58 protein-coding genes, 1 tRNA gene and 1 rRNA gene (1 of these 60 running past the window's edge) are annotated in these 55328 nt (G+C 60.8%); 43 read left to right on the forward strand and 17 right to left on the reverse strand.

What is annotated here, in order from left to right:
• Positions 1-142 precede the first annotated feature (142 nt).
• Together rrf and HNR55_RS13340 are read left to right on the forward strand one after the other, a co-directional pair.
• Positions 143-258, forward strand: a 5S ribosomal RNA gene (gene rrf, locus HNR55_RS13335).
• A gap of 54 nt (positions 259-312) precedes the next feature.
• A tRNA-Met gene (locus HNR55_RS13340) sits at positions 313-389 on the forward strand.
• On the opposite strand, the gene HNR55_RS13345 is transcribed toward HNR55_RS13340, so the two are convergent.
• Positions 346-2028: a recombinase family protein gene (locus HNR55_RS13345; protein ID WP_166116270.1), complete on the reverse strand. Its 1683-nt coding sequence runs from the start codon at positions 2026-2028 to the stop codon at positions 346-348. The genes HNR55_RS13340 and HNR55_RS13345 overlap by 44 nt on opposite strands.
• A gap of 13 nt (positions 2029-2041) precedes the next feature.
• Positions 2042-2230, reverse strand: a complete 189-nt coding sequence (locus tag HNR55_RS16775; RefSeq protein WP_166116173.1) for a hypothetical protein — start codon at positions 2228-2230, stop codon at positions 2042-2044.
• Positions 2231-2471: 241 nt separating this feature from the next.
• Here HNR55_RS16775 and recD2 point away from each other — a divergent pair, with 241 nt between their 5' ends.
• The 7 genes from recD2 (at position 2472) to HNR55_RS13380 (ending at position 9331) form a co-directional block, all read left to right on the forward strand.
• Positions 2472-4658, forward strand: a complete 2187-nt coding sequence (recD2, locus tag HNR55_RS13350; protein WP_166116174.1) for an SF1B family DNA helicase RecD2 — start codon at positions 2472-2474, stop codon at positions 4656-4658.
• A 170-nt stretch (positions 4659-4828) separates the two neighbouring features.
• On the forward strand, positions 4829-5467 hold the full coding sequence (locus HNR55_RS13355; RefSeq protein ID WP_166116176.1) for a tyrosine-type recombinase/integrase: 639 nt from the start codon (positions 4829-4831) through the stop codon (positions 5465-5467).
• Between the two features lie 45 nt (positions 5468-5512).
• Complete coding sequence (locus HNR55_RS13360; RefSeq protein ID WP_166116178.1) at positions 5513-5809, forward strand: type II toxin-antitoxin system Phd/YefM family antitoxin; 297 nt, start codon at positions 5513-5515, stop codon at positions 5807-5809.
• Positions 5806-6189 (forward strand): type II toxin-antitoxin system VapC family toxin, encoded by a 384-nt coding sequence (locus HNR55_RS13365; protein WP_166116179.1) that lies wholly within the window; start codon positions 5806-5808, stop codon positions 6187-6189. Before HNR55_RS13360 ends, HNR55_RS13365 begins: the two co-directional genes overlap by 4 nt.
• 147 nt (positions 6190-6336) lie before the next feature.
• On the forward strand, positions 6337-6918 hold the full coding sequence (locus tag HNR55_RS13370) for a recombinase family protein (RefSeq protein WP_166116181.1): 582 nt from the start codon (positions 6337-6339) through the stop codon (positions 6916-6918).
• Positions 6915-8204: a DNA cytosine methyltransferase gene (locus HNR55_RS13375; protein ID WP_166116183.1), complete on the forward strand. Its 1290-nt coding sequence runs from the start codon at positions 6915-6917 to the stop codon at positions 8202-8204. The genes HNR55_RS13370 and HNR55_RS13375 overlap by 4 nt, the downstream gene beginning before the upstream one ends.
• Entirely contained in the window at positions 8204-9331 is a 1128-nt protein-coding gene (locus HNR55_RS13380) for a restriction endonuclease (protein WP_166116186.1), read from the forward strand. Before HNR55_RS13375 ends, HNR55_RS13380 begins: the two co-directional genes overlap by 1 nt.
• A 365-nt stretch (positions 9332-9696) precedes the next feature.
• Here the strand turns inward: HNR55_RS13380 and HNR55_RS13385 are convergent, their stop codons facing one another.
• The gene (locus HNR55_RS13385) at positions 9697-11136 is read right to left on the reverse strand and encodes a DUF6880 family protein (protein ID WP_166116188.1); all 1440 of its coding nucleotides are present in this window, start codon (positions 11134-11136) and stop codon (positions 9697-9699) included.
• A gap of 277 nt (positions 11137-11413) precedes the next feature.
• Between HNR55_RS13385 and HNR55_RS13390 the strand changes: the two genes are divergently transcribed.
• The 3 genes from HNR55_RS13390 (at position 11414) to HNR55_RS13400 (ending at position 13811) form a co-directional block, all read left to right on the forward strand.
• A complete protein-coding gene (locus tag HNR55_RS13390) occupies positions 11414-12094 on the forward strand; it encodes a DNA methyltransferase (protein WP_166116189.1) in 681 nt (226 codons plus the stop codon).
• A 343-nt stretch (positions 12095-12437) separates the two neighbouring features.
• Positions 12438-12872 (forward strand): hypothetical protein, encoded by a 435-nt coding sequence (locus tag HNR55_RS13395; RefSeq protein WP_264814073.1) that lies wholly within the window; start codon positions 12438-12440, stop codon positions 12870-12872.
• 621 nt (positions 12873-13493) lie between these two features.
• The gene (locus tag HNR55_RS13400) at positions 13494-13811 is read left to right on the forward strand and encodes a DUF736 domain-containing protein (RefSeq protein WP_166116273.1); all 318 of its coding nucleotides are present in this window, start codon (positions 13494-13496) and stop codon (positions 13809-13811) included.
• 50 nt (positions 13812-13861) lie between these two features.
• On the opposite strand, the gene HNR55_RS13405 is transcribed toward HNR55_RS13400, so the two are convergent.
• Positions 13862-14113 (reverse strand): helix-turn-helix domain-containing protein, encoded by a 252-nt coding sequence (locus HNR55_RS13405; protein WP_025439265.1) that lies wholly within the window; start codon positions 14111-14113, stop codon positions 13862-13864.
• A gap of 270 nt (positions 14114-14383) precedes the next feature.
• On the opposite strand from HNR55_RS13405, the gene HNR55_RS16780 reads away from it, so the two are divergent.
• The 10 genes from HNR55_RS16780 (at position 14384) to HNR55_RS13450 (ending at position 22113) form a co-directional block, all read left to right on the forward strand.
• Complete coding sequence (locus HNR55_RS16780) at positions 14384-14590, forward strand: transcriptional regulator domain-containing protein (protein ID WP_166116191.1); 207 nt, start codon at positions 14384-14386, stop codon at positions 14588-14590.
• A 58-nt stretch (positions 14591-14648) separates the two neighbouring features.
• The gene (locus HNR55_RS13410; protein ID WP_244150833.1) at positions 14649-15170 is read left to right on the forward strand and encodes a DNA -binding domain-containing protein; all 522 of its coding nucleotides are present in this window, start codon (positions 14649-14651) and stop codon (positions 15168-15170) included.
• Between the two features lie 97 nt (positions 15171-15267).
• Positions 15268-15567 carry a helix-turn-helix transcriptional regulator gene (locus HNR55_RS13415; protein WP_025439263.1) on the forward strand — a complete coding sequence of 100 codons (300 nt, stop codon included), beginning with the start codon at positions 15268-15270 and terminating at the stop codon, positions 15565-15567.
• Positions 15564-16640, forward strand: a complete 1077-nt coding sequence (locus HNR55_RS13420; protein WP_025439262.1) for a replication initiator protein A — start codon at positions 15564-15566, stop codon at positions 16638-16640. The genes HNR55_RS13415 and HNR55_RS13420 overlap by 4 nt, the downstream gene beginning before the upstream one ends.
• Positions 16637-17125 (forward strand): DUF2840 domain-containing protein, encoded by a 489-nt coding sequence (locus HNR55_RS13425; RefSeq protein WP_025439261.1) that lies wholly within the window; start codon positions 16637-16639, stop codon positions 17123-17125. The genes HNR55_RS13420 and HNR55_RS13425 overlap by 4 nt, the downstream gene beginning before the upstream one ends.
• A complete protein-coding gene (locus HNR55_RS13430; protein WP_117127366.1) occupies positions 17122-18474 on the forward strand; it encodes a DNA cytosine methyltransferase in 1353 nt (450 codons plus the stop codon). The genes HNR55_RS13425 and HNR55_RS13430 overlap by 4 nt, the downstream gene beginning before the upstream one ends.
• A complete protein-coding gene (locus HNR55_RS13435; RefSeq protein WP_166116193.1) occupies positions 18471-19100 on the forward strand; it encodes a S26 family signal peptidase in 630 nt (209 codons plus the stop codon). Before HNR55_RS13430 ends, HNR55_RS13435 begins: the two co-directional genes overlap by 4 nt.
• A gap of 58 nt (positions 19101-19158) precedes the next feature.
• Positions 19159-19500 carry a DUF736 domain-containing protein gene (locus tag HNR55_RS13440; protein ID WP_025439257.1) on the forward strand — a complete coding sequence of 114 codons (342 nt, stop codon included), beginning with the start codon at positions 19159-19161 and terminating at the stop codon, positions 19498-19500.
• Positions 19497-20180 (forward strand): lytic transglycosylase domain-containing protein, encoded by a 684-nt coding sequence (locus HNR55_RS13445; RefSeq protein ID WP_025439256.1) that lies wholly within the window; start codon positions 19497-19499, stop codon positions 20178-20180. Before HNR55_RS13440 ends, HNR55_RS13445 begins: the two co-directional genes overlap by 4 nt.
• A 193-nt stretch (positions 20181-20373) precedes the next feature.
• Positions 20374-22113 carry a relaxase/mobilization nuclease domain-containing protein gene (locus HNR55_RS13450; RefSeq protein ID WP_166116195.1) on the forward strand — a complete coding sequence of 580 codons (1740 nt, stop codon included), beginning with the start codon at positions 20374-20376 and terminating at the stop codon, positions 22111-22113.
• 128 nt (positions 22114-22241) lie between these two features.
• Here HNR55_RS13450 and HNR55_RS13455 read toward each other — a convergent pair whose 3' ends face one another.
• The 3 genes from HNR55_RS13455 to HNR55_RS13465 all read right to left on the reverse strand — a co-directional run bounded on the left by HNR55_RS13455 (position 22242) and on the right by HNR55_RS13465 (position 23929).
• A complete protein-coding gene (locus tag HNR55_RS13455) occupies positions 22242-23057 on the reverse strand; it encodes a type II toxin-antitoxin system death-on-curing family toxin (protein WP_242005605.1) in 816 nt (271 codons plus the stop codon).
• Between the two features lie 286 nt (positions 23058-23343).
• Complete coding sequence (locus tag HNR55_RS13460) at positions 23344-23655, reverse strand: CcdB family protein (protein WP_166116199.1); 312 nt, start codon at positions 23653-23655, stop codon at positions 23344-23346.
• Between the two features lie 4 nt (positions 23656-23659).
• On the reverse strand, positions 23660-23929 hold the full coding sequence (locus HNR55_RS13465; RefSeq protein WP_166116201.1) for a type II toxin-antitoxin system CcdA family antitoxin: 270 nt from the start codon (positions 23927-23929) through the stop codon (positions 23660-23662).
• A gap of 173 nt (positions 23930-24102) precedes the next feature.
• On the opposite strand from HNR55_RS13465, the gene HNR55_RS13470 reads away from it, so the two are divergent.
• Together HNR55_RS13470 and HNR55_RS13475 are read left to right on the forward strand one after the other, a co-directional pair.
• Positions 24103-26100 (forward strand): conjugal transfer protein TraG, encoded by a 1998-nt coding sequence (locus HNR55_RS13470; protein WP_166116202.1) that lies wholly within the window; start codon positions 24103-24105, stop codon positions 26098-26100.
• Positions 26101-26107: 7 nt separating this feature from the next.
• A complete protein-coding gene (locus HNR55_RS13475; protein ID WP_166116275.1) occupies positions 26108-26536 on the forward strand; it encodes a ribbon-helix-helix protein, CopG family in 429 nt (142 codons plus the stop codon).
• A gap of 33 nt (positions 26537-26569) precedes the next feature.
• Here HNR55_RS13475 and HNR55_RS13480 read toward each other — a convergent pair whose 3' ends face one another.
• Positions 26570-27625: an aldo/keto reductase gene (locus HNR55_RS13480; protein WP_166116204.1), complete on the reverse strand. Its 1056-nt coding sequence runs from the start codon at positions 27623-27625 to the stop codon at positions 26570-26572.
• A 179-nt stretch (positions 27626-27804) separates the two neighbouring features.
• On the opposite strand from HNR55_RS13480, the gene HNR55_RS17040 reads away from it, so the two are divergent.
• The 12 genes from HNR55_RS17040 (at position 27805) to HNR55_RS13535 (ending at position 38238) form a co-directional block, all read left to right on the forward strand.
• Positions 27805-28365, forward strand: a complete 561-nt coding sequence (locus HNR55_RS17040) for an AraC family transcriptional regulator (protein ID WP_242005600.1) — start codon at positions 27805-27807, stop codon at positions 28363-28365.
• A gap of 83 nt (positions 28366-28448) precedes the next feature.
• A complete protein-coding gene (locus HNR55_RS17045; protein WP_242005601.1) occupies positions 28449-28727 on the forward strand; it encodes a helix-turn-helix domain-containing protein in 279 nt (92 codons plus the stop codon).
• A 182-nt stretch (positions 28728-28909) separates the two neighbouring features.
• Positions 28910-29887 (forward strand): P-type conjugative transfer ATPase TrbB, encoded by a 978-nt coding sequence (gene trbB / locus HNR55_RS13490; RefSeq protein WP_166116206.1) that lies wholly within the window; start codon positions 28910-28912, stop codon positions 29885-29887.
• The gene (locus HNR55_RS13495) at positions 29884-30216 is read left to right on the forward strand and encodes a TrbC/VirB2 family protein (RefSeq protein ID WP_166116208.1); all 333 of its coding nucleotides are present in this window, start codon (positions 29884-29886) and stop codon (positions 30214-30216) included. The genes trbB and HNR55_RS13495 overlap by 4 nt, the downstream gene beginning before the upstream one ends.
• Positions 30216-30491, forward strand: coding sequence for a VirB3 family type IV secretion system protein (locus tag HNR55_RS13500; RefSeq protein WP_166116210.1), 276 nt, complete (start codon positions 30216-30218; stop codon positions 30489-30491). The genes HNR55_RS13495 and HNR55_RS13500 overlap by 1 nt, the downstream gene beginning before the upstream one ends.
• A gap of 13 nt (positions 30492-30504) precedes the next feature.
• Positions 30505-32946: a conjugal transfer protein TrbE gene (gene trbE, locus HNR55_RS13505; protein ID WP_166116212.1), complete on the forward strand. Its 2442-nt coding sequence runs from the start codon at positions 30505-30507 to the stop codon at positions 32944-32946.
• Positions 32943-33680, forward strand: a complete 738-nt coding sequence (gene trbJ / locus HNR55_RS13510) for a P-type conjugative transfer protein TrbJ (RefSeq protein WP_166116214.1) — start codon at positions 32943-32945, stop codon at positions 33678-33680. The genes trbE and trbJ overlap by 4 nt, the downstream gene beginning before the upstream one ends.
• Positions 33681-33685: 5 nt before the next feature.
• Positions 33686-35155, forward strand: coding sequence for a P-type conjugative transfer protein TrbL (gene trbL / locus HNR55_RS13515; RefSeq protein ID WP_166116216.1), 1470 nt, complete (start codon positions 33686-33688; stop codon positions 35153-35155).
• Positions 35156-35160: 5 nt separating this feature from the next.
• Positions 35161-35844 carry a conjugal transfer protein TrbF gene (gene trbF / locus HNR55_RS13520; RefSeq protein WP_166116217.1) on the forward strand — a complete coding sequence of 228 codons (684 nt, stop codon included), beginning with the start codon at positions 35161-35163 and terminating at the stop codon, positions 35842-35844.
• Complete coding sequence (gene trbG, locus HNR55_RS13525; protein WP_166116219.1) at positions 35841-36842, forward strand: P-type conjugative transfer protein TrbG; 1002 nt, start codon at positions 35841-35843, stop codon at positions 36840-36842. The genes trbF and trbG overlap by 4 nt, the downstream gene beginning before the upstream one ends.
• Positions 36839-38020 carry a TrbI/VirB10 family protein gene (locus tag HNR55_RS13530; protein WP_166116221.1) on the forward strand — a complete coding sequence of 394 codons (1182 nt, stop codon included), beginning with the start codon at positions 36839-36841 and terminating at the stop codon, positions 38018-38020. The genes trbG and HNR55_RS13530 overlap by 4 nt, the downstream gene beginning before the upstream one ends.
• Positions 38017-38238 carry a DUF2274 domain-containing protein gene (locus HNR55_RS13535; RefSeq protein WP_166116223.1) on the forward strand — a complete coding sequence of 74 codons (222 nt, stop codon included), beginning with the start codon at positions 38017-38019 and terminating at the stop codon, positions 38236-38238. The genes HNR55_RS13530 and HNR55_RS13535 overlap by 4 nt, the downstream gene beginning before the upstream one ends.
• Positions 38239-38240: 2 nt before the next feature.
• Here the strand turns inward: HNR55_RS13535 and HNR55_RS13540 are convergent, their stop codons facing one another.
• From HNR55_RS13540 to HNR55_RS13555, 4 genes are all read right to left on the reverse strand, one after another.
• Positions 38241-39155 carry a LysR family transcriptional regulator gene (locus tag HNR55_RS13540; RefSeq protein ID WP_166116225.1) on the reverse strand — a complete coding sequence of 305 codons (915 nt, stop codon included), beginning with the start codon at positions 39153-39155 and terminating at the stop codon, positions 38241-38243.
• Between the two features lie 6 nt (positions 39156-39161).
• Complete coding sequence (locus tag HNR55_RS13545; RefSeq protein ID WP_166116227.1) at positions 39162-42227, reverse strand: efflux RND transporter permease subunit; 3066 nt, start codon at positions 42225-42227, stop codon at positions 39162-39164.
• Positions 42224-43294 (reverse strand): efflux RND transporter periplasmic adaptor subunit, encoded by a 1071-nt coding sequence (locus HNR55_RS13550; protein ID WP_264814053.1) that lies wholly within the window; start codon positions 43292-43294, stop codon positions 42224-42226. Before HNR55_RS13550 ends, HNR55_RS13545 begins: the two co-directional genes overlap by 4 nt.
• A 91-nt stretch (positions 43295-43385) precedes the next feature.
• Positions 43386-44906, reverse strand: a complete 1521-nt coding sequence (locus tag HNR55_RS13555; protein WP_166116229.1) for an efflux transporter outer membrane subunit — start codon at positions 44904-44906, stop codon at positions 43386-43388.
• Between the two features lie 118 nt (positions 44907-45024).
• Here HNR55_RS13555 and HNR55_RS13560 point away from each other — a divergent pair, with 118 nt between their 5' ends.
• Positions 45025-45423, forward strand: coding sequence for an ArsR/SmtB family transcription factor (locus HNR55_RS13560; protein ID WP_242005602.1), 399 nt, complete (start codon positions 45025-45027; stop codon positions 45421-45423).
• A 26-nt stretch (positions 45424-45449) separates the two neighbouring features.
• On the opposite strand, the gene HNR55_RS13565 is transcribed toward HNR55_RS13560, so the two are convergent.
• Positions 45450-46172, reverse strand: a complete 723-nt coding sequence (locus tag HNR55_RS13565; RefSeq protein ID WP_166116230.1) for a DsbA family oxidoreductase — start codon at positions 46170-46172, stop codon at positions 45450-45452.
• A 90-nt stretch (positions 46173-46262) separates the two neighbouring features.
• On the opposite strand from HNR55_RS13565, the gene HNR55_RS13570 reads away from it, so the two are divergent.
• The 3 genes from HNR55_RS13570 to HNR55_RS13580 all read left to right on the forward strand — a co-directional run bounded on the left by HNR55_RS13570 (position 46263) and on the right by HNR55_RS13580 (position 50221).
• Positions 46263-46931: an alpha/beta hydrolase gene (locus HNR55_RS13570; protein WP_166116232.1), complete on the forward strand. Its 669-nt coding sequence runs from the start codon at positions 46263-46265 to the stop codon at positions 46929-46931.
• Positions 46932-47235: 304 nt separating this feature from the next.
• Positions 47236-49119, forward strand: a complete 1884-nt coding sequence (locus tag HNR55_RS13575; RefSeq protein WP_166116234.1) for an ATP-dependent nuclease — start codon at positions 47236-47238, stop codon at positions 49117-49119.
• Between the two features lie 406 nt (positions 49120-49525).
• Positions 49526-50221 (forward strand): hypothetical protein, encoded by a 696-nt coding sequence (locus HNR55_RS13580; RefSeq protein ID WP_166116236.1) that lies wholly within the window; start codon positions 49526-49528, stop codon positions 50219-50221.
• A 295-nt stretch (positions 50222-50516) separates the two neighbouring features.
• Here the strand turns inward: HNR55_RS13580 and HNR55_RS13585 are convergent, their stop codons facing one another.
• From HNR55_RS13585 to HNR55_RS13600, 4 genes are all read right to left on the reverse strand, one after another.
• Positions 50517-52274, reverse strand: coding sequence for a recombinase family protein (locus tag HNR55_RS13585; protein WP_166116237.1), 1758 nt, complete (start codon positions 52272-52274; stop codon positions 50517-50519).
• 27 nt (positions 52275-52301) lie between these two features.
• The gene (locus tag HNR55_RS13590; protein WP_166116239.1) at positions 52302-52682 is read right to left on the reverse strand and encodes a helix-turn-helix domain-containing protein; all 381 of its coding nucleotides are present in this window, start codon (positions 52680-52682) and stop codon (positions 52302-52304) included.
• The gene (locus HNR55_RS13595) at positions 52672-52995 is read right to left on the reverse strand and encodes a type II toxin-antitoxin system HigB family toxin (protein WP_166116241.1); all 324 of its coding nucleotides are present in this window, start codon (positions 52993-52995) and stop codon (positions 52672-52674) included. Before HNR55_RS13595 ends, HNR55_RS13590 begins: the two co-directional genes overlap by 11 nt.
• A gap of 100 nt (positions 52996-53095) precedes the next feature.
• Positions 53096-53305, reverse strand: coding sequence for a hypothetical protein (locus HNR55_RS13600; RefSeq protein WP_166116171.1), 210 nt, complete (start codon positions 53303-53305; stop codon positions 53096-53098).
• A gap of 128 nt (positions 53306-53433) precedes the next feature.
• Here HNR55_RS13600 and HNR55_RS17215 point away from each other — a divergent pair, with 128 nt between their 5' ends.
• The 3 genes from HNR55_RS17215 to HNR55_RS17305 all read left to right on the forward strand — a co-directional run.
• Entirely contained in the window at positions 53434-53976 is a 543-nt protein-coding gene (locus tag HNR55_RS17215; RefSeq protein WP_166116242.1) for a DUF2726 domain-containing protein, read from the forward strand.
• Positions 53977-54249: 273 nt separating this feature from the next.
• The gene (locus HNR55_RS13610) at positions 54250-54924 is read left to right on the forward strand and encodes a DNA methyltransferase (protein WP_166116244.1); all 675 of its coding nucleotides are present in this window, start codon (positions 54250-54252) and stop codon (positions 54922-54924) included.
• Between the two features lie 308 nt (positions 54925-55232).
• A protein-coding gene (locus HNR55_RS17305) for a transcriptional regulator domain-containing protein (protein WP_373318116.1) crosses the window boundary here: on the forward strand, positions 55233-55328 show its 5' portion. The gene runs 153 nt beyond the window's last position; 96 of the gene's 249 nt are visible here — the first part of the coding sequence; it begins with the start codon at positions 55233-55235; the stop codon falls past the right edge of the window.

The raw sequence follows: 55328 nt of genomic DNA on the forward strand, positions 1-55328 counted from the left end.
CTGGTCCTAATCACCCAATAGGCTCACTCTCACACTATCCTTACGGATAGCCCGTGCACAGAAATCATCCATAACCACGTCACACACAAAACACCCAAACGCACCAACCGCATCCACACGCCCTAAAGGGTGGTCTGGATGACCTGGTGGCCATGGCGGGGAGAGTTCCACCCGATCCCATCCCGAACTCGGCCGTGAAAACCCCCAGCGCCTATGATACTGCGGCTTAAGCCGCGGGAAAGTCGGTCGCCGCCAGGTCTTCCAGTCTACCCTCATAAAACTAAGCCAAAACAAAATCAGCACTCTCTCAACCGCGGGGTGGAGCAGCCCGGTAGCTCGTCAGGCTCATAACCTGAAGGCCGCAGGTTCAAATCCTGCCCCCGCAACCATCTGAACTTGCGATGCCAACGCATCACGAACCCCAGTCCGGAAACGGGCTGGGGTTTTCGTTTGTCCGCTGCCTGACGCCATCGTCAGGATACCGGCGAGATCACCCCGGACATCAATCTGGAGGCCCTTGTCGGACGGCGTGAGGATGATTGCCTCAATCAGCGAGCGGATCACCTCGGCCGCCTCCTGGCGCTTTTCGTCCAGCTCGGAATGCAGCATGTCGTGCAGGCGCGCGAGCTGCCGGTGGTAGAACTCCGCCATCTGCGGATGGAGCAGGGGTGGGGGCGCCTCGGCGGTCGAGAGGAAGTCCTTGAGTTCACTCTTACGGGCTTCGAGCTTCGATCCGCGCTCCTTGACCGTCTCGATCGAGATCGCTTCCGAGAGGTAGAGATCCATCAGCCGCTGGATGTCGCGTTCGACCCGCTTCAGTTCTGATTCAGCCGCGCCGATGTCGGCCGACGCCTCCATGCGCAGCCGGTTCATCTCGGTGGTGAAGGCCGTGCAGAACTCGGCGAACAGGTCCGGGTCCATGAGGTGGTGACGCAGGGCGTCGAGGACGCGCCGCTCCAGCTCCTCGCGGCGCATATTGGTCCGGTTGTCACAGGTGCCCTTGTTGCGGGCGGTCGAGCAGCCGAGCAAGGTGCCGGAGATCATGGAATAGCCGCCACCGCAGCAGCCGCATTTGCTCAGGCCGGAGAACAGGTAACGGGGACGGCGCTTCTCGCGGAAATGGTCGGGCGATGACGTGTCGCGTGTGTCGCGGCTGGCGCTGACACTGGCCTGCCGTGCCTTGACCGCGTCCCAAAGATCCTGATCGACGATCCGCAACTCCGGCACCTCCTGGATGACCCATTCGGTGTCCGGGTTGGGGCGGGCCTGACGCTTGCCGGTGTCGGGATCCTTGATGAACCGCTGGCGGTTCCAGACCAGCCTGCCCACGTACATCTCATTGTTGAGGATACCCGTGCCGCGTAGCCGGTTGCCGTTGATGGTCGAGAAACCCCAGGTGCCGCTGCCAGGGGCAGGGATGCCTTCGTCATTGAGACGGAAGGCGATGGCGCGCGGTCCCAGCCCAGCGGCGAAATCACGGAAGATGCGACGGACCACATCCGCCTCTTGCGGGTTGATGGTCCGGTCGCCCCGGATCGGTTCACCATTGGCGTCGAGCCTGCGCACCACGTCATAGCCGTAGGCGTTGCCGCCGCCCGACTTGCCCTGCTCGACCCGGCCGCGCAGGCCGCGATGCGTCTTCTCGGCCAGGTCTTTCAGGAACAGGGCGTTCATCGTGCCCTTGAGGCCGACATGGAGGTGGGAGACTTCGCCCTCGGAGAGGGTGACGATCCGCACGCCGGCGTAGTTCATGCGCTTGAAGACGCCGGCGATATCCTCCTGGTCTCGGGACAAACGGTCCATCGCCTCGGCCAGCACGATCTGGAACCGTCCGCGCTGTGCATCCGCGATCAGCGCCTGGATGCCGGGCCGCATCAGGGAGGCACCCGAGATGGCGTGGTCGGTATACTCCTCGACGATGCTCCAGCCCTGCTTCTCCGCGTGGGTGCGGCAGACCCGAAGCTGGTCGGCGATCGAGGCATCGCGCTGGTTGTCGGAGGAATAGCGGGCGTAGAGCGCGACCTTCATGACGGGCTTTCCCTTACGGTCCGGAGCGGCGGCGCTGCTCCTGTTGCTGCGACCGGAACCAGTCCCGTGCCGCACGACGGGCCATGAGGCGGACCAGCGCCACAAGGCGCGGGTCCGGGGCATTGGGTCGCAGGATGAGCCGCAACTCGGGCTCTGGCGGCCGATACGCCGGGGCAATGGACTGGCTGGGTCTGTCCGTCATCGTCGCTCTCTTCCGACCGCAAGGCAAGGAAAACAGACACACGATCCGGACAGATGACTGTTATTTCAATGGAAATCCGCATTGTGGAAGGTCGCGCCTGTGCGTGCTCAAGCGTACGGAATCGTAGTTATGGGTAGTCTCGGATAGAGGCGCGGCGTACAAATACTGGCTTACGGCGGCGTGACGGAAGGGGAGGGCGAGTCATGAACGATACGGAAGTGCCGATCCTCCGGCAGGCCGGATGAGCGGACGCGCCACCGACTCTTCGCCCACGGAAGCGCTGGCGGGACTGGTCGAGCGGGTGACGTTCCACAACGCCGAGAACGGCTTCTGCGTTTTGCGCGTGAAGGTGCGGGGGCAGCGCGACCTGGTCACCGTTGTCGGCCATGCCGCCATGATCTCGGCGGGCGAGTTCGTGCAGATGTCGGGGCGCTGGTTCAACGACCACACCCACGGCCTCCAGTTCAAGGCCGAGTTCCTCAGGGCCAGCCCGCCGACCACGGTCGAGGGTATCGAACGCTATCTGGGCTCCGGCATGATCCGGGGCATCGGCCCGGTTTATGCGAAGAAACTGGTGAAAGCGTTCGGTGAGGCGGTGTTCGACCTGATCGAGCAGGAACCTGGACGTCTGCGGGAGGTGACGGGCATCGGCCCCAAGCGTGCCGAGCGGATTGTCGGTGGCTGGGCGGACCAGAAGGTGATCCGCGAGATCATGCTGTTTCTGCACAGCAACGGCGTCGGCACCTCGCGGGCGGTAAGGATCTTCAAGACCTACGGGCAGGACGCGGTCCAACTGATCAGCGAGAACCCCTACCGGCTCGCGAAGGACATCCGGGGGATTGGGTTCAAAACTGCCGACCAGATTGCCCGGAAGATGGGGATCGCGCCCGACGCCATGATCCGGGTGCGGGCCGGGATCTCCTACGCGCTTGGCGAGGCCATGGATGAGGGGCATTGTGGCCTGCCGGTCGGGGAGTTGCTGACCAGCACCGCCGAACTGCTGGAGGTCGCGGCACCCCTGATCGAGACGGCTCTCACGTTGGAGCTGGAGGCGGGCGACGTTATTGCCGACAGCGTGGGCGAGACGGGATGCATCTTCCTGGCGGGTCTCTATCGCGCGGAGCAAAGCGTCGCCGAGCGATTGCATGCCTGCGCCGTCGGCCGTCCGCCCTGGCCCGAGATCGACGCTGAAAAGGCCATGACCTGGGTGGAAAGGAAGACCGGGCTTGCGCTCGCGCCCAGCCAGCAGGAGGCGGTGCGCCTTGCCCTGAACAGCAAGGTGCTGGTGATCACGGGTGGTCCTGGCGTGGGCAAGACCACGCTGGTCAACGCCATCCTCAAGATCGTGACCGCCAAGGGCACGGACGTGCAGCTCTGCGCCCCGACCGGCCGGGCGGCGAAGCGCCTGTCGGAAAGCACCGGACTTGAGGGGAAGACCATCCACCGCCTGCTGGAGACGGATCCGGCCACGGGGAGTTTCAAACGGGACGACACCAACCCGCTGACCTGCGATCTCCTGGTCGTGGACGAGGCCAGCATGGTGGATGTGCTGCTGATGCGCTCCCTGCTACGCGCGTTACCCGACAGCGCAGCCCTGCTGATCGTCGGCGATGTGGACCAGTTGCCGTCCGTCGGACCGGGGCAGGTGCTGGCCGACATCATTGGCTCCGGTGCTGTCCCTGTGGTGCGGCTGACCGAGGTGTTCCGCCAGGCGGCGCAGAGCCGGATCATCACCAATGCGCACCGGATCAACGAAGGGAAGATGCCCGAACTGAGCGCGGAAGAGGGATCGGACTTCTATTTTGTCGAAGCGGCCGAGCCCGAGGTCGGACTGCGCAAGTTGCTGGCCGTGGTGAAGGACCGCATCCCGGCGCGGTTCGGGCTGGACCCGGTCCGCGACGTGCAGGTGCTGTGTCCGATGAACCGGGGCGGGCTTGGGGCGCGGTCGCTGAATATCGAATTGCAGCAGGCGCTGAACCCGCCAGGCGAGGTGAAGGTCGAGCGGTTTGGCTGGACCTATGGTCCCGGCGACAAGGTGATGCAGATCGCCAATGACTATGACCGGGATGTCTTCAACGGGGATCTTGGCGTTATTGACAGGATCGATGTGGAAGAGGGCGAACTGACGGTCTTATTCGATGGACGGGAGGTCGTTTACGGCTTCGGCGAGTTGGACGAACTGGTGCTGGCCTACGCGACGACCATTCACAAGAGTCAGGGATCGGAATACCCGGCGGTGGTGATCCCACTGGTGACACAGCATTACGCCATGCTGGCGCGGAACCTGCTCTATACCGGCGTGACACGGGGGAGAAAGCTCGTTGTGCTTGTGGGGCAGCAGAAGGCATTGGCCATCGCCGTGCGCAATCAGGGCGGGAGGCGGCGGTGGTCGAAGCTCAGAGAATGGCTGGTGGGTAGTTTTGCATGACGGTGCGATGTCTCCATGTCGGCTTCCGCCTACATGTCGGACATGCAGCCTCCAATATGCCACGCCCCGAAGCGGACAGTCTGGAGTCACCATGAACTGATGCCATTTCCTCCCGCCGGAGCGCATTCTACACCAGGCTGCATCCAAGCAGCCTTCCTGGAGAACGTGTCATGGAACAAGGCATACGCTTCCCATCGCCCACACTGAAAACCCAAACCCCGTGGAACGCCGGCAAAATGGTCGGCGCCAAACGGGCTCTGAAAGAGAAACACGTTTGGGCCATCCGCTTTTGGTTGGCCCATGAAGGCCGGATCCGTGATCGAGCACTGTTCGACCTTGCCCTCGACAGCAAGCTCCGAGGTTGCGATCTCGTGACGCTGCGCATTGGCGATCTCGTTACCAGCGGTCAGATCCGGAGCCGCGCAATGATCGTGCAGCAGAAAACCAAACGTCCGATGCAATTCGAAATTACGGAAACGACACGTGAAAGCGTCCGTGCCTGGCTGGAGCATCGCGGTGGCTCACTGCAGGATTTTATTTTTCCCAGCCGCCTGAGTGCGAAGGCACATCTGGGCACCCGGCAATATGCCCGTTTGCTGGACGAGTGGGTCGAAGCGGTTGGCCTGATCCCCGGCGAATATGGGACGCATTCCATGCGCCGGACGAAAGTCGCGATGATCTATAAACGCACCGGTAATCTGCGTGCAGTGCAAATCTTGCTGGGTCACACCAAGCTGGACAGCACGGTTCGATATCTGGGTGTCGATGTTGAGGATGCCCTCGCCTTATCAGAGGCGACAGACCTGTGACGTCTCCTGCGTTTGTCACTTGCTCTCTCCCTATGTGTACATGATATGATGACACATAGGGAGGATCACATGAGTGAACAGCTTTCTGGCAGCCAGAGCGCGCCACTGAAAATCGGGGTGCGGGAGTTCCGTGGCAACCTGACCGCTTACCTTCGCCAGGCGCGGCAAGGCAGTACGATCCTGGTCACATCCCATGATGAGATCGTGGCCGAACTGCGCCCGCCATCCCCGTCCTATCGCCCCCGTCGGCAGCCGGGTGGGCTACGCGGGCGCATCAAGCTAAGTGATGATTTTGATGAGACGCCGCAGGACATGCTCGACAGCATGGACGGGGCCCTGTGAAGGTTCTGCTCGATACACATGCGCTGCTATGGTGGTTGTCCGACTCTGACAAACTGGGACCTGCAGCACGTGAGATCGTTGCGGATCCGGCCCACGACATTCTGGTTAGTATTGTCTCGCTCTGGGAGATCGCGATCAAAATCCGGATCGGGAAGCTGGATGCAGATCTCAACGAGATCACGGATACTATTCCGGCAGAGGGTTTTACGCTTCTGCCGATTTCCCCCGAGCACCTGAAGATCCTGATGGGGCTGCCTATCCATCACCGTGATCCCTTTGATCACCTGCTTATGGCGCAGGCACTGAGTGAACAGGCGTCATTTCTGTCCGGAGATAGCCAGATGGACCATTACCCAATCGAGAGGATCTCTTGCTCATAACTGTGCGGTTAATTGCTTTATAAGTTTTTCGCCTTGTCCAGAAAACGGTGGTTTTCTGGACGCTGTAAAAACGGCCTTTCCGGGCTAGTCGGATGCCTCCCGTCGAGTTAATATTGCCGTCAAGTTTTCAATGTCCCGGTTTGGTCAATGAATCAGCGTATCGGATATGCACGGGTCTCCACGCAGGACCAACACTTTGAGCTGCAGCGCGATGCGCTCCTGCAAGCTGGCTGCGGGGTCATCTACGAGGATACCGCAAGCGGTAAGAACGCCATGCGGCCGGAGCTGGAGCAATGCCTCAAGGCCTTACGCAGCGGGGATACGCTGGTCGTGTGGCGCTTGGATAGGCTTGGTCGCAGCTTGCCCGACTTGGTGCAGGTTGTAAGTGATCTTGAGCGCAGCGGCATTGGCTTTGAAAGCCTCACTGAAAAAATCGAGACGGTCAGCGCGGCTGGGAAGTTGGTCTTCCACGTCTTTGCAGCCCTCGCGGAATTCGAGCGCAGTCTGATCCGCGAGCGCACCCACGCGGGGCTTGCAGCAGTGCGTGCCAGAGGGCGCTCCGGTGGACGCAAACCTAAACTCGGTGAGAAGCAGGTGCGAGAGATCAAGGCGCTTTTGCGTGATCCTGACATCCGAGTTGCCGATGTTGCTCGTCGGTATGGCGTGTCTCGAACCACTCTTTACAAGCACGTTGGTGTTATAGCGCCGCGTCAATGGGATATGGCATGAATAAGGACGAAGTTGTTGTATCTCTGTTTGCTGGGGCTGGGGGATTCTCCTCTGGCTTTAGTCAGGCTGGTCTGAAGCCTTTATTTGGTGCGGAAATTAACGCTGATGCCTGCCAGACTTACCAAGAGAATGTCGGCAGCCCCTGCCACCAGCTTGATCTGAGCACGGTTGACCCATCTCATATTGAAATGCTCACGGGTGGCAAAAGGCCGTTCGTCGTTATTGGCGGGCCGCCGTGCCAAGGCTTTAGTACCGCTGGTCCGCGCAATTTTGCAGATCCTCGCAATCTGCTCATTTTTAACTACTTAAATATCGTTGAGCGGCTTTCGCCCCGTTGGTTCATTTTCGAAAATGTCGAAGGACTTTTGACGTCTGGTGGGGGGCGGGACCTTGCGCGTCTGGTACGAGAGTTTGTCGACATGGGATATTCGGTACGGCTGCAAAAGGTAAACCTAGCCGCATATGGCGTGCCACAAACGCGTAAGCGGGTGCTAATCATTGGCAACCGACTTGGGATCGATTTTCAATTTCCCGAGGAGTTGTATTCATTCGATAGCGGTAAAGCGAAAAAGGCTTCCGGCAAGCCGCTTGCTCCAAGCTTGGCCGAAGCGGTGGCAGGGCTCGGTCCCGCTGCAAGTGATAAGGATGCGCTAGTTCCGTACGCGAGCTCGGAACCTGTCAATGCATTCGATGCCCGAATGCGGGCGGGAAATCGCGTCGAGGTGGTAACTCACCACGTTCGAGTCGAGGCTGCGGAGCGTATGCAGGTTGAACTGCTCAAACCGGGTCAGACGATGAAAGACCTGCCGCCCGAGCTTTGGCATGAGAGCTACAGGCGGCGAGCAAACCGGCGAGTATCGGACGGTACGCCAACCGAGAAGCGGGGCGGCGCGCCTTCAGGGATCAAACGTCTGCATGGCAATCTGCAGAGCCTCACGATCACGGGGGCTGCTGCTCGGGAATTTATTCATCCTACAGAGCATCGTCCTTTGACCATTCGCGAGTGTGCCCGCATTCAGACATTTCCCGACAAGTACAGGTGGGTTGGCAACAATGCCAGCGTCATTCAGCAAATTGGAAACGCTGTGCCACCGCTCGCTGCTGAACGTTTGGCCAAACACTTAAGAGATATTGATGGGTCGTTTGGTGCAGATACGCGACCGGCAGGTGCGATGTCTGCAAAGCTATTAGGATTTGTTCTTACTGAAGCGCTTGGAATGAGTCCGGCACTCAAATCAACAGAAGCGCTGCTTGCAGAAATGCACCAAGGGGGATTCGTTTTTTAATGACTACACGGCAACGACTCAGCGCAGAGCGATCGCAGCAGCTCACTCGCCTGCTTACGATCACGAAGACAGCAAACATGCGGGCGCTCATGGAGGCCAGCGAGCTAGCCAAAGTAATTGCACTTGTGGCCGTTGACATCGGCAAGAGTGATGAAATGGCGCGAGCATTTCCTGTGCTCTGGCCGAAAATTTCTCCGCAACAGGAGTACTACGCCACGGCAGTTGACTGGTTCACCAACCCCGACGAGACGGTTACGTCCTTTGATGTTGTCGATATGCTTGATGCAGGCACGTCACTGGATCAGGACTTCATGACCTATCTGAAATGCCTCACCGAGCTTCATAAGCGCCGTCGTAAATATGGATTGATTCTTCAGAGGCAGCCTCTGCCGACTATGGTCCAAGTCTCCCCTAGGGCGCTCATGGAATACGGCCCTGACTTTCCGCCGGAAGCACTTGCTTCATGGCTCACTTGGCGCAAATTCTTTTACGATTTGGACAATCGGTCTGCACAGGAAACCGGCTATCTTTTCGAACCCATCCTTGCTGCAGCCATCGGCGGTGAGGCGAAGTCGGCGCGGGAGCGTGTGGTGAGGCGCACTGATGACCCTACTAAGGGTCGGCAAGTCGACTGCTGGAAAGTGCTGCCGGACGGAACTCCACTTGCGTACGAATTGAAGTTGCGCGTGACGATTGCGGCTAGCGGGCAAGGGCGTTTTGGCGAGGAGCTCTCATTTGCTCGCGACTGCAGTAGTTCGGGTGCAAAGCCAATTCTTGTTGTGCTGGATCCCACAGAAAATGACAAACTGACCGGGCTTCAGGCCGCGTACCGAGAGGTGGGCGGCGCCGCTTATGTGGGCGATGCGGCTTGGGCTCACCTCGAAGACGAGGCGGGGGCAACGATGGCATCGTTTATTGAACGCTATGTTCGCGTGCCGGTGGCTTCTGTGTCCAGCTTTGAGCGGGTTATCGAGGGTGACGCAACCAAGCGTAGTCTCATCTTGCAGGACCTGCAGGCACGGCTTGATGGCAATGAACTGACAATCTCGCTTGGTGGCCATCAACGCTTGGTCGAGCGTCATGAAGATCAGAGTTTGGCTGCCGATGGGGATGATGACAGCGAATAGGTTGAACTATGCGGTAAGGGGGGCGAAGGTCTGTCCCGCGAGCAGATAGAGTGCCAGAACGGTATTCAGCATTGCCAGCCATACTGACGATCCTCCGCTCCCGCTTTGATGGTCGATGGTATTTCTCATGGCATTGAATGATGAAGGTGAAATTAAGACGCTGTTTCTAAGGGATATTTTTCCATAAACGACAATTGAGTGGGAATAAAGGCCACCAGACCCCGGCGGGGGTCTCTCTGTCTCTTCTAAGGTCATATTTTTTACTGAGAACAATCGAAAACCTACGTCAGTCCGAATGAATGTCCACTATTTTAATTTCTAAGCTACAACCGGACATTCCGCTTCCCCCCCATAGCGGTCTTTAACTATTCACCGATCAGTGACCAGAATCCCAGTTTGCGCTTATGCTGCGCTTTCAGGCGGATCATAAAGGCTTCGTGGCTTTCCATTCCATCTGCTGTGGTCAGCATTGGCGCAAGTAGCCGACAGGAGGCGAGATCCTTCGCTGCATAGGAATAATAGCGGGAAAGCGCCTTATCCAGCACGGCCTCGACCAGTAGGCGGTAAAGAAGCGTGGCCTCGTTGGGATACGATTCAGACAGACGATCCGCAGCCGGACGCAGTGTTCCGTAATCACGCCCGTCCAGTTCCGCCGTATGTTCCCGCACGAGACGGGCAGCGGCGTCGAGCGCTGGCCATTCAAGAAGAGTGGAAAGGGCTACGCCCCTGACCGGGAAATTACGGATGTGATTGAGTGCCAGCTCTTCAACATCGATCGCATCGTAATCGCTGAGATGGCGTTGGTATGCCTGCCAGTGCGGCAGACTCAGGCGGTCCCGAAAGACTTTCCATCGCAGGGACTGGGCCTGGTCGCGGTCTTCCACAGCCTCACAGGCTTCAATCCGCAGATCGTCGTTTTCCCAGCGGAACCGGGAAGTCTCATCGGTCTCCCGGCCGAGCCATTCGAGCGCCTCCTGGGCGCGTCCCTTGTCCAGCAGGCGGCGTGCAACATCACCGATATAGGCGGGTTGACGGTCGCTCAGGCCGACCGCGTCAATATAGGCATCAACGTCGCCTACGGCATCGGCCAGATCCCTCATGTGACCGAGGGTCTGCATACGCGCGCTGTCGGCACGGTAATTCTCTTTCCCCTTGGAAACGGGGAGTTTGTGAAGTCGTGTGAGGAGCGTGGTCCTGAGCATGGCCGCGCCTGCCGTACCCAGCGCCTCACCGCACGAGACAAGCAGGTGGTCACACGTGCCATACCCATCCCCGTCGAGAAGCGTGAGCAGATCCCTGACAGTGACAGCCGGATCCCGGCCAGCCTGTCGTCCCCAGAGGGTGCCAAGGTCGGAGGCCGCTTCGCGAAACACATCTGACAGGTAACCGGAACTGTCATCAGAGCGCTCATAGACGGAAGGAGCAAGTTCCACGAGAAGACGCATGGCGGAAATGGCCTGCCCGACATCCGTCGTTGCAACATCGTTGAGAATGGATTGCCGTAAGGCATCGAGTTCGGCTGCAAGGGGTTTGATCCGGTCCCAGGGCAGGAATCCACGGGAACGCTGGATCGTTCGCAGCCTCTTTTCGATCTCCTTGCCGAGTTTGTCTTTCGCATGAGTGGCTGTCAGCGCCATGCGCAGCTTCCGGGTGAGCACGGCATCCTGTTCCGACAGTTCGACCAGAAGGTCTGCAAGCCGATCCGCACCAAGGGCTTTCAGATTCTCTTTCGTGACGGTCGTGCCGACTTTCGCGGATGCGGCGGATTTGCGGGTGGCAGGTTTTGCAGAAGGAGTGCGGGCCATGAATACAGATTATGACCGTGCCTCCAGGGGCGCAAGCAAATGCCGTTGCCATGAATAAAGAGGAAAAAAGCTAATGGCTCCGCCCTCGCGCCGGCAAGGGTTCGCGTCAGCGCGCTGACGCCGTCCGATGGGGTGTCCCCGATCTTCCTGCGCTACGCTTCGTGCAGATCTGGAGATACCCCTCCCCATCGGTCGCCCTTGCCGTTGCTACCCCGCTGCTCGCCGCGAGGCAGAGGAACAGCGGGGGCTGTTCCTCGCGGAACAAAGGGCAAAGACCATGACCGGCAACACCACCACGGCGACCGATTTCCGCAATACCATCCTCAACGGTGACAGCGTGCAGCTTATGCGCACACTGCCTCGCAATGCGGTGGATTTCATCCTGACAGACCCGCCTTACCTTGTGAATTATCAGGGTAGGGACGGGCGGAAGGTGCGCAACGACGATAATGCGCGCTGGCTCCGGCCCGCTTTCAACCAGATGCACCGTGTGCTGAAATGGGGCGGGTTTGCCGTTTCGTTCTATGGCTGGAACCGTATCGACCTCTTCGCCGATGCCTGGAAAGCAGCCGGGTTCCGCATGGTCGGGCATATTGTCTTTCGCAAGTCCTATTCATCCTCTTCCCGTTTTCTCCGGTATGAACACGAGAGCGCCTATCTGCTGGCCAAGGGTAACGTGACACCGCCAGTAAAGCCTATCCCGGATGTGATCGACATGCCGTATTCGGGAAACAAGCTGCACCCAACGCAAAAGCCGGTGGCTTCACTCCTTCCCCTGGTGGAAACCTTCTGTCCGGTGGGTGGGCTGGTTCTGGACCCGTTCGCCGGTTCGGGTTCGTCCCTGGTGGCGGCGCAGCATCTTGGCCGCGACTGGCTGGGGATGGATCTGGACCCGGACCACGCGGCCACGGCAACCCGCCGGCTGGCCTGGCACGGGACGGCGAGGGAGGCGGCGTAAGCCGCCCCTTTCTTTACGGGACGGCCTGAAAATCGCACCGGTCCCGATGGACCGGCGGCAGGGACGCGCCGCTGCCCGGCGCGTGCGGCGCTCGCCGGCTGGGCCGGCTCGCACTTTTTCTTGCGGGATGGGTTTGTGAGTGTTTACCCCGTCAGCCATCCGCAACGCTGCCGGAACAACGCACTGTGTCCACGGCGCGAGCGGAAGGCGCCAACAGGTGGCACCTCAGTCATAGTCGGCGCGCTCCGCGCGCTGTCCTGATCGTGAAACCAGGGTCGGAAAGTCCAATGCTATTTCCTGGATATTCCTGAATCGTCGCGGCATGTGTGTGGTGTTCCTCGTTGTGGAAAGGACGCGATCCATGCTGCTCGGTCTCGGTATTGTCCTTGGCTTCGCCAGTATCGGCTTTCTGTGCTGGCTGCTGTTTCTCTGTGCGGTCTATGCCGCACCGCTGTTCGTGGCGGCGATGGTCTGCACCATGCTCTACGACCATGCCATGATGTCTGGCGCTCACGCCATCCTTGCGGGCATCGCTGCCGGGATCATGGTGCTGGCGTTCGGTCAGGCGATCCTGGCGTCCTCGCGCGACCCCGCGCTCCGGACATTGGTGTCGCTCCTGCTCGCCCTGCCGACCGCGCTGGCGGGGTTTGGTATGACACTGGGGTTCAGCGGTATGGGCGATATGGGCACCATTCCGGCCTACCTTTTCGCGACGTTCGGGGCGCTATGCGTGGGCGGGGCGGCATGGACACGGCTCTGCGCCATTCAGCCCGTGTAAGTCCCGGTGGCAGGAACCCATTTCGGTCAATCCCCGTTGCGCGGCCGCTGGCGGACCAGGGTTCAGGATAGGGCAGCGCCTTCCTTTCAGCGAGAGATGCCCGGCACAGGCCCAACCGGAGTAAAACGGCGACCAGCTTCGGTGCGGAAAACGCATGTCGTTCTGCCGGCGTGACTGGCGGCCCGGCGTCAACGTCCGGTCTGTCGAGCAGGAAGGGCAGGGAACATGGTACTGACCAGCGGGTTCTTCCGGCGAAAGATACGGTTCGATCTGCATGTTGTCGGGAAACGGATATCCCTCCGACACCCTGAGCCCTCTCACGGAACATGACGGACTGAGCTGTCTCCCATAACGCTGCCGGTGCCGCACACCATGGCCTCTCGATATGGCCGATCTGCCCGAAGAGCGGCTTCGCCTCGCCCGGCTATGGCGCAACGGCGTCCCGCAACTTTCTTCCCCTGCCGGCTGCGCCGTCATTCCTCGCGAAGCAACAAAGTTCCGTGCCGCCGTCCTCCGCGTTGCTCCGGCCTGCACGCAGGTGCGCCGCCGGTCGTCTCCGGGCTGTCGATGGCCATCGAGGCCACGGTGGTCGCGGCCCGATACAAGCCAGGAGACAGGACAATGATCATCGGTTCATTCAAGAAGGTCGGCGAGGGTTACGAAGGCGAAATCGTCACCCTGACACAGAAAATCCGGGGTATCCGCTTCGTGCCCGAAGCCAACCGGGCCAGCGACAATGTTCCCAACTTCCGGGTCCAGATCGGAAAACTTGAAGCCGGGGCCGCCTGGATCAAGCACACCACAGACTGGCGCGAATATCTCAGTGTGAAGCTGGACGATCCGACCCTTCCCGGTCCGATCTTCGCCAGCCTCTTCGAAGACGAAGGGGGCGCCTACAACCTGGTCTGGACCCGCCAGCGCCCGCGTAATGGAGACTGACCACCCCCGGCCCCTCCGGTTCGCCGGAGGGGCTTTCTTCTTCAGGCCAGTTATGGCTTCCCGTCGGTCGGTGCCTCTTCTGTCGCGACAACGTGGCTTTCATCCAGTAACGCCGCCGGCCGCACGCCCAGCGCCTGCGACGCATGCCACAGCGAGAGCAGCGTCGCGTTCTGGCGCCCGGTCTCGATCCAGCTGATATAGGCGCGGTCCACGCCCATCCGTTCCGCCAGGGCTTCCTGGCTGAGGCCGGCGCCGCGTCGCAGGCGCCTCACGTTCGCGCCGAAAAGTCCTCGGATGTCCATCCGCAGGATAGGAACGATTTGTGTATTATCGCGCTACGTATTATAATACACGGAACGTCAAACGCCTTCTCCCGTGATGCGCTATGGGCATCACGTGATGTCGCGGAAACTGAAGTTTCCTGCCCGTCTGGCGTGAATTGCTCCTCAATATCGAAACTACCCGGTCCTTGCCGGATATGTTCGGGATCGCCTCCCTGAGTCTTCGGGACTACCCGTTTCGGTCCTGCACCGGATACTGGGTCGAATCCATGACATATCGGGGAGGGGGACGTGCCGACAATCCGGCCGTGGGATGCCGCGCCCCTTCGTCGCGCCTTCGCCGGGCTCGACCCTGCCGGCCTCGCCCAGGAATGGCTACGACACAACCCGGCCTACCGGCGCGATCATGCAGCAACCATGAGGACGGGCAAGGTTGACGCCGAGGCATGGCGCGCTTTCGCCCGTCGCTGGGGGTTGCGTTTTCCCTGTCGATCCTGACCTTCCCGCATGGCTTGCCCCCGCTTTCTGGGATCCGGACATCGCGCCGGAGGTCGCCGTGCGTGGCGACGGGGGTGACATTCTGCTTCGGCTGGCACCCTATGTCCGTGTACGACATGACGGTCCCGATGGCATCCATCTCGTGCTGGACAGCGATTCTGGCGTGCTACGCATCGTCATTGTGGTCGATCGGCAGCCCGACGCGCCAGGAACCTGGTTCGTCATCGATGACGGGCACCTCGCGACCCGTCTGACCTGCGTTGCGCGCTTCGGCCGCCTGCTTGCCGGTCAATTACCCGGCCCAATTCCACCCGTCCTGCGCCTGAGTTCTCAGCAGAAACTCCGCCAGATACGCATGCTTTGCATCGCCGAAGGTCGGCGCACGGGAGTGGCGACACGCCGGATCGCGGCGGGCATCTACGGCGAGCGCATCCTGCACCTGTCCCGCAATGAATGGCGCGCCAGTTCATGGCACCGGGCTTTCTACCGCGACCTCGACGGTGCCGGGTTCTACCTGAACGGCGGTCACATCGCCCTCCTTCAGGGGCTGAAGCAGGGGGGTGACATTTTGGCGGCCTGAACTTTGTCATCCCTCCCCAAGCCTCATTTTCCGGCAGCGTCCTCCCATGAGCCGCGACATTCCGCACGTGGCCCGATCCATCGGGAGGAAAGACCCCATGCGTGTCCAGCCGACACTGCCACCGCGCTATCTGCGCACCCCGGACGCGGCCAATTTCGTTGGCCTGTCCATCCGCACCCTCGAAAAACACCGGAGCTGTGGCACTGGTCCGCTCTACCGCCAGCTTGGTGGCCGGATCGTCTATGCCGTGGAAGACCTCTGCGCTTGGGCCGATCTGAACGTCAGGCTGTCCACCGGTGACGGTGGCGGCATCCCGATGCCGTCCGACCCCCGTGCGTATCTCGTGCGATTGCAGGCCAGGGTCCGTCGGGCGGCGCGGCGGAGTGCCGGACGATGATGCCGGCATCCGAAACCTGGCGTCAGCCCGACCGGCGCTTCGTGGTCTCCGGGCCTGCCAGCCCGCGTGACATCCGCGATCTGATGGATCGTCCGTTCTTCGCGCTCGGGAAAATGCCGCGTCATGAGCCGATCCGTCACCGGTCCGGCTACAGCGAAGTTCACGTCGTGTCCTCCGGCGATGCCGGGCTGGCGACACTCATGGATGCCGATGTGCTGCTCTGGCTTGCCGGGCAGCTCAGGGGCGCGCTGAACGAGGGGCAATGGATTTCCCGCCATGTCCGCTTCACGCCCTGGCGGCTGTTCCAGGACCTCGGCTGGGATGCCGGCGCGCATCAGTACCGCCGTCTGCGTGGTGCGCTGGCCCGCCTCGCGGTCACGACGGTGATGACGAATATCCGCAATGGTCCGGACTGGCGGGACCGGCCGTTCGCCTGGGTCAGTGATGTCCGTGTCTCCCGTGATGATGGTGTCGCCCTGACACTGCCGGAGTGGTTCCTCGCTGCTGTCACTGAGCCCACACGCGTGCTGACCGTGCATCCGGCCTATTTCCACATGGGGAGTGGAATCGGACGCTGGCTTTACCGGTTCGCCCGCCGACGTGTCGGACGGCAGAAGGGACGATGGCTGTTTGATTTCACCGAATTGCATGGCCGTTCCGGCACGCTGATGCAACGATATGATTTCGTGCTCGCGCTGGGAAAGATCGTTCGGGTGCAATCGCTTCCGGGATACCATCTTTCGACCTGTCTGCGACATGGCACCGACTATCTGCGGATCGAAGCAACGACGCCGCCCACAGGGCCTGTGGAGAAGCCTGTGGAACCACTCGTTGCCACAACGGTGGAAAAACACGTTGGAACAGATACGGTTGTATCGTTGGGTCGTTCAAAAAACCACTATGTAAACCATTGTTCCAGAAGAAAAACCGCGAGCCGTAACTTCTTAACTTATAAGTACAATACTATATGTAGTAGTACGAAGGGTATTTTTCGAGATAATTTCGACCCGTCCGGACATGGCAAAAAAGAGGCTCGGGAAGCGGTCGCGGATCGCGGGGCAGGTGTCCCATGACCGACCGTTCTTTCTGGCCATGGGGCGATATGCTCACCACGGTCGAACTGACCTGGATCGAGAAGCGCATCGAGCACTGGATCCGCTTTGGGCATCCCGTCGAGGATCGCATTCTCGACCGTCGGCGCAGGCTGATGAGCTTCACGCCAGACAGCGTGTTCGCCTTCATCCGCTGGGCCGCGAACGATTTCGGCACCGTGGTGTCCTGCATCGACATCGTGCGCGCGGTCGGGGCGCAGGAAGCCCGCCAGACCGTGCCGTTCGTGCGCCCCGGTGGTGAGAGCCTGCTGCGCCAGAGCGGCTGGCCGAAGGTGCGTCGCGTGCTGGAGGCCATCGACGGCGTGGAGGCGCTGGGCATCGATCCCACTGCCGCCTGTCCCGATCACTGGCGGCACCTGCATCACCGCTTCACAGCGGCGCAGGAGCCACGTCCCTACACGCGCGAACGTCATCAGGCGTGGTTGCGCCGGAGGGCCGCGTCATGACGCGCATCCCCCTTCCCACGGGCATCGCCATGCCCTATGCGCCGCCGCGTGTGCTGGACCTGTTCGCGGGGGCGGCCGGCGGCTGGACACTGGGCCTGCACCGGGCTGGCTTCGTCACCGTCGCCGCCTGCGAGATCGTCCCGTGGCGACGTGTGCTCTACGCGGAGAACAACTCCCATGTCCGGCTCTACGACGACATCCGCACCCTCACCGCAGGGCGACTTGTTTCCGATCTCGGTTTCCTGCCCGACCTTATCGCGGGCAGCCCGCCGTGCCAGGACATCAGCAGCGCCAACACCAGGGGCAAAGGCATCGACGGCGCGCGGTCGGGTCTCTACCTCGAAGCCGTCCGCCTGGTCGGAGAATGCCGCCCTCGCTGGTTCGCTTTTGAGAACAGCGCTAACCTCCGAACTCGCGGCGCGGACCGGCTGCTCGACGCGCTGGAGGCGCTCGGCTACGCCGTTGAAGCGTGCGTGGTGGGTGCTGGAGATGTCGGCGCCTGCCATGTCCGCAAACGGTCCTGGCTCATTGGCCACGATCCCCGACAGCTTGCCCACACCGGTCTCGCAGTCACAGCAGGGCGGGATGCGGATGGAAGGGGGATCGGGTGCGCGGGCGGCGATGAAGGCGTCGGGTCTGTACGACGTCTTCCGGGGGACGACCTTGCCCACGCCGATGGCGACGTACGGCATGAAGGACGGGGCGGGCGGGGGAGTCGGCTCGACATACCCGTTCCGGGCGATCCTCGCGACGCCGCGCGCTTCGGATGCCGGGAGGGGTGGCCGGGGCGACGTGCTGGCGCAGATGACGGGGCAGGAAAACCGTCACGCGGGCATGCCGACGCCGAGGGCCTCGGACATGGCGGCGGGCGGTCACGGAGCGCCGGGCCGGATGGGCACAGTGCGTCACTGCCTGCGGGCGGCGGCGCTGGAAACGCTGCCGACGCCGACGAAACGGGACAGCCGGATGGACGGGTGGAGCGATGCCTACGACCGGCGGAAATCACCGACGATGGACGCGGTGATGGATGGTGCGATGACGGGCCGGGCGCCACCGGATCGCTGGGCAGGAGCACGGGCACTGGCGATGCTGCTGCGGAACCATGGGCTGACTGGAACGGCGGCCCTGCCGCTCACCTACGGCTGGATGATGGGCTTTCCGCCTGGCTGGCTCGCACGCGCGTTGCGCTCGGCGATGGACGCCGGGCGTCTGCCGCCAGCCTCGTCGTCGAGGTGTTCGGTGACGCGGTCGTCCCGGACATCCCCGAAGCCATAGGTCGGGCCATTCTGCGGGTCGAATACGCGCTCGACATGGTCCTCGCGCGTGCGTCGGTGGGAGATGTGTCATGACCCGGCGTGCCTGGTTCTTCACCACGTATCTCGCTGTGCTCGGTGTGGGTGCTTCGCTGGCGATTCATCCCACGCCGCGCTGGGTCTGGAACGAGACGGTCAGCGTGCCGGTCGGACTGTATCGTATCCAGCCCACCGTGCCGATCCGCGTCGGCGACATTGTCGCGCTCCGTCTTCCCGAGCGCGAGGCGACGCTACTGGCGACACGCGGCTACCTGCCGTTCGGCGTGCCACTGCTCAAGCCCGTCGCGGCCCTTGCAGGGCAGAGTGTCTGCCGTAACGGCGTGCATGTCACCATCGACGGAAAGCCTGTCGGTGATGCGAAACCCATCGACCATCGGGGCCGGGCGCTGCCGGTCTGGCAGGGCTGTCAACGTATCGCACCGGGGCAGGTTTTTGTCATGAACGCTGCCATGCCAACCAGTCTGGACGGGCGGTATTTCGGTGTCTTGCCGATGGACACCGTCATCGGACGCGCCGTGCCGGTGCATGTCAGGACGGGAGAGGCCGAGCCACCGCCGCCGCATTTCGATCCCCTTCCGGAACTCGGCGCTCCGATCCGGGAACGGCCGCGCCTGGCACCACCCATGATGCCCATGAAACCGGGCGAACCGCCGATCGAATGACGATCGTAAGGCACACGGATTTTCCATCATCCCTACCATTTCCGAAAGGATTTTTCCCATGAGCCAGATCGGATTTTTTACCCGCACCGCTGATGGTTTCGCCGGACGGGTGCGCACTCTGTCGCTGGACGCCGAACTGACCTTCGTGCCAGCGGAAAACAACGGCGCGGAAAACGCCCCGGATTATCGCATCCATCTCGGTGATGGCGATTCAGCATTGGAGATCGGTGCCGGGTGGAAACGCACCGGGGAGCGCGTCGGTGAATATATCTTCATCGTGCTCGACGATCCCGCTTTCATGCAGCCAATCCGAGCCACGCTGTTCCAGGCCGGGCGCGGCGGGCGTGAATGGCAACTGGTCTGGAATCGCTCCACGAAACGTCAGGGAGGTCGGGAATGAATGCCCGGTTTTTCTGGTCCGGCAGTATACTTGCCATGCTCGCGCTAACGCTCTCGCCGACCATCGCCCGCGCGCAGGATTTCGACGATCTGGTGCGTCAGGCGGCGGCACGGAATGCGATCCCGTCGACGTGGGTGCGGGCGGTTCTGCAAGCCGAAAGTGCCGGAGATCCGCATGCGGTTTCGGGTGCTGGTGCGATGGGCCTGATGCAACTCATGCCGGGCACCTGGCAGGAAGTCCGGCGCACGCTCAATCTGGGGGCCGATCCCTTCGATCCGCGTGACAATATCGCGGCCGGGGCAGCCTATCTGCGATGGCTGCACGACCGCTATGGTGATGCGGGATTCCTTGCCGCTTACAACGCCGGTCCCGGTCGTTATGACGAACATCTGGCGACCGGTCGGCCATTACCCGCCGAGACGGTTTCCTACGTTGGGTCTATCGTCCGGCTGATCGATGATCAGTCGTTCAGCGTGCATTTTTCCATCACTCCAGCGCGTGACTGGACTTCCGCCACGCTCTTCATTTCCGGCAGCGAAAATGCGTTTCCATCGTCCTCTCAAGGCATTTTTTTAAGCCGATCCGGGCAGGGGATTTTCAGTCCGTCCGTGCTCTTCGCAGGTCATGTCCATAACGCGCCGGGAGTGGGTTCGACGCAGGGGGCGGAGCAGGGGAAGTGAATCATAAAAACCCTGGAAAAGGACAGAAAAAGTTAGGGCTGGATAAAAGGCCGCACATCGCGGCTCGGTCGGGGTGGCGGTTTTTCGGGGTTTTTAAGGTCTTGCCGCGAGGTGCCTGGATTTCCCGCACCTCGCGTCTGGGTGTCATCTCCTTGATCTGGCGCGATGTTTCGCACGGTGCAGGGCATTTGTCATGAACAGGGACGAGGAATTCCGGGTTCGGCCAGGGCGTATCCGCTCCACCCGAGCCCGTCAGGCGCGCCCCTTCGTGACGCAGGTGCTGGCGTCGGTGCAGCGGGCCGGTGGCAGGGTCTCCCGTGCGGGGAAGATCAGTGCCGGACGTCGCTCCAGTTTCGGACGCGGGAGGGCCGCCGCTCATGCCGCCAATCGCCTACTCACCAGCCGTTCGCGGGGCGTTGTCATCAAGGCCCGTGTCGTGCGCCATGCCCCGCGCGCGACACCACTGGCGGCGCATCTCCGCTATCTCCGTCGGGAGGGCGTGACGCGAGACGGGGAGGATGCCCACCTGTTCGGGAAGGACAGCGATAACATCCGCGCCTCTGACTTCGCGGAACGATGCGATGGCGACCGCCATCATTTCCGTTTTATCGTCTCCCCGGAGGACGCGCCGGAGATGTCGGACCTGCGCGCCTTCGCGCGGGATCTGATGGGGCAGATGGAGTCCGATCTCGGCACAAAACTGGACTGGGTCGCCGTCGACCACTGGAACACCGCACATCCCCATCTGCATGTCATCGTCCGGGGCGTCGCGGAGGATGGTTCCGACCTGGTGGTCGCGCGCGATTATATCCGCGAGGGGATGCGTGCCCGTGCCCAGGATCTGGTGACGCTGGAACTCGGACCACGCACGGATCACGACATCCACCAGGCGGTCGAGCGGCAGGTGAATGCCGATCGCTGGACCCAGCTTGACCGCCAGCTTCAGAGGGACGCGGGGCAGGATGGTGTCATCGCTCTCGGGCGCGCGCCGGGCGAAACGCCGGACGCCTTCGCCACCGTGAAGCTGGGCCGCCTGCGCCGGCTGGAAACGATGGGGCTGGCGCACCAGGTCGGGCCGGATCGCTGGAGGATGGACGAGAGTGCGGAAGCGACCCTGCGGGAGATCAGCGAGCGCAACGACATCATCAAGCGTATCCACCGGGGGCTGGCGGAGCAGAAGATCGATCGTGCCGCGTCCTCCTGGGCAATGGCCGCCGAGGACACCACCGATCCCGTCATCGGCCGGCTGGTCGATCGCGGCCTCGACGATGAACTGCGCGGCACGGCCTATGCGGTGATCGACGGAATTGATGGTCGCACGCACCATGTCCGCCTGCCGCATCTCGAAGCTGCTGGCGATGGGTCGGTCGGTTCGATTGTCGAACTGCGGCGTTTCAGCGACAAACAGGGACGTAACCGTGTCGCGCTGGCCGTGCGTTCGGACTTCACGCTGGAACGGCAGGTGATGGCGGATGGCGCGACCTGGCTCGATCGGCAGGCCATCGCACGGGAGCCTCTTGCGCTGGCGTCCACCGGGTTCGGCGCCGATGTCAAAGAGGCGATGGAAAAGCGGGCGGATCATCTGGTGGAGCAGGGGCTGGCCAGCCGCGACGGCGGGAGTATCCGCTACGCCCGGAACATGATCGCTACGCTGCGCGAGCGGGAGCTGGACGCGCTGGGCCGGAGCCTTGTCGGGAAGTCAGGGATGCCGTTCCGGCGGAGCGGCGAGGGCGACCCGGTCACGGGCACCTATCGTCAGCGTTTCAATCTGGCCTCGGGCCGGTTCGCGATGATCGACGACGGGCTGGGATTTGAGCTGGTGCCGTGGTCGCCGTCGCTGGAAATGCAGCGGGGGCGGGAGGTATCGGGAATCATGCGCGGCGATGGGGGGATCGACTGGTCGTTCGCCCGCAAGCGGGGGCTTGGGCTGTGACTGGGAAGGCGGGTAAACGCAAGGAAGGTCACCTTCCAACCGACGGAGCATGAAAACAAGTCATTAGCATTGGGGACGCTTTTCCGTCCCCAATGAACTGAAAATTCGCAGCGGATAGAACGGAATTTTTATCTATCAGCAAGCCTCTTTAAGGGCTCCTCATATTCGCCGATGAGAATATTTAATGGGTCAGCATCTTTAAAAAAGACCTGCGCATCATATCCATTATCTGCGGTGAGTCCGGTTGTCTTTCTAACTGTTGATATAGCGTTGCGGCTTACTTCATTCTTCCAGCCAGGAAAACCTATCTGGGATACTCTATTATCTCCTTTATACACATCGATATAATTCCTACGGGGGTTTCTTAAAGAGCATCCATGGTTTGAAAGAATACCTTGAAGCTCATTGAATGTTATTACATAATATATTCTTGAATCTTTTTTTCTGAACATACCTTTAAATTTTGGGGATATTTCCTCTATCGTCATGTGCCGGCCATTTTTCGAATGATATTCGGCAATTTCTACAGTGAAATCTTCCACTTCCTGTATATCCACAGAGGGGACATACCCGTTTTCCAGCATAAAAAAAACGGAACTTAGAAAAGCCGTTCTTTTATTCGCGTCATGAAACGGATGATCATTTACCAGCCCAAAAATTAATGAAGAAGCGATATCCCACAAATCATTATATACATATGCGCCTCCAGCGGAGGTCAGCTGCCTGGCTACGGCTGATGATAATAATCCGAAATCTTTTGGACCAAACCCTCCCATTCCTTCGCCTTTTTTCAAAAAATGGTTTCCTATTAAATAGTGAGCATCAAGAACGTCTTCACAGCTCAGAAATGGACGATCGCCATCGTATGGAATTTCAGATATATTATTAAAATAATGTATGTAATTATCGTAAAGTTCTGGCACTAAGTCGATTTTTTCTAACATCACTAACTCACTTTTCTTGAGGTTATACAAAGCGTTGCGTGTTGGGTGATTATATCGCGTGTCTTAATGAATTGATCAATAGTTTGAGGGGTGTTTGTGTTAATATGCTGATTGCCAAACGGAAGGGTAGTTTCTCTATCGAGGATGTCCGATGTGGATGTTTAGCCTAACCAGATTATACCATTGATAATTCGAATTGACCCCTTCGGGTTCGTTACAGCGCCATTGATTACAGCATGCGCGCGTTTCATCCAAAATGAAGGCGACGGCGGAAACCCTGTGCCACTCACGCCCTGCTGACCAGTTCGTCCAGTGCTCTTATGATCTTATCCTGATCGCGTTCGGTCATAACACCGACGGCGGCCCCAAGTCGTGCAGCGGGAACAGTCGCCAGGTCGAACGGGTTGGCGAAGACCTCATCTCCCTCGACATGGAGATGTGGCGTCAGCGGATGATCCGGCGGGGCGCTGCCGGACCGTTTGACGAGCGGCATGACGACTCGGCCCACGCTGCGCTCCAGGCGGCTGCTCTGGATTTGCACCACGAACGGGATGTCCCGGTTGCGACCGGGGTTTCGGTAGATCGCGAATTGTGGCATCGGATCAGAGCGTCGAGAATTCGTCGCTCAGGAAGCCGTGCCGCGTGTGCAGATCGTTCACCGCGTCGATCACGCTGTCGAGCTTGCGCTGTTCGTCCTCGCGCTGCTGACGCGCGGATTGCAGGTAGTCGCCCAGCAGCGTCTCGACCGTCGCCGAGAGATTGGGTGTCACTTCCCGGACCTGCGCCAGCAGATCGGTGTTGAGCGACAGGTTGACCGGGCGGCGGGGCGCATTCCGGTCATAGGAAACGCCGAGGCTGGTGCGGCTGGGCATGATCCGACTCCTTATGCGCATATCGTGCGCATGAGATGAGGATGCCGACGCCAGACCGCAACGCGCAAGTATTTTTTCGCTCCTGCCCGCTCCTGTACGACGGCCTCCAATTCGCGCTTGCACGCTGGAAAATCACGGTTCTTCGCTGTCTTCCATGGCAAGGGGAGGGATCGATGGACCAGCCAGGAACACGTATCCAGTGGGGGCAGGCGCTCGTGGTCCTGTCCATGATCGTGCTGTCCTGGTGGACGGCGACACAATGGACGGCCTGGGAGCTGGCGTTCCAACCGGAACTCGGCCGACCGTGGTTTATGGTCCTGCACCGCTGGCCGCTCTACACCCCGCCACTGTTTTTCTGGTGGTGGTACGAGTTCGACGCCTATGCCCCGGCGGTGTTCGCCCGTGGGGCGTGGATCGCGGGCTCCGGTGGGGTTCTGGCTTTTGCAGCCGCCGTGGCGCTGTCCGTCCATCGCGCCCGCGAGGCAAAGCGGGCCGCGACCTATGGCTCCGCTCGCTGGGCCGAGGACGCGGAAATCCGTGCGGCGGGGCTGCTGGGCGAGGATGGCGTGGTGCTGGGCAAATATCGCGGCAGCTATCTCCGGCATGATGGCCCCGAGCATGCTCTGATCTTCGCGCCGACGCGCACCGGCAAGGGGGTGGGTATGGTGATCCCCACACTCCTGACATGGCCGGGGTCCGCCATTATCCACGACATCAAGGGCGAAAACTGGCAGATCACCGCAGGTTTCCGGAATCGCTTCGGGCGGGTGCTGCTGTTCGATCCCACCAATCCGGCCTCCTCGGCCTACAACCCGCTGCTGGAGGTGCGGCGCGGGGCGTCGGAGGTTCGCGACGTGCAGAACATCGCCGACATTCTGGTCGATCCCGAGGGATCGCTGGAACGGCGCAATCATTGGGAGAAAACCTCCCATGCGCTGTTGGTGGGCGCGATCCTGCACGTGCTGTATGCCGAGGATGACAAAACGCTCGCCGGGGTGGCGAAATTCCTCTCCGACCCAAAGCGATCGATCGAGGCGACCCTGTCCGCCATGATGCGCACGAACCATCTGGACGGGAAGGGGCCGCATCCCGTCGTGGCCTCGGCGGCGCGGGAACTGCTGAATAAGTCCGACAACGAGCGCTCCGGCGTGTTGTCCACTGCCATGTCGTTTCTTGGCCTCTACCGTGATCCGGTGGTGGCGACGGTGACCAGTCGCTGCGAATGGCGCATCGGCGACCTGCTGGAAGGCAACCAGCCCGTCTCCCTGTATTTCGTCATCCCGCCGTCGGATATCAGCCGCACCAAGCCGCTGATCCGCCTGATCCTCAATCAGATTGGGAGGCGGCTGACGGAGGATCTGTCTGGCCGGGCGGGGCGGCGTCGCCTGCTGCTGATGCTCGACGAGTTTCCCGCCCTTGGCCGTCTGGATTTTTTCGAGAGCGCTCTGGCGTTCATGGCGGGCTACGGGATCAAGGCGTTCCTGATCGCCCAGAGCCTCAACCAGATCGACAAGGCATACGGTCAGAACAACAGCATCCTGGACAATTGTCACGTCAGGGTCAGTTTCGCGACCAACGATGAGCGCACCGCGAAGCGCGTGTCCGATGGTCTGGGTGTGGCCACCGAGATCCGGTCGCAGAAGAACTATGCCGGGCACCGGCTGTCGCCCTGGCTGGGGCATCTCATGGTCTCGCGTCAGGAGAGCGCGCGGCCCCTCATGACGGTGGGGGAGGTCATGCAGCTTCCGGCGCGGGATGAGGTGGTCATGGTGGCGGGCTGTCCACCCATCCGGGCACGGAAGGCGCGGTATTTCCGGGACCAGCGTTTTGTCGAGCGCATCCTGCCGCCACCCGATCCGGCACAATTGCCACGGCCCATCAGGCCCGATGGCTGGAGTGGTCGCCCACCTCCTGCCACCCCGCCGCCGGAGAACACGTCGGCGGCGGAACCTGACAAGGCCGACGACGCCGATAGTGATGAATCCCTCGGCACGGGACAGAAATGGTCGCGCGAGCATGATCCGGCGGATGTCGGCAAACACAGGAAGCGCACAGGCCCCGCCCTCTTTGGCGAGGAACTGCCACCTGACATGGAAGCACGGGATCGCGCCGACCTGACACGGATCGCCCGGCAGGCCGGGCTCGACCGTGGCAACGATCTCGGGCTGTGAGGGCGTGATGAGAACATCCCCGAAGAAGGCGCGGCTGTCGGTCTATCTGGAACCAAAGCTGCTGGATGCCCTGACCGCCCATGCGGCGAGGCGCGATCTGTCTCTGTCTCTTGTGGCGGAGGCCGCCATTACATCCTTCCTGTCGCCCGATGCCGATGAGCGGCGGGAAGCGGCAATGAGCCGCAGGCTGGATCGTCTCGATCGGCAGGTCGCCCGCATGGAGCGCGATCTCGGGATCAGCCTTGAGACGCTGGCCCTGTTCATCCGCTACTGGATGACGGTCAGCCCGCCCTTGCCGGAGCCGGCGGCCGCAGCTGCGCGGGCGCAAGGGTCGGAACGGTATGAGGCGTTCGTCGCCGCCCTTGGGCGGCGACTCAGTCGGGGGCCATTTTTCCGGCAGGAGATCCCGGACGACCTTCGGTCTGAGGCCGACTAGGGGCTTCCCTGCGTCGGTCGGCCCCTCCGTGTACTACGATGTCTTCGGCAACTCTCCTGCCTTGGCGCCAGCGCGATAACCGCTTTGCCGTTCGATCATCCAGCCCGGATATTCCGGGGGCAGGGCGCTGATCGCGTCCAGCGTCGTCAGATCCTCGGGCGACAGCGTGACAGTGGTGGCTGCGATATTGTCCTGCAACTGGTCTGGACGTTTTGCCCCGATGATGACGCTGGTGACCACCTTGCGGTGCAGCAGCCAGGCGATGGCGATTTGTGCCACGCTGCGTCCGTGCGCCTCGGCGATGGGGCGCATGGCGTCGATGACGGCGAAGGCGCGGTCGCGGTTGACCGGCGGGAAGTCGAAGCTGGCGCGACGGCCGTCGCCGGAGACGGAACTGCCGTCGCGAAGATATTTGCCCGACAGCAAGCCGCCCGCCAGCGGGCTCCAGACCATCAGCCCGACCTGCTCCTCGGCCAGCATCGGCGCGATCTCGCGCTCCAGGTCGCGGCCGGCGATGGTGTAATAGGCCTGCAGCGAGCGGATCATCGCCAGGTTCCGGCGCTCGGCGATACCCAGCGCCTTGCTGATCTGCCAGGCCGCCCAGTTGGAGACGCCGACGTAGCGGACGGTGCCAGAGCGGACCAACGTATCCAGCGCCTCCATTGTTTCCTCGATCGGGGTGAGAGGATCGACGCCATGGATCTGGTAGAGATCGATATGGTCGAGTTGCAGCCGTTTCAGGCTGGCATGGCATTGCGCGATGATATGGGCGCGTGACGCGCCGCGGGCATTCGGACCGTCGCCCATCGGCCCCAGCACCTTGGTTGCAACCACGACGTCGTCGCGTACCACGCCGAGATTGCGCAGGGCCTGACCGGTGATCTGTTCCGATAATCCGGTGGAATAGACGTTGGCGGTGTCGATGAAGTTGATCCCGGCATCGAGTGCGGCGCGGACCAGGCCATCGGCGCTCTCCTGCGCGAGACCGCCGATTTGTTCCCAGATGCCCCCTTGACCGCCGAAGGTCATGGTGCCGAGGCAGAGTTCCGAAACCAGGAGGCCGGTACGGCCGAGTGGATTGTATTTCATGGTATGAAATCTCCGCAAAAAAGACGGACCGCGTGATGCGGTGTGGCGGCATAGTGCCGCCGGGGAGGGGCCTCGCGGTAGGAAGATCCCATCGCGTTCTTGCATGATGCTATCAGAAGTAGACACCGCATCTTGTGCGCCGTCATCCACAAGAGCAGTTTGATAGCGGAGGATCATGAATGTCCGCGATCGATCACCTGCGCAATCTTATCGGGCGCCATGCAGCCGGGCGACGCACACTGACCGCCGTGCCCGGCCTCATGCTGTTCCGCTCCGAAGGTCGGTCGGTGCCGCTGAACTGCATCTACCGCTCCCGGCTTTACCTGATCGTCCAGGGCAGCAAGCGGGTCGAGCTTGGACAGCACGCCTTTACCTATGACGACAGCCATTACCTGATCACGACGGTCGATCTGCCGGTCAGCAGCGCGGTGATCAAGGCCAGTCCGCACCGGCCCTATCTGGCGCTCAGTATCGATTTCGATCCGGCCGTGCTGGCGGACCTGCTGCTGTCCGTGCCCGTCGGCGGGGACAGAGGGGTAGCGGATGAAGCCGGTCTGGCCGTCGCATCGCTGGACGAGGCGTTGCTGGATTCCGTCCGCCGTCTTGTAGCGCTGCTGGATACGCCAGGCGATATAGCGGTTCTTGCCCCGCTGGTGCGGCAGGAAATCTATTACCGCCTGCTGACCGGCGCCCGCTGGGCGTTCGGCTTCGGGCGATCGCGGTGGCGGACAGCCACCTGACCCGGATTGCCCGGGTCATGGCCTGGATGCGGACGCATTATGCCGAGGAGTTCGGGATCGACGATCTGGCGCGCCTCGCCGGTATGAGCGCGCCTTCGCTGTTTCGGCATTTCAAGGCGGTGGCGCTGATGAGCCCGATGCAGTACCGGACCTGCATCCGGCTGCAGGAGGCGCGGCGGCGTCTGGTGGCGGACGGGGATGACGCGGCGGAAGCCGGTTTTGCCGTCGGGTATGACAGCCCTTCCCAGTTCAGCCGCGATTACCGGCGCATGTTCGGTGTGCCCCCGGCCCGTGATGCCGCCCGGTTGCGGGGGGACTCCATGCTCCTTGCGCAGGAGGTCGAGGAAGAACGCCTCTCCTGAACGTGTCTGTCGGGCTTCGTCCGCCGATTTCGACAAACCGTCAGGAACAAGTAAAAACCGCATCCGTTACGATCCTGTACGATCGCAGGAAAATGCTGTTGAAAACGGGAGAAAACAGCACTCTCTAATAATCCCCGTCGTCGTCCGGAAAGGCTGGATGACCCAAACGGATGGGGATTCCCATGGCGGCTACGCCAATTGCACGTGGCGCCCGACAGCGTGGCATGTCCATGCTGCGCACGGCGATGGGACCGGCGATCGCAGCGCACCTTGCCGATCCGGCTGTGGTCGAGGTGATGCTCAACCCCGACGGGCGGCTGTGGATCGACCGCCTGTCCGAAGGACTGTCCGACACGGGCGACGCCATCACCCCCGCCGATGCCGAGCGGATCGTGCGCCTGGTGGCCCACCATATCGGGGCGGAAGTGCATGAAGCGGCTCCGCGCGTGTCGGCGGAACTGCCAACTGGCGAACGTTTCGAAGGGCTATTGCCTCCAGTAGTGACCGCCCCGAGTTTCGCAATCCGCAAACCGGCCGTCGCCGTGTTCACCCTCGACGATTATGTCGCTGCCGGGATCATGGCAGATGCCCAGGCGGTGTTTCTGCGCCGCGCTGTTGCCGAGAGAAAGAACATTCTGGTCGCGGGTGGAACCAGTACGGGCAAGACCACGCTGGTCAACGCGCTGCTGGCCGAGGTGGCGAAAACCGGCGACCGGGTCGTCCTGATCGAGGATACGCGCGAACTGCAATGCGCGGCACCCAACCTCGTGTCCCTGCGCACAAGGGACGGCATCGTGACCCTGTCCGAACTGGTGCGCTCCGCGCTACGCCTGCGGCCTGACCGTATTCCGATCGGCGAGGTGCGCGGCCCCGAGGCGCTGGACCTGCTCAAGGCGTGGGGCACCGGCCATCCCGGCGGCATCGGCACGCTGCATGCCGGCAGCGCCATCGGTGCCCTGCACCGCATGGAGCAACTGATCCAGGAGATCGTCGTCACGGTGCCCCGCCCGCTGATCGCCGAGACGATCGACGTGATCGCCGTCCTCTCCGGGCGCGGCAATGCCCGCCGGCTGTCCGAACTCGCCACCGTGGACGGGCTCGATCCCGCTGCTGGCGCCTATCGCATTCATTCAATCCATACCGATGGAGATTCCAAATGAACCTCACGCTGTTCCGCGTGCGTCGGCACGCGCCTGTCGTCTCTGCCATGCTGCTGCTTTCCATCGCATGGTGCTCCTCGGCCCTGGCGTCCGGGTCGGACATGCCGTGGGAAACGCCCCTGAACGAGATCCTGCAATCCGTGCAGGGGCCGGTGGCCAAGATCGTCTCGGTGATCATCATCACGGTCACGGGTCTGACCCTGGCCTTCGGGGAGTCCTCGGGCGGATTCCGCCGCCTGATACAGATTGTCTTCGGTCTGTCCATCGCTTTTGCCGCCAGCTCGTTCTTCTTGTCGTTCTTCTCCTTCTCTGGCGGAGCGCTGATCTGATGGCGGGATACGACGATGATGCGGTGCCGGGATTTCATGTCCCGGTGCATCGCTCGCTGACCGACCCGATCCTGCTGGGCGGCGCACCCCGTGCCGTGGCCATCGCCAATGGCACGCTGGCGGCGGCGATCGCGCTGGGCCTGCGCCTCTGGCTGATCGGGGCCGCGTTCTGGATCGTGGGCCATACTCTGGCGGTCTGGGGTGCGAAGCGCGATCCGTTGTTCATCGAGGTGGGACGGCGGCATCTTCGCTACCCCGCCTGGCTCCGGGCGTAGGGAGGGCAGGGCCATGATGTCCCTTGGCGAATATCGCAACTGTGCAGCCCTCCTGTCCGACTTCCTGCCCTGGGCCGCGCTCGTGGAACAGGGTGTGGTCCTGAACAAGGACGGTTCCTTCCAGCGCACGGCAAAAATTCGTGGCCCTGATCTGGACAGCGCCACACCGGCCGAACTGGTAGGTGTGACCGGGCGGCTGAACAATGCGCTCCGTCGTCTTGGTTCCGGCTGGGCCGTATTCGTCGAGGCTCAGCGCGTGCCAGCGACACTCTACCCCGAGAGCGATTTCCCCGATGCCGCTAGCCAGATGGTCGATCTGGAACGCCGGGAGCAGTTCGAGGATGAGGGAGCGCATTTCGAGAGCCGGTATTTCCTGACCCTGGTCTGGTTGCCGCCTGCGGAATCATCAGGCCGTGCCGAACGTTTTCTCTATGAGGGCAGGGAGCGCGAGGGGGCGGACCCACACGGCATCCTGAACGCATTTATCGATCGCAGCGATCGGCTTCTGGCCCTACTGGACGGGTTCATGCCCGAGGCCGTCTGGCTGGATGACGGCGAAACGCTCACCTATCTGCATTCCACCATTTCGACCCGTAACCAGCGCGTCAGGGTGCCGGAGATTCCCATGCATCTGGACGCCCTGCTGGTGGATCAGCCTCTGGCGGGCGGTCTGGAGCCGAAACTTGGTGATGCCTACCTGAAAACCCTGACCATCACGGGTTTCCCCAGCCGGACCTTTCCCGGAATCCTCGACGACCTGAACCGTCTGGCCATGCCCTACCGCTGGTCCACCCGTGCCATCCTGCTCGACAAGACGGATGCGACGAAGGTGCTGACGAAAATCCGTCGGCAGTGGTTTGCAAAGCGCAAGAGTATTGCGGCCATTGTCCGGGAAGTCATGACCAACGAGGCTTCGGTCCTCGTGGACAACGATGCCGCCAATAAGGCGGCCGACGCCGATCTGGCCTTGCAATCTCTCGGGGCGGACGATGTCGGGCAGGCGTACATTACAGCCACGGTTACGGTCTGGGATGGCAGTGCCAGCATTGCGGCGGAAAAACTACGGCTCGTGGAAAAGATCATCCAGGGCCGCGATTTCACTTGCATGGCGGAAAGCCTCAACGCCGTGGAGGCATGGCTCGGGAGCCTGCCGGGCCACATTTACGCCAATGTCCGCCAGCCCCCGGTTTCGACCCTGAACCTTGCCCATATGATCCCGCTGTCAGCGGTATGGGCCGGGCCGGAGCAGGACGGGCATTTCAAGGCTCCGCCGCTGTTCTACGGAAAAACGGCGGGGGCGACACCGTTTCGGTTCTCCCTGCATGTCGGGGATGTTGGTCACACGTTGATCGCCGGGCCGACCGGTGCGGGCAAATCTGTCTTGCTGGCGCTGATGGCGCTCCAGTTCCGCCGCTACGTGGGCTCGCAGGTTTTCGCTTTCGATTTTGGTGGTTCCATGCGCGCGGCGACGCTGGCGATGGGTGGCGACTGGCACGATCTCGGTGGCGGTCTGACCGAAGATGATGCCGCCGGAGAACAGGGTGGTAGTGTATCGCTCCAGCCGCTGGCCGAGATCGATGATCCCGACGAGCGAAAATGGGCCAGTGAATGGCTGGGGCAGATCCTTGTCGGCGAGGGGGTCACGCTGACCTCCGAGGTGAAGTCTCACCTCTGGTCGGCCCTGAATTCCCTCGCGTCGTCGCCCGACCATGAACGCACGATCTCCGGTCTTGTAGCACTCCTCCAGTCTAATGCCCTGAAGCAGGCTCTGACCCCATACTGCCTCGGTGGTCCTTATGGCCGGTTGCTCGACGCCGAAGCCGAGCGGCTGGGGGATACCGATGTGATGGTGTTCGAAACCGAGGGGCTGATCGGTTCCGGCGCGGCGTCATCGGTTCTCTCGTATCTCTTCCACCGCATTGAGGGCCGTCTGGACGGTCGTTCGACCCTGCTGGTCATCGATGAGGGGTGGCTGGTCCTGGATGACGGGGATTTCGCCGGACAACTCCGGGAATGGCTGAAAACCCTGCGCAAGAAAAATGCGTCAGTGATTTTCGCAACGCAAAGCCTGTCAGACATCGCCAACTCGCCGATCGCGCCAGCGGTGGTGGAAAGCTGCCTCACGCGGATCTTCCTCCCCAACGAGCGCGCCATTGAGCCACAGATCATGGCGCTCTATCGGCATTTCGGTCTGAATGACCGGCAGATCGCCATCATTGCCCGCGCGGCGTCGAAGCGGGAATATTACTGCCAGACCCAGCGCGGCAACCGCCTGTTCGAACTGGGCCTCGGCCCCGTCGCTCTGGCGTTGTGTGCCGCGTCCGGCAAAGACGATCATCGATTGATCGATAGCGTGCTGGCGGAACACGGGCGGGATGGTTTCCTGCCCGCATGGTTTGAGGCGCGTGGTGTCACGTGGGCGGCGGATCTTCTGCGGGAAGGGGACGTGCCGTGAGATATCGTCTGATTCCTGCCGTAGTGGTCATTGCTTTTACGGTTTCATCTTCTCCACCTGCCCACGCGCAATGGGCGGTGTATGACGGCGCGAACCACGTCGAGAATGTGCTGATCGCAGCCCGGACGCTCCAGCAGATCGACAACCAGATCACGTCGCTGGCCAATGAGGCCCAGATGCTGGTCAATCAGGGGCGCAATCTGGCGAGCCTGCCCTTGTCAACATTGGGCACGTTGCAATCAACAATTTCCCAGACCACGGCGCTGCTCGCTCAGGCGCAGAACATCGCCTACAGCGTCCAGTCCGTCGAGCAGCAATACCAGCAGGCATACACGTCCGTCTCCTCGGGCATGTCCGACAGCGCCCTGTTCAGCCAGGCTCAGACCCGCTGGCAGAATTCCGTCGGCGGGTTCGAGGATGCGCTGAAATTGCAGGCCCGCGTGGTTGGGAACATCCCCAGCGACGGTTCGGCCATGACGCAACTGGTCTCGGCCAGCCAGACCTCCACCGGGGCGTTACAGGCAGCCCAGGCCGGCAACCAGCTTCTGGCCCTGCAATCGCGGCAACTGTCCGACATCCAGGCCGAACTGGCCGCCAACGGTCGCGCTACGGCCCTGCAACAGGCGCGCGAGGCCGCGACGGAAGCGGAAAGTGACGTGCAGTATCAGCATTTCTCGCTGCACGACGCCTATGTGCCGGGAACGGTGTCTATGTTCGGCAGCGGCGGGAACTGACGGTCATGGCCAGCAATGATGTCGGCGTTATCGACACTTTCCTGAACACCTTCACGACCACGATCGACAGCGGCTTCGGTCTGCTGAAAGGAAATGTGGTTTCGCTGGCGGGATCGCTGTCTGTGCTGGATATCGCACTGGCCGGACTGTTCTGGGCGTGGGCGGCGGATGAGGACATCATCCAGCGTCTGGTGAAGAAGACACTGTATATCGGGTTCTTCGCGTTCCTGATCAACAATTTTGACCATCTTGCGAAGGTGGTGTTCGACAGTTTCGCCGCCATGGGTCTCAGGGCCGGAGGTGGCAGTCTGGCACTGTCGGATTTCCTCCGTCCCGGCCGACTGGCCGCGACCGGGTTCGATGCGGCCCAGCCGCTGCTGGAGTCCGTTCATAATCTTCTCGGTCCCGTCGCGTTTTTCAAAAACTTCATCCAGATCTTCGTGCTGTGCCTGTCCTGGCTGATCGTGCTGGCGGCGTTCTTCATTCTGGCCGTGCAGCTTTTCGTGGCCCTGATCGAGTTCAAGCTGACCAGCCTCGCCGGTTTCGTACTGATCCCCTTTGCCCTGTTCAACCGGACGGCCTTCCTGGCGGAGAAGGTGCTGGGCAATGTCGTGTCATCGGGGGTGAAGGTGATGGTGCTGGCGGTGATCTCCGTCATCGCCTCGGTGCTCTTCCGGCAATTCAACACCTCGTATGGCGATGCCGTGCCGACCATCGGTCAGGCGGTCTCTGTCGTGCTCGCCTCGGTATCGATCGTGGGCCTATCCATTTATGGCGGCAGCATCGCCAATGGTCTGATCTCCGGCGCGCCCCAGCTTGGCGCGGGCGCCGCTGTCGGCACCGGCATGGCTGTTGGAGCGATGGGCGCTGCTGCCGTGACCGCACCCGCCGCGATCGCATCTGGCGCGGGTGCCGCCCTCGGCGCGACGGCTGCTGCCGCACGGGGAGGGGCTGCGATCGCGGGGGCTGCCACAACGGCCTACAGCGCCGGAGCGGCTGGAGCAGGTGGTGCCGGAAGTGTGGCGGCCGGGATCGGCGGCATGGGCCGGGCGGCCGGTGGTGCTGCGGTGAACGCCGCGAAGGGCAAGGTCAGTGCGGCAGCCTCATCATTGAAGGAAAGCTATGCCGCCGGTGGCCGCTGGGCCGCGCGTGGAATGGGTGGGGGAAACGATGCCGGTGGTCCGGGTGGTGGAAATGGTGGCGGAAGCAGCGGCAGTTCCGGTCCGGGGGCATCAGGGCCAGGTGGGGATGGCAATCCCGGAGGTGGTGGCCCGGCGGGTGGTAGTCCGTCGGGTAACGGCCCCTCGGGAAGTGGCGATCCCCCCGGTTCCCCGCCCGACGGCGAGCCACCGCGCTGGGCAAGGAACATGAAGCGCCGTAACGCCGCGACCCATGCCGCCGAGGCCGCGCATGTCATCCGTTCTGTCGATGGCGGCGGCGGAAGTTCCAGTGTTGATATCTCGGAAAAGGAATAAACGCGATGTTCCGTCGCTCCACCAGCCGTTACGGGATCACGCCTGAACCGGTCACGCCCTATCAGAAGGCAGCGCAGGCGTGGGATGAACGGATCGGATCGGCCCGCGTGCAGGCCCGCAACTGGCGGCTGATGGCCTTTGGCTCCCTGTTCCTTTCGGCCGGGCTTGGGGCCGGGCTGGTCTGGCAGTCGGTGCGTGGCACCGTCGTGCCATGGGTGGTGCAGGTCGATCGGCTTGGCCAGGCGCAGGTCGTGGTTCCCGCAACGGCGGGCTACACACCGACCGATCCGCAGATCGCCTGGTATCTGGCGCAGTTTATCGGCGATGTTCGTGGCCTGTCATCGGATGCCGTGGTGGTCCAGCATAACTGGCTGCGCGCCTACGACTTCGCCACCATTTCGGGCGCGCAGGCGCTGAACGACTATGCCCGCCTTAACGATCCGTTTTCGCGGATCGGACGGGAGCAGGTCGAGGTGGACATCGCATCAGTGATCAGGGCTTCGCCCGGCAGCTTCCGTGTCGCCTGGACCGAGCGCCGTTACCGCGACGGCGCTTTTGTGGGCACGGAGCGATGGACGGCCATCGTCTCGGTCGTTCTGCGCACACCGCGCGACGCTGATCATCTGCGGAAAAATCCCCTTGGTATCTACGTCTCCGCCATCAACTGGTCGAAGGAACTCGGACAATGATCCGCATGGTCATGCGCGCCGTTCCACTGGCGCTGCTCACCCTGTCCGCCTGCGCGGGGCAGTATCATCCGCCCGTCATCCGTTACGATGACGCTGTTCAGGCCGTGCGCCTGCCGGACCCGCTGAAGCCCGTTCAGGTGGTCGAAGTCCCGAAGCCACTTCCCCTGCCGGGCCAGCTCAAGCCGCAGCCCTCACGACGCACGGTCCATCCGGCACCCGAAGTCGCCGATCCCGCAGCGCGCGTGACACAGGCCAATCTGGCGGCACGCATCCAGCCGACGCGGGCCGGGTTCATCAATGCCGTGCAGGTTTATCCCTATTCGCCCGGTGCCCTCTATCAGGTCTACACCTCGCCCGGTGAGATTACCGATATCATGCTCCAGAAGGGCGAGAAGCTGGTGGGCACCGGCCCGGTTGCTGCTGGGGATACGGTACGCTGGATCATCGGCGATACCGAAAGCGGGACGGCGGCCACGAAGCGTGTGCATATCCTGGTCAAGCCCACGCGCCCGGACCTGACCACCAACCTGATCGTCAATACCGACCGGCGGACCTATCTGACGGAACTGCGCTCCACACCCGCCACTTATATGGCGTCGGTGTCGTGGGAGTATCCCGAGGACGATCTGATTGCGTTGCATCATCAGGACGATGCGGCGGAGAATGAGGCGCCGGTGGATGTCGGGCTGGACCTGAACGCGCTGAATTTCCGCTACGCCATCCAGCCGCTGAAAGGCGGGACACCGCCCTGGCTGCCCAGCCGGGCTTTTGATGACGGGCGGAAGGTCTATATCGCCTTCCCGTCGGGGATCGGGCAGGGGGAACTGCCGCCGCTCTTTGTCCTGGGGGCGGATGGTGGCCCGGAACTGGTCAATTATCGTGTCCGGCAGAACTGGATGATCGTCGACCGCCTGTTCGCCGCCGCCGAATTACGCCTGGGTGACAAGTATTCTGAGCAGCGCGTGCGGATCGTGCGCACCGATGGACGGCGGACATGACCGGGCAGGCCCCGACAGCGGGAAGCCCCGCAGGTGCTGCGCCAGCGTCACCACCACCACCACCCGATCTGCGTCTGAGGGCTGATCGGCCGCGCGTGGTCCGTCTGTCGCGCACGGTGGTCTGGTCGCTGGGCGGGGTCGGCATGGTCGCGGTGGCCTTCGCGCTGGGCTATGCCCTTCAGGCCAGCCATCGGTTGCCATCGACGCCCGCTGCGCAGGACACTGATGTCCGTCCCTCGGCCGACGGGCTGGCGGGACTGCCGTCCGACTATGTCGGAAACGGCGTGCCGAAGCTGGGGTCGCCCCTGCCCGGTGATCTGGGCAGGCCGATCCTCAACGCGCAGCGGCAGGGACGTGCGGGGCCGGTTCCGGGCATGGGGGATCGTCGTGGCGACCAGGAGATCGAAGCCGCGCGCACCAGTAGGCTCTTCGCGCAGGTCGAGGTGCGGGAGGGGCGGAGCGCGCAGGCCGCGCCGGGCGCGGCAGCTTCCCAGGGGCTGACGGCCCCTTCGGCGGACGCACAGGCCGGCAATCGCGCCTTTCTGGCGGGCCAGCCGGACCGTGCGACCACCAGCCCCGACCGCATCATGCCGCCCGCGTCTCCCTATATCCTCCAGGCCGGAACCGTGATCGCGGGCGCGCTCAACACGAAGATCAGCTCCGATCTGCCGGGCCAGATCGAGGGCCATGTCACCCAGAACGTCTATGACAGCCCGACCGGGCGGTATCTCCTGATCCCGCAGGGCAGCACCCTGTTCGGGGCCTATAACAGCAGCGTCTCCTTCGGGCAGCAGCGCACGCAGGTCATCTGGACCCGGCTGATTTACCCGAACGGCGAGAGCCTGGTGCTGGAAAAACTGCCCGGTGGCGACGCCATCGGCCAGTCAGGCCTGTCCGATGAGGTGAACAATCACTGGGGCCAACTGTTCCGCGCAGCCCTTGTCACGACCCTGCTCAGTGTGGGTTCGGAAGCGGGCACGTCATGGAACGAGAACAACCTGATTCAGGCCATCCGTAGCGGCGCATCCAACGGATTTTCCATGGTCGGCAACCGGCTGATCGATCGCAGCCTCAACGTCCAGCCCACGCTGACCGACCGGCCGGGGCTGCCATTCACCGTCCTTGTCGGGCACGATCTGCTGCTCAAGCCCTATCGGGATCAGGGAGATATACGATGACGGACCTGAAAATCAGGGAACTTCCCGACGAGAAACCGGTCAGAATGACCGTGGCGTTACCTCCCGATATCCATCGCGACCTGCTTGCCTATGCAGCACTTCTTTCCGGTAGCGGCGAGGTAATGGATCCAGCCCGGCTGGTCGCACCCATGCTTCGGCAGTTCATGATGTCGGATAAAGGATTTGCCAGGGCACGGCGGCAGGCATCCGAAAAGTAGTCTCACGGTCGATGAGATTCGAGATGCCGGGCGAAGGTTTGGGCGCAGGGATTTTCATTGTCGGGCCGCCAGACGATCCCGAATTCCAGATGGGAGGAACCACCCGCGTCATGGATTTCCATGATCGCGACGTCATGGCCGTGCTGGTCGCGGATCAGCGGCAGCCACGATGCGGGAAGCAGGGCGATGCCTTCCTTGTTCTGGACGAGTGCGACGATTCTGTTGCTGCCAATATCATGCCGCCGGATCTTTGGACGGCTGTCTGTCTCTCCGAGCTTGCGCTGGATGAGCGTCTCGAAGTCCTGACCCGCGTTGTCGCGCCCGATCAGGAATGTTTCATGACGCAGTTCTTGCCACGAGATTTCCCGTCGTGTCGCCAGAGGGTGATCGGTGGGAAGGGCGGCCACGATGCGGTCGCTCCACAGAGGCGTAACCTGCAAGGCCGGCACCAGATTGCGGCGTGTGACGACCGCAAAATCGATCTGTCCGCGCTGGAGCCGGCGCAGCAGCCTCTTGCCTGTACCCTCGGAATAGCGAAAGACGATATCGGGGTGAGCGGCGCGGAAGTCCGCCGTGAAGGCCGAGAGTCTTCCCGGCAGGACACAGGTCTGGATGCCGATGGAGATCTGGCCGTTCTCACCCTTGCCCGTCCGCCGAGCGCGAGCGTTCATGCCCGCCACATTGTCCAGGATCGTCTGGCTCCAATGGATGAATTCCCGACCGAACGCAGTTGGTGCGGCACCGGCCGGTGAGCGGGTGAACAGCCTGACATTCAGTCGCTCTTCAAGGTTGTGCAGGGAGCGGCTGACGGCCGACTGCCGGGTGTTCAGGAAACGCGCCGCGCCATGGATACTGCCGTGCTGCGCGATCGCCCGCACGCACAGCAGTTGCCACAAATCGAATGGCGGGCGGCGCATGACCCGTCACACCGTCTTGCCACGGCGCGGCCTGATGACCGTGTAGACCGAGGGCAGCACGAACAGCGTCATGCTCGTGCCGACGATCATGCCGACGACGATCACCGTTCCCAGCCCGAAGCGGCTGTTCGCGCCCGCACCCGTAGCGATGACCAGGGGCGCAAGACCTACGACCATTGCCGCTGTGGTCATGATGATCGGTCGGAAACGGATGGCGGCGGCTGTCTCGATTGCAGTCCTGCGATCTACGTTGTCACGATGAAGGATCTCGTTTGCGAACTCGACCATCAGGATTCCATGCTTGCTGACCAGCCCGATCAGCGTAATGAGTCCGATTTCGGTATAGATATTTAGGGTCGTCACACCGAGGGCGAGTGGAATAAGGGCACCGAACACGGATAGCGGCACACTGACAAGGATGATGACAGGGTCTGTGAAGCTGTTGTACTGAACCGACAGGACGAGATAGATGGCAATCAGTGCGAAAAGGAATGCAAAAATCAGAGCGCTTCCTTCCTGTACATACTGTCGTGAATCAGACTGCCAGTCATAGCTGTAGCCGGGTGGGAACTCCGTCGCCTTTGCCTTCAGGAAGCTCACGGCGTCCCCCATCGTAACACCTTTGGCGAGAATGGCCTGAAACGTGGCCGAGTTCTGCTGGCCGAACTGGGGCAGGCGGTTGGGCTCGACATCGACGCGCACGCTGGCCAGGGCCGACAGCGGTACCTGATGGCCGTTCTGGTCGCGCATATAATAGGTCTTCAGCGCGTCCGGCGTCAGGCGGGACAGGGGAACGGCTTGCGGGATCACGTCATAAGACCGGCCATAATAGCCAAAGCGATTGACGTAGTTTTCCCCGATGAGCGTATTCAGCGCGTTGCCGATCCGTTCCATACGGATCCCGAGCGCATTGGCTTTGGTCCGATCGACCGTGACCCGGACAACCGGATTATCGAAGGCGAGGTCGCTATCGACCACGGCAAACAGACCGCTTTTAGTGGCTTCTTCCCGCAGGTGTGACATGACGCCGAAGACGTTGCGATAGCTGTCATCACTGCGGACGACCATCTGGACTGGCAGGCCGCCCGTTGAACCCGGCAGTGCCCCCATCTGGAACACGAAGACGCTGGTCCCCTGGATGGAAGCAACACGCTGTTGCAGGTCCATCTGGATCTGATCGGCGTTACGCTTCCGCTTGCCCCAGTCATCGAGATTGACACCGCCAACGCTGTTGGCGATCCCGTCAATGCCGTTCATCTGCCAATGGCTATGACCTTCCGGGATTTCAGACATCTTCTCGTAAAGTGTCTGGGCGTAGGTCTCGACATAATGGAGATTGGCATATTGCGGAGCCTTGACGGCCGTATAGACAATGTCCTGGTCCTCATTGGGTGCCAGTTCGCTCTGCGAGACATGCAGCATGGCCGGAATAAGGAGGAAGATTACCGCCGCCGTGCCGAGCGGAACCCAGCGATGCCGCAGCGAAAAGTCGAGCACGGTTTCATAGCGCGCAGTCATGAAGCCGAAGACACGCTCGGCCATCCGTTCCATGAAGCCTTCCTTCTCTTTCGCTTTGAGCAATTTTGCGCTCATGAGCGGCGACAGGGTGAGTGCGACGACACCGGAGACGATGACGGACCCGGCCAGCGTGAGCGCGAATTCCCGGAACAGCGTGCCCGTCAGTCCGCCCATGAAAGCGATCGGGGCGTAAACCGCTGTAAGTGTGAGGGTCATCGCGACAACAGGGCCTGCCACCTCACGCGCCCCGAGTAACGCGGCGTCGAAGGGGGATTTGCCCTCTTCGATATGGCGATGGACGTTCTCGATCACGACGATGGCGTCATCGACCACGAGCCCGATCGACAGCACCATCGCCAGCAGGGTGAGCAAATTCAGGCTGAACCCGAAGGTGTACATCAGTCCGACGGCGCCAAGCATCGAAAGGGGAATAGTGGCGATCGGCACGATCACCGCCCGCACGGTGCCGAGGGAGAGGTAGATCACCAGGATGACGATGAGCAGCGCCTCGATGAAGGTCTCGGTGACCTCGTCGATCGACGCCTGGATGAAATGCGCGGTCTCGTAAGGGACACGGACATCAATTCCCGGCGGGAGCGTCGCCTTGAGCTTCGGCATGATCTCGTTGAGACGCGAGATGATCGTCAGCGGGTTGCCTGTAGGTGACGGTTCCAGACCCACGAAGATCGAAGGACGTGGTGTTGGCTTGCCATTCGGCGGCCGAAGCGTGCTGGTCTGTGAACTGGTGTCCGTATTGTCCGGCCCCAGTTCTGCACGCCCGATGTCCCGCACCCGGATAACCCGGCCACCGGTCGAGCGCAGCACCATATCACGGAATTCCTCGACCGTTTTCAGATCCGTGTTGAGGTTGATATTGCTGATCGTATAAACGCCTCGGATCCGGCCGGGTGCTGCCTGGAAATTGTTCTCCCGGATGGCCTGCGCGACATCCTCGCCCGTCATGTCGTTGGCAGCCAGCTTCTCTGGGTCGAGCCAGAGGCGCATCGAAAGGCGCTGCTCTCCGAAATAACTGATCTCCGATACACCCTCTATGCCCGAGAGCATCGGTGCTGCGACCCGATGGATATAATCCGAGATTTCGTAGAGAGGCCGCGTCGTGCTGGCAAAACCGATATAGGCGACTGCGGTAAAGCCGCCCGATGTGCGTTTGATGACCGGGTCATACGCGCCTTCCGGCAGGCGGTATTTGACCGCGTTCACTTTGGACATCACGTCGGTCAGGGCGCGCATGGAATCATAATTCAGCATCATGCGCACCGTCACCACGCTGAGGCCCTGCGTCGTGGTGGAGGAAAGATAATCGATGCCCTCGACGGACGCGACGGCCTCGCTGATCGGCTGGGTCACGAAGCCCTGCATGAGGTCCGACGACGCGCCCGGATAGCGGGTCGAGATCAGGATCGTGGAGGTTTCGAGGGTTGGATATTGACGTGTTGCGATGGAATTGAAGCCCTTGATCCCGAAGAGAATAATCAGGATCGTCACGACGATCGCGAGCACCGGACGCCGAAGGAAGCGGTCTGTGAAGGTCATTGTGCCAGCTCCCGCAGGCCGGCCAGAGGCAGGACTTCCGGGATTTCGCGCACCTTCATACCGGTGACGAGGCGGTTCTGGCCGCTGGTGACGACGCGGTCATCCGGTTTCACCCCGTCGTCGATGACCACCCATCCGTTGCGGCGGTCGCCCGCGCGTACAGCCGTCGCGGTGACGATGGGACCATCGGTGGAGGGCTGCTCGACAAAAAGCGTCTCTCCGTAGGCGGTGTAGGTGACGGCGGTTTCCGGGACCACGAGATGTGGCGCCACCTTCGCGGCAATGGAGACATGGGCGTAGGTGCCCGGATGCAGGTCGGTCGGCGGCGCGTCGAGCAGGGCCTGGATGGAGAGCGTATGCGATCCGTCGATGCGCGGGTCGACGGTGGTGACCGTCGCGGTGAAATCCTGCCCCGGCGTCGTGTCGAACGCTAGGTGGACGGTCTGTCCGAGCTGCACGCTGGCGGCGTTCTCTTCGGCGAGAATGAAGTTGACCCGCATCCGTACGTAAGACGTCAGCGTGGCGATGGCATCACCCGGATTCAGATACTGGCCGAGATTGACTTGTCTGATCCCAACGGCGCCGTCGAAGGGCGCGCGGATATGCTTCTGGTCGATCACCGCCTGCACTCTGGCGACATTGCCCTTCGCGGCTTCGAAGCGCGCCGTGGCTGTTTCCAGATCCTCATGGCTCTCCACGCCGGTCCGGATGAGAGAACGGGCACGGGCCAGATCGGCCTCGGCCGCGCGCAATTCGCCGCTCTGGCGGATCAGCTCGCCCTGTTCCGGCGCGTCATTGAGGACCAGGAGCAACTGGCCTTTCCGGACAGTCGCCCCGGAATCGAAATCCAGTTCGGTGATCCGGCCGGCGATTTCAGGGGAGAGCGTTACCCCCTGAAACGGCTCGACCTGACCGATCGTCTCGATATGGGCCGCGAAAGGGACGGGTCTGACTTGCCAGACGGATACCGCCCTTGCCGGAGTGTCGGCAGCCCTGCCGGCGGCGGGCATGGACATCAGCACCGCGAGAGCGGTGGCATGGTGCCAGGGGACGAAGAAGCGTCGCACAGATATCTCCCGAAGTTATTATACGCGGATACACGTACCTAATGGGTTGAAAAGGCCGGACATTGGAGGCCGGACGTGCGTCAGATGCCGGTTATCGCGCCGCGAGCCGGACGGATCGCCACTGATCGGTTGAAACATGGGCGTCGGCGAGGCCACCGCCCGTCGCCACCATGATCCGCACCGTCTGACGGAACATCTCGGTCTGTGCCCGCACTGTGTTCTGGCGTGCGAGCAGGACGAGCCGCCGGGCGTTGATCGGCTGGAGGATGGTCTCCCGGCCCGTCTGATACCCGGCCTGGCTTAACGCCAGCGCGTCATCGGCCGAGGTCAGGGCCTGCCGCTGGTTGTCCAGTTCCGTCGAGGCGTTCTTCAGGCCGTTCAGACCATCGGAGACTTCGCGGAAGCCATTGATGACCACCGACTGGTAGTGATCGAAAGCGATCCGGTAATCCTCTTCCGCTTGCTTTTTCCGGGCCATCAGGGTGCCGCCATGGAACAGCGGTAGAGCAGCACCGCCGATCAGGCGCCACGCCGCGCCGGCAGGGCCGCCCATCAGCCCCTCGGCGGCGACGGCCGCGCTGAGGGTCAGGCGGGGATATAGGTCGGCGGTCCGGACGCCGATTTCGGCATTCGCCGCGCGCATCATGGCTTCGGCGCCGATGATGTCCGGGCGGGCATGCACAAGTTCGGATGGCACGACCACGGGGATGTCCGACGGAAGGCTGAAATCGGCGAGGGTCAGGGTCGGTGCGGTCCAGTTGGCGGGCGAGTGCCCGGTCAGGACGGCCAGCGCCGTTCGCGCGGCCTCATGGGCATTGACCAGCGGTGGCAGAAGAGACTGGTCGTGCGCCAGTTGTGCTTCGGCGGTCACGACATCCAGCCGGGGTCTCCTGCCCGCCTGCCAGGCGAGTGTCGCCAACCGGAGCGTTTCCCGGTCGGTGTCGATCACGCTTCGGACCACGGCGACCTGATCTGCTGTCGAGGCCGCTTCGAAGGCGGTCAGGACCGTGTCGCCGATCACCAGCAGCATCGTGACATCACGGCGCTCCCGTTCGGCATCCTTCTGCGCGCCGGCCATCTGCACCAGCCGATGGTTGCCACCGAAAATATCGGGGTCATAGGAAACGTCGAGACCCGCCGAATAGGCGGAGAAGGCCGGGAAGGTCCACGCCCAGGGACCGAACAGGGCGGCCCCGTATTCCTGACGCCCCTCGGTGCCGGTGGCGTCGATCTGGGGCATCAGGCTGCCCTGGGCGGCATGGAGTCCTTCAGCGGCCTTGCGCAGGTTGGACTGGGCTGCCTGGATCGACCAGTTGTTCCGACGTGCCTCGGTGACGAGGGCGTCCAACCGGGGCGAGCGAAAGAGACGCCACCAGTCGGAGCCTGGCTTTCCAGCAGCCTGCTTCGTGGAGTTGGCCGAAGCGACGGTCGCTGTTTCCGACCGGGTTTCGCCGAATGTTGCAGCATTCGGTGGCAGGGGAGCTTTGTAGGTCGGGCCGACTGTGCAGCCTGTGAGGCCCGGTAACAGAGTGACGAGAGCCAGCCAGGCCGGGCGTGGTGCGGCGGCGACCCGCTTTGGACTATGGGTATGGGGCAGGAAATTGGGTGGCAAGGCGGCCTCCGGTCGTCATGAACGAGTCTCTATGATACGAACATAGACGTACATACGAATTAAAGGCCAGCCTTATTGGGACACAGGCTTACGATGGGGGCTTGGAAGCAGCGTTTTCTTGACCCACTCCCATGATACGCGTACCAATCCACGCATGATCGCACGCCATCCGAAACGCGAGGATATCCGGCTCGACGCCGTGCTGACGGCGTTGGGCAATCCCATCCGTCTTGCTGCCGTGCGGACGATTGCCGTGGGGGGTGAACATCCCTGCTGTGATGTGCTGCCGCAGATTCCGAAGTCTACCATGACGCATCACTGGCGCGCTCTGCGGGACAGCGGTGTGGTCTGGCAGCGCCATATCGGTCGGGAATACCGTCTTGAATTGCGGCGCGAAGATCTGGACAGTCGGTTTCCCGGTCTGCTGGATTCCATTCTTGGTCCACTGGTCAGCGATCCGCTGACGCAGGAGACGATCGCCGAATACGACCGTTCCCGCCAGGGCGCGTCTGCCTAACGGGAATACGGCGGGACGGTTTTTGCTCAGGGAGTGCCGGAGCCGGAAGGCGGGATGACGCATCCCGTGCTGTCGCAGGTCATGCCGTTGGTAGGGCTATCGGACGCGGTTTTGTGTGCATTGCTCCATGACTGGCGCAGGGCAGCCAGCAATTGTGCTTTCGGCTGCGCGCCTGAAAGAGCGTAGGCACCGTCGAAGACAAAGAAGGGCACGCCATGAACGCCCGCCTGTGACGCACGGGTTTCATCGTGCCTGACTGCTTCGGCGAAGTCGGTGCTCGAAAGCATGGCGCGTACGGTGTCGGCATCAAGACCGACATCCTGCGCAAGCCCGACAAGCACATCATGGTCGGCGAGGGGGGAGTTGTCGGTGAAATAGGCCCGGAACAGCCGCTCCGTCATGGCGGCGCCGTGGCCGTGCTCCTCGGCGAATTTGGTCAACCGGTGCGCGTCGAAGGTGTTGGTGTAGCGAACCGAGGCATAGCGCATGTCGAGATCACATCTCTCGCCCATGGATGTGATGTGGTCGATCATGGCCTGGGCATCGCTTCGGCTCTTGCCGTATTTCCGCATGATGCGGTCGAGCGTTGTGGTGGTCACTGCCGGACCCGACGTCGGATCGAGTTCGAAGGCCCGGAAGACGATCTCGACTTCACGGGAATGCTCGAACTCGGCCAGGGCGGCTTCGAGAAACCGCTTGCCGATATAACAGTAGGGGCAGGCATAATCGGACCAGATTTCGAGTTTCATGACAGCCTCCGCATGCTTGATAATATACGATTATACCCGTACCATGGTTTCATCAAGCATTACGAACGCCAATGGTGAAGGGAGCAGGGGATGAAGCCGCTGAAAGCGCTGGAGGTCGAAACCGGGCAAAATCCCGTCGCGTCGATCATCCTTATTCACGGCCTGGGTGCGAGCGGTCGGGATCTGGCGCCCCTTGTTCAGGCGCTCGACCTACGCTCCATCGGCGCGGTCCGGTTCATTTTTCCCAATGCGCCCATCCGGCCGGTTTCGGTCTGTGGGGGCGAGCGTATGCCGGCGTGGTATGATCTTCTCGCGCCTGATTTCTCCCTGCGGGAAGATGAGCCGGGGCTACGTGATGCCCAGACCTATCTGGCCAGCCTGATCGACCAGGAAGTCGCGCGCGGCATTCCCTCCCGGCGTATCGTGATCGGTGGGTTTTCCCAGGGCTGTGCGATGTCACTGATGACCGGGTTGCGCTACCCTTTACCCTTGGCAGGGATCGCCGGTCTGTCCGGCTATCTGCCGCTGGCTGGACAGACGGGAAGGGAGGCAACGGAGGCGAACCGGGCAACGCCGGTCTTTCTGGCGCATGGCGAGGGTGACACGGTCGTGCTGCTAGCGGCGGCTCGCCTCGCACGGTACTGGCTGCGTGCCGAGGGAAAGGATGTTGCCTGGCATGTATATCCGATGGCGCATGAGATTATCGGGACAGAAATTGCTGATCTCAATGCCTGGTTGGTTGGGCGTCTCGTGTCATGATGGTATCGGTTAAGGGGAGGCAGGATTGGCGGACCAGCCTGATACAGAATTTTCAGTTTCAGATGATTTTGTCCGCATTTGGGGAAGCAGGAAGTCAGTTTCCTAATATTAAAATAGGAAAGCCGACATGCGAAAATAATTACATAGATTTAGACTATTTACTAGGTAATTTATATAATAAGTGTTTAAATAATGAATAATTGATTTAATATATAATAATTCTTGCAGGTATCACGCACTTGCCTAATTCCGAAAGATATCGCACTCTACAGTGAGAGCATGAAGATTGAAACGGGAGAGCATTTTGCGCCTGAAAAAATTTCGCGTAACAAACTTCCGGTCAGTTAACGACAGTGACTGGATCGATGCCTCTGACGTAACTGCTCTTATTGGAGAAAACGAGGCTGGAAAGACCAACCTCTTGCTCCCTTTATGGAAACTTAACCCATCACGAAGCGGCCAAATTAACCTTTTAGATGATATGCCGCGCTCGCGCTACGCTGAAATGCGCACAAATCCTGGTGATCATATCTTTATTCGATGTGTTTTCGATCTCGAAGATAACGAGCGGGACATTGCAGAGCGTTTTGGTGCAGATCGGCTAAAGACAGAAAGTATCGAGGTCGCTCGAAATTACGCGGGCGACTATGGATTTTCTTTTTGCGATGATCGCGATTTCGATTTGGCAAAAGCCTATGAGGTTAAGGCGATAGAGAATTCCGAAACTCCGACGCCTAGCCAAGATGGCGGACCAAATTTGTTTTCCCAGTTTCAAAATATTCTTCCGAAATTTGTCTACTATTCTAATTATGGAAATTTAGACGCTCAAATCTATCTGCCTCATGTCGTAGATAATATGAAAAGAACAGATTTGAGTGCCAAAGAGGCTGCAAAAACCCGAACACTTCGAGTGCTATTTGATCTTGTAAGTCTTAGTCCCGAGGAAATTTTAGAACTTGCGCGTGCCAACAACGTAACTGAGCGTGTCAATCAACACGGTCACTCTATGGGCGTTTTACCCAAAAATTCCGAGCAAATAGAACTTGGCGATGAACAAGTGCGAATTCGCGCGGCACTCTTGCAGTCGGCATCGTCAAAGTTAACCAAATCCTTCAAGGACTGGTGGAAGCAGGGTGATTATCGATTTAGATTACAAGCAGACGGGAACTATTTCCGAATTTGGGTTGCAGATGACCGGCGCCCTGAAGAAATTGAACTCGAAAATCGTAGTACTGGTTTGCAATGGTTTCTAAGTTTCTTTCTTGTATTTAAATATGAGAGTGAAAGCACTCATGCTAATGCAGTAGTCTTGTTAGATGAGCCTGGGCACTCTTTGCATCCTCTAGCACAACGAGATTTGTCGTCTTTTTTCGATAATCTTTCACGTACACATCAAATTGTATTCACAACTCATTCACCGTTCATGATTGAAGCTGATCGTCTAGATAGAGTGAGAAAAGTATACGTTGACGACAATGGTGGCACTGTTGCGTCAAGTAATCTAGCCGCAGCACGCCTTAAAGAAGGAATAAAGGATACTGGTGCGACTTACGCGGTTCACTCCGCGTTGAATCTGACGGTGGCGGAAAGCCTTCTTCTCGGGTGCATTCCTATTATCGTTGAGGGGCCTTCAGACCAGCATTATCTTTCAACGATTAAGAGTATACTTATTGCTAAAGGAAAAATTCACCCGAAGGCTGAACTGGTGTTCCCTCCCTCAGGAGGCGCAAAAACAGCAAAAATCATTGCGGGCATTCTGATGGGGCGCGACGATACGTTACCCTTAGTCCTTTTGGATGGCGATACTGCTGGTAAGCAAGCCGCCAAGAGCCTTGAAGACACCCTATATGCCGGAAATAAGGCTCTCATTGTTACTACAGATGAGTTCGTCGGCGACCTAAAAGACACCGAAATCGAGGACCTTTTCCCATCGTCATTGCTCATAGAGGTAATCGACCGGATTGAGAGACGTGCCGATAAAGAGTTCGAAGAAGAACATGAAAATAGCAAACCTATTGTTCCGCAAATTAAAAATTGGGCAGCACGGGAAAAATTTGCTTTACCAAATGATTGGAAAGTCCAACTGGCTCTTGGCGTAAAATCGAAACTATTAAAGAATCCGGATAAATACGTAACCGAAGATATGCTAGAGCGCTGGACGAAAATGTTCGAGAGATTTCTTTCATAGTGCAACTTCCGCTTTGCAAATGTCGACATGAAACGTCCAAAGACTAGAATGAGACGGCTTCTGCCTGTCTGTTCTTGTATCACTGAGCGGACAGGCAGGTCAGTGAGGAAGGAAAGCAGAATGTCGCCCAAGCGGGTAACGATATTTGAAATAATAGACATAGAGTATTTTCTATATCTCATGATATATTGCCCCATTGTTCGGGATATTCGAAAATAACATGGTCATATTTTACTGTTTTGCAAGGTTCTTGAGAGGACTATAGATGTCGGAAGCTATAAGTGAGCAACAATTCGAGGCTATCAAGAGAGCAGTTCATCAGGCATCATTACCCTTGCTCGCGTTAGTCCCAGACATCTCCAAAGGGGGTAAGTCTGATGTTAAATGCGCTGTTGGGACTGGGGTAATGATTGAGATCGAAGATCGTCTCTTTTTACTTACGGCGCGCCATGTTGTCGAGGCATACCCAGCTAATACGCTTTGGTTTCCGCCAAGTCCTGGAGCGAACTTGGAAACTTTCGGTACGGTTAGCACTTTCTATGATCAGACACATCCTAATCGTGATACGGTCGTGGTCGAACTCCACGAGACAGGTTTAGCAGATAAGATTAGATCGGCCGGATATTGGAAAATTCTTACCATTGAGAACATCGTAGCTCCCAAAAGCTATGACCGGTCTGGAACAAGGCTCCTAAGCGGTTATCCATCTGAATTGGGATATGAAAATCAGGTAGGATTTGCGCAAACCCCATTAGTATTGTCAACTAAAGTTCTGGAACCAGATCCTACCCCTTCATCAATTTCTGTTCCATGCCCAGATACTGACATGTTCTTTGTCTTCGATAATCAGTTGGAAGATACGGCAACCAGTGAGATTGTCGTGCCTCCTAAACTGCAAGGGATGAGTGGATGCGGTATTTGGCTTCTTTTACCTCGAACTGGAACTGATTTTTGGGAGCCATGGCAAAGTCTATATCTAATTGGCACCCAGCGCAGCGTGTTGCCGAGGCATTGGATCCGTGGTGTTAGTTGGCGTGCTATCGCTGATATTCTCCAAAGCAACGATGTTGGTCTCTCCAATGGAGAGGCTGTACCGACTTGATAGCTGGCAAATGTCAGCGTTCGAGTAGATTGGAACAATATTGAATCGTCCGAAATGAGGGCGATTGTGTTGGAAAAGTCAGGTTGAGGTGTCCGCTCAGGATTCTGTATGCAATTGGGAATGAAAACTCCCCATGATTACAGCGCTCTATGCGTTATAATATCGAATCTAAATGTTGAGTGGAAGCTCCAGCGGGACTTTTTCAACACAATCAGGGCGGGAGTGTACATGACCGTGGCTATGAACGAAGATGCCCCGTTTTTGCGAGGCTAGGGCTTATTAATTTTATAAGGTGTCAGGCACAAGCAGAAAAAAGTTGTTTAAAACAGACATCTAAACCCGCTTTGTTCTCACCTTGCGATTGTCGCAACTTGAGAAGCAATCCTGCCCCCGCAACCACCGATACCGACACTCCCGTGAGCACCGCTCCGGGAGTGTTTCTTTTTTCAGCCTTTCCAATGGCTTGCCGCTCGATCCAGGTCAGGATCGTCCCCAGTTCCCCATACAGCATCGCGTCGATCTCGCCCCGGTTTGGGCCGGGAGTGAGCACGACCTTCTCGATTAGTGCTCGCAGCGCCTCGGCGGCTTCCAGCCGTTCCTCGGGGCGGTTGAGAGCGTCGGTCAGGCGGCCGACCTTGCGAGCGTAGATGGCGGAGGTACTCGGCAGCATGTCCGGTACATCGTTGGGAACGTCGGAGAGCAGGGACGTCAGTTCGGCCTTGCGAGCTTCGAGCGTGTCCATCTCCGTCTTCATACTGGGATGGAACATCCCTTCCTTGATGGCTTCGATGATGCCCCGGATCTGCTTCTCCACCTTCACCTGTTCCACCCGCCAGACATCGGCGTTGGACCGGCGCTCGCGGTTGAGACGGTTGGTCTCCTCGGCATAGGCGCGCATCGCCTCGGCCGCGATCTCCGGCGCCATCATCCGGTCCTTGAGGCCGGCGAGCACACGGCGCTCCAGATCCGGGCGAGGGATTGTTCGGCTGTTGGTGCAGGAGCCATTGGTGACGTGAGATGAGCAGGCGAAACGGTCGGAACCCCGCAGCGCGTACGGACCACCGCACAGGCCACAGAACAGCAGGCCCGACAGCAGGGATTTCGGCCGACGCGTGCCGTTGAGCCGGTTTCTCTTGTGATGCGCTCGCACGGCTTCGGTGACGTTGACGTATTTCTCGGCGATGACGCTCTGGCGAGCCTTTGTCGCCAGCCAGAGCGCGTCATCGACAATTCGCAGGTCGGGAACCTCTGTCACCACCCATTCGGATTCCGGGTTCAGGCGCGAGACGCGCTTGCCGGTGGACGGGTCTTTGACATAGCGCTGACGGCTCCAGACCAGCCGGCCAATGTATAATTCGTTGTTGATGATGCCGGTGCCGCGCTTCACGTGACCCCTGATTGTGGTGTCGCTCCACAGCTTGCCCTCGGGGCCGGCGATGCCCTGGTCGTTGAGGGTTTTGGCAATGGCGCGTGGCCCAACGCCGGCGGCGAAGTCACGGAAGATGCGACGGACGATCTCCGCCTGGTGGGCGTCGATCTCGCGGTCGCCCCGGATCTGTTCGCCTTTGGCGTCGAACTGCCGGACGACGCGATAACCGTAGCAGAGACCGCCGCCGGATTTGCCATCCTCAACCCGGCCGCGCAGGCCGCGATGGGTCTTGGCGGCGAGGTCTTTCAGGAAGAGGGCGTTCATCGTGCCCTTGAGGCCGACATGCAGTTCGCTGATCTCGCCCTCGGCCAGGGTGACGATCGGCACACCGGCGAATTTCAGGTGCTTGAACAGGGTGGCGACGTCGGCCTGGTCGCGCGAGATGCGGTCCAGCGCTTCGGCCAGAACGATATCGAACCGTCCGGCCTGGGCATCCTGTAACAGGGTCTGGATACCGGGACGCAGGATCATGCTGGCGCCGGAGATGCCCGCGTCCTTGTAGGCTCCAATGACCTTCCAGTTCTCGCGCTTGGCGTGTTCCCGGCAGATGCGGAACTGGTCCTCGATCGAGGCGTCGCGCTGGTTGTCGGAGGAATAGCGGGCATACAGGGCGACGCGGGTCATGGGATGTTCCTTGAGGGGTGTTTCCTATCAGGCGACCTGGTCCATCCGGCTGGGCCGGATCAGCACCTCGGCGGAGATGCCGAGGCCGTCATGCAACTGGCGGATCATGTCGATCGACAGGCCGCGTTTGCGGTTCAGCACGTCGGCCACGCGGTTGCGCGGGCCGATCATCGGCTCCAGATCCTTGCGGGTCAGGCCCTGCTGCTCCATGCGGAAGCGGATCGCCTCGACCGGATCGGGTGGGTCGATCGGATGGTGCTTGGCCTCATAGGCGTCGATCAGCGTCGCCAGCACATCGAGGCGGTCGCCGTCGGACGTGCCGCTTTTGGCACCCCATAGCCGCCCGACTTCTTCCAGCGCTGCGTCGTAATCCGCCTCGTTGCGGATGGGCTTCAGATCAGCCGTCATGTTCCACCTCCGTCACGTCGATCCTGTCATAGGCCTTGTGCGTGCCGATCCATTTGATCCAGACGATGCTCTTCTCGAAATCGACCGCCACGACCAGGCGATAGGCGTTGCCCTTGATGTTGAAGACGATCCGCTCGGCACTGACGATGCTGGCCGTGGCGTAGAGCCGCTTCACATCGGCGGTGCTCGTCCAGGCGGCCTTGCCGACTTCGGCGAACCAGGCGTCCAGCGCTGCCTTGACGGCCGGCTGGTCCTTCTGGCCCGCCAGACTGTCGACGAACTCTCTCAGCGTGCGACGGGCGATGATCCTCATTGACTGACCTTATATCACGGGACCATAATGGTCACAAGAAAAATACACGACAGCCCGGCGAGTGGTCTTTCGCCGGGGGAATACAGCCGGGAAGGGGAGGCTATTGCATGTGGCCGGATCGTTTTTGACGGGTCTGTTTCCGCTCCATCGCGCGGGCACGCTCAAACTGCTCGCGTGCCATCTGCCGGCCGATCAGGCGGGCGAGGGACCGGATGGCGTCATCGGACGGGCGGAACGCCTCTTCGGCCGTTTCCGCGTTACTGGCGGGGCCGAACACCTCGATCCTGATCCTGTCGGGTCTGCGTGCCATCCTGTCTACCTTCCAGGTCATGGGGCGACAGGAACGATGAAGGACAGGTCAAGGGAATTTGGGAAGAGCGTGCGGCGGTTCATGCGGTAATCGGCGGTCATCGCGTAGAAAAGGGAGGCTTATCGACCGTGGAAAAGGTGATCATTCTTCTGGCGATCGGATATGCCATTGGATTCTACGTTCGGGATCGCCGAGCGAAAGAGGCCCTGGCGCAGCAGGCCGCTGTTCGGCAGCAGGAAGACGAGCGGCGTCGGCAATACCGACAGGAAAATGACCTGTCCGATCCGCAGAACCAGTTGCGGTTCATTGATGAATGCAGCCTGAAGGCCGTTCCTCCTGTCAATCGGGAGGCTGTGCGCGTGCTTTATGCAATCGACGAGTGGATCAAGGATATGCGACCCGACTGGCGTTTCGCCTTCGAGGTTGCGATGGGTGGCTTCATTAAAACGCCTTATGCCCCGGATGATTCACGTCAGAAGCGGGCCTTCAATTCTTACAGCGGCAAGCGCGTCGATTTCCTTCTGATCGATCGTTTTGGCAATCCGGTCCTGGTGGTCGAGTATAACGGTTCGGTCACGATCTATCCGGCGACGCGGACGCTCGTATGGCGGTCAAGCGTCTGGCCTTGCAGAAGGCAGGTATCCCGCTGCTCGAAATTCCCGAGAGGATGAGCAAGCCCGACATCTTTGCGGCTCTTTCAGAGAAAGTCGGAGTGCCGAACCAGAAAAAAGAACAGGCTAATGGCTCCGCCCTCGCGCCGGCAAGGATGCGCGTCAGCAGACTGACGCCGTCCGATGGGGTGTCCCCGATCTTCCTGCGCTGCGCTCCGTGCAGACCGGGAGATACCCCTCCCCATCGGTCGCCCTTGCCGTTGCTACCCCGCAGCTCGCCGCGAGGCAGAGGAACAGCGGGGGCTGTTCCTCGCGGAACAAAGGGCAAAGACCATGACCGACAACACGGCGACCAATTTCCGCAATATCATTCTTAATGGCGATAGCGTGGAACTGATGCGGCAGATGCCGCGTAATTCAGTGGACTTCATCCTGACCGATCCGCCTTACTTGGTGAACTATCGGGGCCGGGACGGGCGGAAGGTTCGCAACGACGACAACGCACGCTGGCTCCGTCCGGCAGTCAACCAGATGCACAGGGTTCTGAAATGGGGCGGTCTTGCCGTGAGCTTTTACGGCTGGAACAAGATCGACCTGTTTGCCGATGCCTGGAAAGCGGCCGGTTTTCGTATGGTCGGGCATATCGTTTTCCGCAAGTCCTATGCGTCATCGTCGGGTTTTCTGCGCTATGAGCACGAAAGCGCCTATCTTCTGGCGAAAGGGAACGTGAAGCGGCCCGGTCAGCCAGTGCCGGACGTGATCGACATGCCGTATTCGGGCAATAAACTGCACCCGACACAAAAGCCCGTGGCGGCGTTGTTTCCGCTGGTCGATGCGTTCTGCCCGGTGGGTGGCCTGGTGCTGGACCCGTTTTGCGGTTCGGGTTCGTCACTGGTGGCGGCGCAGCATCTTGGGCGTGACTGGCTGGGGATGGAACTGGATGCCGAACACGCGACAACGGCGGCCCGGCGGCTGGCCTGGCACGCGGCGAAGAAAATAGCGGCATAGGGAGCGAACGCCGCAGGGCCGAAATTCGGTTCTGCGGCGCCCCCTTCCTTGGCCTGTCTGTCCGCACAAATTTGCGCCGATCCGGCTTCGCGGATCGGCGACGGGAAGATGGAAAATAAGCGCCGCTCGCCGGGCGAGTGCCCGGCGAGCGGAATATTCTGGCAGGCGCGGACGAATGCCATAACGTCGTGCGATCGCGTTACGAGATCGACATATCTCCAAATGCAGTCTGCACAAAATCTTCCCATTGCGCATCCTGATTGTCCTGCTGCCCGAGCAGGCGCAAGAGGAAGGGTAACGCGATGCCGATGTCAGATTGGCAGTCGCCGGCCGCTTACGAACACGCACAAGACATTGCTGCCGCCGGCATAGCCTGGGAATATCTTCGACGTGACGACGAATAC

It is taken from the genome of Acetobacter lovaniensis (genome assembly GCF_014207635.1).
Lineage (GTDB): Bacteria > Pseudomonadota > Alphaproteobacteria > Acetobacterales > Acetobacteraceae > Acetobacter > Acetobacter lovaniensis.

What these genes read in the sequence shown, in the direction of transcription:
- HNR55_RS13435 (WP_166116193.1), top strand. Translation starts at nt 18,471, where the DNA reads ATGACCCGGCGTGCCTGGTTCTTCACCACGTATCTCGCTGTGCTCGGT.
- HNR55_RS13345 (WP_166116270.1), bottom strand. Translation starts at nt 2,028, where the DNA reads ATGAAGGTCGCGCTCTACGCCCGCTATTCCTCCGACAACCAGCGCGAT.
- HNR55_RS13390 (WP_166116189.1), top strand. Translation starts at nt 11,414, where the DNA reads ATGACCGGCAACACCACCACGGCGACCGATTTCCGCAATACCATCCTC.
- HNR55_RS13440 (WP_025439257.1), top strand. Translation starts at nt 19,159, where the DNA reads ATGAGCCAGATCGGATTTTTTACCCGCACCGCTGATGGTTTCGCCGGA.
- HNR55_RS13585 (WP_166116237.1), bottom strand. Translation starts at nt 52,274, where the DNA reads ATGACCCGCGTCGCCCTGTATGCCCGCTATTCCTCCGACAACCAGCGC.
- HNR55_RS13565 (WP_166116230.1), bottom strand. Translation starts at nt 46,172, where the DNA reads ATGAAACTCGAAATCTGGTCCGATTATGCCTGCCCCTACTGTTATATC.
- HNR55_RS13460 (WP_166116199.1), bottom strand. Translation starts at nt 23,655, where the DNA reads ATGCCACAATTCGCGATCTACCGAAACCCCGGTCGCAACCGGGACATC.
- HNR55_RS13415 (WP_025439263.1), top strand. Translation starts at nt 15,268, where the DNA reads ATGCGTGTCCAGCCGACACTGCCACCGCGCTATCTGCGCACCCCGGAC.
- trbG (WP_166116219.1), top strand. Translation starts at nt 35,841, where the DNA reads ATGATCCGCATGGTCATGCGCGCCGTTCCACTGGCGCTGCTCACCCTG.
- trbE (WP_166116212.1), top strand. Translation starts at nt 30,505, where the DNA reads ATGATGTCCCTTGGCGAATATCGCAACTGTGCAGCCCTCCTGTCCGAC.
- HNR55_RS13450 (WP_166116195.1), top strand. Translation starts at nt 20,374, where the DNA reads ATGAACAGGGACGAGGAATTCCGGGTTCGGCCAGGGCGTATCCGCTCC.
- HNR55_RS13610 (WP_166116244.1), top strand. Translation starts at nt 54,250, where the DNA reads ATGACCGACAACACGGCGACCAATTTCCGCAATATCATTCTTAATGGC.
- HNR55_RS13400 (WP_166116273.1), top strand. Translation starts at nt 13,494, where the DNA reads ATGATCATCGGTTCATTCAAGAAGGTCGGCGAGGGTTACGAAGGCGAA.
- HNR55_RS13535 (WP_166116223.1), top strand. Translation starts at nt 38,017, where the DNA reads ATGACGGACCTGAAAATCAGGGAACTTCCCGACGAGAAACCGGTCAGA.
- HNR55_RS13495 (WP_166116208.1), top strand. Translation starts at nt 29,884, where the DNA reads ATGAACCTCACGCTGTTCCGCGTGCGTCGGCACGCGCCTGTCGTCTCT.
- HNR55_RS13455 (WP_242005605.1), bottom strand. Translation starts at nt 23,057, where the DNA reads ATGTTAGAAAAAATCGACTTAGTGCCAGAACTTTACGATAATTACATA.
- trbF (WP_166116217.1), top strand. Translation starts at nt 35,161, where the DNA reads ATGTTCCGTCGCTCCACCAGCCGTTACGGGATCACGCCTGAACCGGTC.
- HNR55_RS13480 (WP_166116204.1), bottom strand. Translation starts at nt 27,625, where the DNA reads ATGAAATACAATCCACTCGGCCGTACCGGCCTCCTGGTTTCGGAACTC.
- HNR55_RS13360 (WP_166116178.1), top strand. Translation starts at nt 5,513, where the DNA reads ATGATGACACATAGGGAGGATCACATGAGTGAACAGCTTTCTGGCAGC.
- HNR55_RS13380 (WP_166116186.1), top strand. Translation starts at nt 8,204, where the DNA reads ATGACTACACGGCAACGACTCAGCGCAGAGCGATCGCAGCAGCTCACT.
- HNR55_RS13355 (WP_166116176.1), top strand. Translation starts at nt 4,829, where the DNA reads ATGGAACAAGGCATACGCTTCCCATCGCCCACACTGAAAACCCAAACC.
- HNR55_RS13540 (WP_166116225.1), bottom strand. Translation starts at nt 39,155, where the DNA reads ATGCGCCGCCCGCCATTCGATTTGTGGCAACTGCTGTGCGTGCGGGCG.
- HNR55_RS13420 (WP_025439262.1), top strand. Translation starts at nt 15,564, where the DNA reads ATGATGCCGGCATCCGAAACCTGGCGTCAGCCCGACCGGCGCTTCGTG.
- HNR55_RS16775 (WP_166116173.1), bottom strand. Translation starts at nt 2,230, where the DNA reads ATGACGGACAGACCCAGCCAGTCCATTGCCCCGGCGTATCGGCCGCCA.
- HNR55_RS13595 (WP_166116241.1), bottom strand. Translation starts at nt 52,995, where the DNA reads ATGAGGATCATCGCCCGTCGCACGCTGAGAGAGTTCGTCGACAGTCTG.
- HNR55_RS13425 (WP_025439261.1), top strand. Translation starts at nt 16,637, where the DNA reads ATGACCGACCGTTCTTTCTGGCCATGGGGCGATATGCTCACCACGGTC.
- HNR55_RS13470 (WP_166116202.1), top strand. Translation starts at nt 24,103, where the DNA reads ATGGACCAGCCAGGAACACGTATCCAGTGGGGGCAGGCGCTCGTGGTC.
- HNR55_RS13370 (WP_166116181.1), top strand. Translation starts at nt 6,337, where the DNA reads ATGAATCAGCGTATCGGATATGCACGGGTCTCCACGCAGGACCAACAC.
- HNR55_RS13545 (WP_166116227.1), bottom strand. Translation starts at nt 42,227, where the DNA reads ATGACCTTCACAGACCGCTTCCTTCGGCGTCCGGTGCTCGCGATCGTC.
- trbB (WP_166116206.1), top strand. Translation starts at nt 28,910, where the DNA reads ATGGCGGCTACGCCAATTGCACGTGGCGCCCGACAGCGTGGCATGTCC.
- HNR55_RS13465 (WP_166116201.1), bottom strand. Translation starts at nt 23,929, where the DNA reads ATGCCCAGCCGCACCAGCCTCGGCGTTTCCTATGACCGGAATGCGCCC.
- HNR55_RS13475 (WP_166116275.1), top strand. Translation starts at nt 26,108, where the DNA reads ATGAGAACATCCCCGAAGAAGGCGCGGCTGTCGGTCTATCTGGAACCA.
- HNR55_RS13590 (WP_166116239.1), bottom strand. Translation starts at nt 52,682, where the DNA reads ATGACGGCTGATCTGAAGCCCATCCGCAACGAGGCGGATTACGACGCA.
- HNR55_RS13375 (WP_166116183.1), top strand. Translation starts at nt 6,915, where the DNA reads ATGAATAAGGACGAAGTTGTTGTATCTCTGTTTGCTGGGGCTGGGGGA.
- HNR55_RS17040 (WP_242005600.1), top strand. Translation starts at nt 27,805, where the DNA reads ATGTCCGCGATCGATCACCTGCGCAATCTTATCGGGCGCCATGCAGCC.
- HNR55_RS13405 (WP_025439265.1), bottom strand. Translation starts at nt 14,113, where the DNA reads ATGGACATCCGAGGACTTTTCGGCGCGAACGTGAGGCGCCTGCGACGC.
- HNR55_RS13570 (WP_166116232.1), top strand. Translation starts at nt 46,263, where the DNA reads ATGAAGCCGCTGAAAGCGCTGGAGGTCGAAACCGGGCAAAATCCCGTC.
- trbL (WP_166116216.1), top strand. Translation starts at nt 33,686, where the DNA reads ATGGCCAGCAATGATGTCGGCGTTATCGACACTTTCCTGAACACCTTC.
- HNR55_RS17045 (WP_242005601.1), top strand. Translation starts at nt 28,449, where the DNA reads ATGAGCGCGCCTTCGCTGTTTCGGCATTTCAAGGCGGTGGCGCTGATG.
- HNR55_RS13580 (WP_166116236.1), top strand. Translation starts at nt 49,526, where the DNA reads ATGATTGAGATCGAAGATCGTCTCTTTTTACTTACGGCGCGCCATGTT.
- HNR55_RS13500 (WP_166116210.1), top strand. Translation starts at nt 30,216, where the DNA reads ATGGCGGGATACGACGATGATGCGGTGCCGGGATTTCATGTCCCGGTG.
- recD2 (WP_166116174.1), top strand. Translation starts at nt 2,472, where the DNA reads ATGAGCGGACGCGCCACCGACTCTTCGCCCACGGAAGCGCTGGCGGGA.
- HNR55_RS13385 (WP_166116188.1), bottom strand. Translation starts at nt 11,136, where the DNA reads ATGGCCCGCACTCCTTCTGCAAAACCTGCCACCCGCAAATCCGCCGCA.
- HNR55_RS13600 (WP_166116171.1), bottom strand. Translation starts at nt 53,305, where the DNA reads ATGGCACGCAGACCCGACAGGATCAGGATCGAGGTGTTCGGCCCCGCC.
- HNR55_RS13430 (WP_117127366.1), top strand. Translation starts at nt 17,122, where the DNA reads ATGACGCGCATCCCCCTTCCCACGGGCATCGCCATGCCCTATGCGCCG.
- HNR55_RS13445 (WP_025439256.1), top strand. Translation starts at nt 19,497, where the DNA reads ATGAATGCCCGGTTTTTCTGGTCCGGCAGTATACTTGCCATGCTCGCG.
- HNR55_RS13530 (WP_166116221.1), top strand. Translation starts at nt 36,839, where the DNA reads ATGACCGGGCAGGCCCCGACAGCGGGAAGCCCCGCAGGTGCTGCGCCA.